Source organism: Pseudomonas sp. ANT_J28 (assembly GCF_008370005.1).
Classification (GTDB): Bacteria; Pseudomonadota; Gammaproteobacteria; order Pseudomonadales; family Pseudomonadaceae; genus Aquipseudomonas; species Aquipseudomonas frigoris.
In genome coordinates this window covers 1-57,671 of record NZ_VOBM01000010.1, presented here as the reverse complement: position 1 = coordinate 57,671, position 57,671 = coordinate 1, and the positions used below count along the sequence as shown (strand labels likewise).

47 protein-coding genes and 3 pseudogenes (1 of these 50 running past the window's edge) are annotated in these 57,671 nt (G+C 60.6%); 20 read left to right on the top strand and 30 right to left on the bottom strand.

Annotated features, from left to right (window positions below; translation table 11 throughout):
• The 3 genes in view from atuC to FQ187_RS09260 are tightly spaced (at most 12 nt apart) and all read right to left on the bottom strand, a layout consistent with a single transcriptional unit that may run on beyond the window.
• Positions 1 to 498 carry the 5' portion of a geranyl-CoA carboxylase subunit beta gene (atuC, locus tag FQ187_RS09270; protein WP_149629229.1) on the bottom strand. The gene continues 1,119 nt to the left of window position 1, outside the view, so 498 of the gene's 1,617 nt are visible here — the first part of the coding sequence; the start codon lies at positions 496 to 498; its stop codon lies off the left edge, out of view.
• Between the two features lie 3 nt (positions 499 to 501).
• Positions 502 to 1,371 (bottom strand): SDR family oxidoreductase, encoded by an 870-nt coding sequence (locus tag FQ187_RS09265; RefSeq protein WP_149629228.1) that lies wholly within the window; start codon positions 1,369 to 1,371, stop codon positions 502 to 504.
• A 12-nt stretch (positions 1,372 to 1,383) separates the two neighbouring features.
• Positions 1,384 to 3,174 carry an acyclic terpene utilization AtuA family protein gene (locus FQ187_RS09260; RefSeq protein WP_178122693.1) on the bottom strand — a complete coding sequence of 597 codons (1,791 nt, stop codon included), beginning with the start codon at positions 3,172 to 3,174 and terminating at the stop codon, positions 1,384 to 1,386.
• Positions 3,175 to 3,364: 190 nt separating this feature from the next.
• On the opposite strand from FQ187_RS09260, the gene FQ187_RS09255 reads away from it, so the two are divergent.
• The 3 genes from FQ187_RS09255 to FQ187_RS09245 all read left to right on the top strand — a co-directional run bounded on the left by FQ187_RS09255 (position 3,365) and on the right by FQ187_RS09245 (position 6,005).
• The gene (locus FQ187_RS09255; protein ID WP_149629226.1) at positions 3,365 to 3,991 is read left to right on the top strand and encodes a TetR/AcrR family transcriptional regulator; all 627 of its coding nucleotides are present in this window, start codon (positions 3,365 to 3,367) and stop codon (positions 3,989 to 3,991) included.
• Between the two features lie 93 nt (positions 3,992 to 4,084).
• A complete protein-coding gene (locus FQ187_RS09250; protein WP_149629225.1) occupies positions 4,085 to 4,891 on the top strand; it encodes an ABC transporter substrate-binding protein in 807 nt (268 codons plus the stop codon).
• Between the two features lie 100 nt (positions 4,892 to 4,991).
• Positions 4,992 to 6,005 (top strand): GNAT family N-acetyltransferase, encoded by a 1,014-nt coding sequence (locus tag FQ187_RS09245; RefSeq protein ID WP_149629224.1) that lies wholly within the window; start codon positions 4,992 to 4,994, stop codon positions 6,003 to 6,005.
• A gap of 155 nt (positions 6,006 to 6,160) precedes the next feature.
• Here FQ187_RS09245 and FQ187_RS09240 read toward each other — a convergent pair whose 3' ends face one another.
• Positions 6,161 to 6,709, bottom strand: coding sequence for an RNA polymerase factor sigma-70 (locus FQ187_RS09240; RefSeq protein WP_008145913.1), 549 nt, complete (start codon positions 6,707 to 6,709; stop codon positions 6,161 to 6,163).
• Positions 6,710 to 7,080: 371 nt separating this feature from the next.
• Between FQ187_RS09240 and FQ187_RS09235 the strand changes: the two genes are divergently transcribed.
• Together FQ187_RS09235 and FQ187_RS09230 are read left to right on the top strand one after the other, a co-directional pair.
• Positions 7,081 to 20,064 (top strand): non-ribosomal peptide synthetase, encoded by a 12,984-nt coding sequence (locus tag FQ187_RS09235; protein ID WP_149629223.1) that lies wholly within the window; start codon positions 7,081 to 7,083, stop codon positions 20,062 to 20,064.
• Between the two features lie 179 nt (positions 20,065 to 20,243).
• Positions 20,244 to 21,068: an alpha/beta fold hydrolase gene (locus FQ187_RS09230; RefSeq protein WP_149629222.1), complete on the top strand. Its 825-nt coding sequence runs from the start codon at positions 20,244 to 20,246 to the stop codon at positions 21,066 to 21,068.
• Between the two features lie 115 nt (positions 21,069 to 21,183).
• On the opposite strand, the gene dsbG is transcribed toward FQ187_RS09230, so the two are convergent.
• The 4 genes from dsbG to FQ187_RS09210 form a co-directional block, all read right to left on the bottom strand.
• Complete coding sequence (gene dsbG, locus FQ187_RS09225) at positions 21,184 to 21,954, bottom strand: thiol:disulfide interchange protein DsbG (protein WP_129437271.1); 771 nt, start codon at positions 21,952 to 21,954, stop codon at positions 21,184 to 21,186.
• The gene (locus FQ187_RS09220; RefSeq protein WP_149629221.1) at positions 21,930 to 22,796 is read right to left on the bottom strand and encodes a TlpA disulfide reductase family protein; all 867 of its coding nucleotides are present in this window, start codon (positions 22,794 to 22,796) and stop codon (positions 21,930 to 21,932) included. Before FQ187_RS09220 ends, dsbG begins: the two co-directional genes overlap by 25 nt.
• The gene (gene dsbD, locus FQ187_RS09215) at positions 22,796 to 24,538 is read right to left on the bottom strand and encodes a protein-disulfide reductase DsbD (protein WP_149629220.1); all 1,743 of its coding nucleotides are present in this window, start codon (positions 24,536 to 24,538) and stop codon (positions 22,796 to 22,798) included. Before dsbD ends, FQ187_RS09220 begins: the two co-directional genes overlap by 1 nt.
• Positions 24,539 to 24,647: 109 nt before the next feature.
• The gene (locus FQ187_RS09210; RefSeq protein WP_149629219.1) at positions 24,648 to 25,589 is read right to left on the bottom strand and encodes a tetratricopeptide repeat protein; all 942 of its coding nucleotides are present in this window, start codon (positions 25,587 to 25,589) and stop codon (positions 24,648 to 24,650) included.
• A gap of 210 nt (positions 25,590 to 25,799) precedes the next feature.
• Between FQ187_RS09210 and FQ187_RS09205 the strand changes: the two genes are divergently transcribed.
• From FQ187_RS09205 to FQ187_RS09185, 5 genes are all read left to right on the top strand, one after another.
• Positions 25,800 to 26,483 (top strand): response regulator, encoded by a 684-nt coding sequence (locus FQ187_RS09205; RefSeq protein ID WP_149629218.1) that lies wholly within the window; start codon positions 25,800 to 25,802, stop codon positions 26,481 to 26,483.
• A complete protein-coding gene (locus FQ187_RS09200) occupies positions 26,480 to 27,805 on the top strand; it encodes an ATP-binding protein (protein ID WP_149629217.1) in 1,326 nt (441 codons plus the stop codon). Before FQ187_RS09205 ends, FQ187_RS09200 begins: the two co-directional genes overlap by 4 nt.
• Positions 27,806 to 28,035: 230 nt before the next feature.
• Positions 28,036 to 28,521: a GNAT family N-acetyltransferase gene (locus FQ187_RS09195; protein WP_149629216.1), complete on the top strand. Its 486-nt coding sequence runs from the start codon at positions 28,036 to 28,038 to the stop codon at positions 28,519 to 28,521.
• Between the two features lie 77 nt (positions 28,522 to 28,598).
• On the top strand, positions 28,599 to 30,011 hold the full coding sequence (locus tag FQ187_RS09190) for an aspartate aminotransferase family protein (protein ID WP_149629215.1): 1,413 nt from the start codon (positions 28,599 to 28,601) through the stop codon (positions 30,009 to 30,011).
• 80 nt (positions 30,012 to 30,091) lie between these two features.
• Entirely contained in the window at positions 30,092 to 30,319 is a 228-nt protein-coding gene (locus FQ187_RS09185) for an MbtH family protein (protein ID WP_149629214.1), read from the top strand.
• 186 nt (positions 30,320 to 30,505) lie between these two features.
• Here FQ187_RS09185 and FQ187_RS09180 read toward each other — a convergent pair whose 3' ends face one another.
• The 8 genes from FQ187_RS09180 to FQ187_RS09145 form a co-directional block, all read right to left on the bottom strand.
• Positions 30,506 to 31,420, bottom strand: a complete 915-nt coding sequence (locus FQ187_RS09180; protein ID WP_149629213.1) for a metal ABC transporter solute-binding protein, Zn/Mn family — start codon at positions 31,418 to 31,420, stop codon at positions 30,506 to 30,508.
• Positions 31,421 to 32,320 (bottom strand): metal ABC transporter permease, encoded by a 900-nt coding sequence (locus FQ187_RS09175; protein ID WP_003226663.1) that lies wholly within the window; start codon positions 32,318 to 32,320, stop codon positions 31,421 to 31,423.
• Complete coding sequence (locus tag FQ187_RS09170) at positions 32,320 to 33,093, bottom strand: metal ABC transporter ATP-binding protein (protein ID WP_371925531.1); 774 nt, start codon at positions 33,091 to 33,093, stop codon at positions 32,320 to 32,322. Before FQ187_RS09170 ends, FQ187_RS09175 begins: the two co-directional genes overlap by 1 nt.
• Before the next feature lie 116 nt (positions 33,094 to 33,209).
• Positions 33,210 to 34,136, bottom strand: a complete 927-nt coding sequence (locus FQ187_RS09165; RefSeq protein WP_149629211.1) for a metal ABC transporter substrate-binding protein — start codon at positions 34,134 to 34,136, stop codon at positions 33,210 to 33,212.
• A gap of 35 nt (positions 34,137 to 34,171) precedes the next feature.
• On the bottom strand, positions 34,172 to 34,744 hold the full coding sequence (locus FQ187_RS09160) for a DUF6162 family protein (protein WP_149629210.1): 573 nt from the start codon (positions 34,742 to 34,744) through the stop codon (positions 34,172 to 34,174).
• Complete coding sequence (locus FQ187_RS09155; protein WP_149629209.1) at positions 34,741 to 35,070, bottom strand: hypothetical protein; 330 nt, start codon at positions 35,068 to 35,070, stop codon at positions 34,741 to 34,743. Before FQ187_RS09155 ends, FQ187_RS09160 begins: the two co-directional genes overlap by 4 nt.
• The gene (locus FQ187_RS09150; protein ID WP_149629208.1) at positions 35,067 to 35,609 is read right to left on the bottom strand and encodes a thiamine pyrophosphate-binding protein; all 543 of its coding nucleotides are present in this window, start codon (positions 35,607 to 35,609) and stop codon (positions 35,067 to 35,069) included. Before FQ187_RS09150 ends, FQ187_RS09155 begins: the two co-directional genes overlap by 4 nt.
• Positions 35,606 to 36,805: a PepSY domain-containing protein gene (locus FQ187_RS09145; protein ID WP_149629207.1), complete on the bottom strand. Its 1,200-nt coding sequence runs from the start codon at positions 36,803 to 36,805 to the stop codon at positions 35,606 to 35,608. The genes FQ187_RS09150 and FQ187_RS09145 overlap by 4 nt, the downstream gene beginning before the upstream one ends.
• A gap of 423 nt (positions 36,806 to 37,228) precedes the next feature.
• On the opposite strand from FQ187_RS09145, the gene leuC reads away from it, so the two are divergent.
• Together leuC and leuD are read left to right on the top strand one after the other, a co-directional pair.
• Positions 37,229 to 38,650 carry a 3-isopropylmalate dehydratase large subunit gene (leuC, locus tag FQ187_RS09140; protein ID WP_149629206.1) on the top strand — a complete coding sequence of 474 codons (1,422 nt, stop codon included), beginning with the start codon at positions 37,229 to 37,231 and terminating at the stop codon, positions 38,648 to 38,650.
• The gene (leuD, locus tag FQ187_RS09135) at positions 38,647 to 39,261 is read left to right on the top strand and encodes a 3-isopropylmalate dehydratase small subunit (RefSeq protein WP_149629205.1); all 615 of its coding nucleotides are present in this window, start codon (positions 38,647 to 38,649) and stop codon (positions 39,259 to 39,261) included. The genes leuC and leuD overlap by 4 nt, the downstream gene beginning before the upstream one ends.
• Positions 39,262 to 39,415: 154 nt before the next feature.
• Here the strand turns inward: leuD and FQ187_RS09125 are convergent, their stop codons facing one another.
• The 4 genes from FQ187_RS09125 to FQ187_RS09110 all read right to left on the bottom strand — a co-directional run bounded on the left by FQ187_RS09125 (position 39,416) and on the right by FQ187_RS09110 (position 43,369).
• Positions 39,416 to 40,366 carry a LysR substrate-binding domain-containing protein gene (locus tag FQ187_RS09125; RefSeq protein ID WP_149629204.1) on the bottom strand — a complete coding sequence of 317 codons (951 nt, stop codon included), beginning with the start codon at positions 40,364 to 40,366 and terminating at the stop codon, positions 39,416 to 39,418.
• 20 nt (positions 40,367 to 40,386) lie between these two features.
• A complete protein-coding gene (gene dctA / locus FQ187_RS09120) occupies positions 40,387 to 41,694 on the bottom strand; it encodes a C4-dicarboxylate transporter DctA (protein WP_149629203.1) in 1,308 nt (435 codons plus the stop codon).
• 97 nt (positions 41,695 to 41,791) lie between these two features.
• Positions 41,792 to 42,667 carry an alpha/beta fold hydrolase gene (locus FQ187_RS09115; RefSeq protein WP_149629202.1) on the bottom strand — a complete coding sequence of 292 codons (876 nt, stop codon included), beginning with the start codon at positions 42,665 to 42,667 and terminating at the stop codon, positions 41,792 to 41,794.
• Between the two features lie 243 nt (positions 42,668 to 42,910).
• A complete protein-coding gene (locus FQ187_RS09110) occupies positions 42,911 to 43,369 on the bottom strand; it encodes a VOC family protein (protein WP_149629201.1) in 459 nt (152 codons plus the stop codon).
• A 173-nt stretch (positions 43,370 to 43,542) separates the two neighbouring features.
• On the opposite strand from FQ187_RS09110, the pseudogene FQ187_RS09105 reads away from it, so the two are divergent.
• Positions 43,543 to 43,692, top strand: a pseudogene (locus tag FQ187_RS09105) (hypothetical protein); the annotation flags it as partial.
• 105 nt (positions 43,693 to 43,797) lie between these two features.
• On the opposite strand, the gene soxR reads toward FQ187_RS09105, so the two are convergent.
• The gene (soxR, locus tag FQ187_RS09100; RefSeq protein WP_149629200.1) at positions 43,798 to 44,265 is read right to left on the bottom strand and encodes a redox-sensitive transcriptional activator SoxR; all 468 of its coding nucleotides are present in this window, start codon (positions 44,263 to 44,265) and stop codon (positions 43,798 to 43,800) included.
• Positions 44,266 to 44,360: 95 nt separating this feature from the next.
• Here soxR and FQ187_RS09095 point away from each other — a divergent pair, with 95 nt between their 5' ends.
• Complete coding sequence (locus FQ187_RS09095) at positions 44,361 to 44,726, top strand: antibiotic biosynthesis monooxygenase (protein WP_149629199.1); 366 nt, start codon at positions 44,361 to 44,363, stop codon at positions 44,724 to 44,726.
• Here the strand turns inward: FQ187_RS09095 and FQ187_RS09090 are convergent.
• From FQ187_RS09090 to FQ187_RS09075, 4 genes and pseudogenes are all read right to left on the bottom strand, one after another.
• Positions 44,723 to 45,826 carry a sigma-54-dependent Fis family transcriptional regulator gene (locus FQ187_RS09090; protein ID WP_149629198.1) on the bottom strand — a complete coding sequence of 368 codons (1,104 nt, stop codon included), beginning with the start codon at positions 45,824 to 45,826 and terminating at the stop codon, positions 44,723 to 44,725. The two genes, FQ187_RS09095 and FQ187_RS09090, sit on opposite strands and share 4 nt — an antisense overlap.
• 10 nt (positions 45,827 to 45,836) lie before the next feature.
• Complete coding sequence (locus tag FQ187_RS09085; RefSeq protein WP_149629197.1) at positions 45,837 to 47,024, bottom strand: acyl-CoA dehydrogenase family protein; 1,188 nt, start codon at positions 47,022 to 47,024, stop codon at positions 45,837 to 45,839.
• A 136-nt stretch (positions 47,025 to 47,160) separates the two neighbouring features.
• A complete protein-coding gene (gene ssuD / locus FQ187_RS09080) occupies positions 47,161 to 48,306 on the bottom strand; it encodes an FMNH2-dependent alkanesulfonate monooxygenase (protein WP_149629196.1) in 1,146 nt (381 codons plus the stop codon).
• A gap of 10 nt (positions 48,307 to 48,316) precedes the next feature.
• Positions 48,317 to 48,484: pseudogene (locus FQ187_RS09075) on the bottom strand (FMN reductase); the annotation flags it as partial.
• A 320-nt stretch (positions 48,485 to 48,804) separates the two neighbouring features.
• Here FQ187_RS09075 and FQ187_RS09070 point away from each other — a divergent pair.
• From FQ187_RS09070 to FQ187_RS09055, 4 genes are all read left to right on the top strand, one after another.
• On the top strand, positions 48,805 to 49,074 hold the full coding sequence (locus tag FQ187_RS09070) for a hypothetical protein (RefSeq protein ID WP_149629195.1): 270 nt from the start codon (positions 48,805 to 48,807) through the stop codon (positions 49,072 to 49,074).
• Between the two features lie 100 nt (positions 49,075 to 49,174).
• Positions 49,175 to 49,789: a LysE family translocator gene (locus FQ187_RS09065; RefSeq protein ID WP_149629194.1), complete on the top strand. Its 615-nt coding sequence runs from the start codon at positions 49,175 to 49,177 to the stop codon at positions 49,787 to 49,789.
• A gap of 203 nt (positions 49,790 to 49,992) precedes the next feature.
• Positions 49,993 to 51,150 (top strand): cysteine desulfurase family protein, encoded by a 1,158-nt coding sequence (locus FQ187_RS09060; protein ID WP_149629193.1) that lies wholly within the window; start codon positions 49,993 to 49,995, stop codon positions 51,148 to 51,150.
• A gap of 65 nt (positions 51,151 to 51,215) precedes the next feature.
• Entirely contained in the window at positions 51,216 to 53,024 is a 1,809-nt protein-coding gene (locus tag FQ187_RS09055) for an aminopeptidase P family protein (protein ID WP_149629192.1), read from the top strand.
• Here the strand turns inward: FQ187_RS09055 and FQ187_RS09050 are convergent.
• A complete protein-coding gene (locus FQ187_RS09050) occupies positions 53,017 to 53,625 on the bottom strand; it encodes a LysR family transcriptional regulator (RefSeq protein ID WP_149629191.1) in 609 nt (202 codons plus the stop codon). The two genes, FQ187_RS09055 and FQ187_RS09050, sit on opposite strands and share 8 nt — an antisense overlap.
• A gap of 123 nt (positions 53,626 to 53,748) precedes the next feature.
• On the opposite strand from FQ187_RS09050, the pseudogene FQ187_RS09045 reads away from it, so the two are divergent.
• A pseudogene (locus tag FQ187_RS09045) lies at positions 53,749 to 54,084 on the top strand (zinc-binding dehydrogenase); the annotation flags it as partial.
• Here FQ187_RS09045 and FQ187_RS09040 read toward each other — a convergent pair.
• Both FQ187_RS09040 and FQ187_RS09035 read right to left on the bottom strand, forming a co-directional pair.
• A complete protein-coding gene (locus tag FQ187_RS09040) occupies positions 54,081 to 54,671 on the bottom strand; it encodes a 2-hydroxychromene-2-carboxylate isomerase (protein WP_149629190.1) in 591 nt (196 codons plus the stop codon). The pseudogene FQ187_RS09045 and the gene FQ187_RS09040 sit on opposite strands and share 4 nt — an antisense overlap.
• Before the next feature lie 35 nt (positions 54,672 to 54,706).
• Entirely contained in the window at positions 54,707 to 55,435 is a 729-nt protein-coding gene (locus FQ187_RS09035; protein ID WP_134419200.1) for an SDR family oxidoreductase, read from the bottom strand.
• Between the two features lie 92 nt (positions 55,436 to 55,527).
• On the opposite strand from FQ187_RS09035, the gene FQ187_RS09030 reads away from it, so the two are divergent.
• Positions 55,528 to 56,088, top strand: a complete 561-nt coding sequence (locus tag FQ187_RS09030; RefSeq protein ID WP_149629189.1) for a TetR/AcrR family transcriptional regulator — start codon at positions 55,528 to 55,530, stop codon at positions 56,086 to 56,088.
• A 15-nt stretch (positions 56,089 to 56,103) separates the two neighbouring features.
• On the opposite strand, the gene FQ187_RS09025 is transcribed toward FQ187_RS09030, so the two are convergent.
• Both FQ187_RS09025 and rhtA read right to left on the bottom strand, forming a co-directional pair.
• Entirely contained in the window at positions 56,104 to 56,385 is a 282-nt protein-coding gene (locus tag FQ187_RS09025) for a hypothetical protein (protein WP_046049236.1), read from the bottom strand.
• A gap of 168 nt (positions 56,386 to 56,553) precedes the next feature.
• Positions 56,554 to 57,441 carry a threonine/homoserine exporter RhtA gene (gene rhtA, locus FQ187_RS09020; RefSeq protein WP_149629188.1) on the bottom strand — a complete coding sequence of 296 codons (888 nt, stop codon included), beginning with the start codon at positions 57,439 to 57,441 and terminating at the stop codon, positions 56,554 to 56,556.
• Between the last annotated feature and the right edge of the window lie 230 nt (positions 57,442 to 57,671).

The window sequence follows — 57,671 nt, the reverse complement described above, 5'->3', positions numbered from 1 at the left end:
AAAGCTGCGGGCGCCTTCGACGAAAATCTCCGCCGCGTAATTGAGGTTGGCGCCACCGCTTTCGGCTAGGGTAATGACCGGCAGTTTGTTCTCCATGGCGATCTGTTGCAGGCGCAGGGATTTTTTCAAACCGCTGGGGGAAATGGTCCCGCCCTTGATCGCACTGTTGTTCGCCACCACCAGCACCCGCACGCCGGACACGTAGCCGATCCCGGCGATCAACCCGCCGCCTGCCGAGCTGCCGTCCTTGTCGTCGTGCAGCTTGTAGCCCGCCAGACTCGCCAGTTCGAGGAACGGGGCGCCGGGATCCAGCAGCAAATTAAGGCGTTCACGGGGCAGCAGTTGCCCGCGTTTGTCGAACCTGGGCTTGGCCTCGGCTGCCTTGTTCAGCAGGTTCTGCTCGAGCTGGCGGACGTGCTCGATGCCGACCAGCATCGCCGCGCGATTGCGGGCGAACTGTTCGCTGAACGGGTCCACTTGCGACTGAATCACCGGCATGGCTTATTCCTTGTCCTTGAGGACGTCCGGCAAGTAGGCTCGATGGAAACCGTTATACGACTCGCTGATCTGCGCCTTGTGTATCGGCCAGGCGCGCCCGCCCAGGCTGGCGGCGCCGTCGATGCGCAAGGTGCTGCCACTGACAAACGCCGCTGCCGGGCTGAGCAGGAAAACGATCGCCGCGCTGACTTCCGATTCGGTGCCGATGCGTTTGAGTGGAACGTGCTCGCGCAACGTCGGGATCACCGCTTTGAACGCGCCTTCGTAGGTGTCCATGCCACTGGATGCGATCCAGCCCGGCGCCACGGCGTTGACCCGCACCCCGGCATAACCCCATTCGAACGCGGCGGTCTTGGTGAGGTTGTCCATGCCTGAACGCGCCGCGCCCGAGTGGCCCATGCCGGGCATGCCGCCCCACATGTCGGCGAGCATGTTGACGATGGCGCCGCCGTGCGTGCTCATGGATTGGTTGAACACTTCCCGGGCCATCAGGAACCCGCCCATCAGGTTGATGCGCAACACCGTGTCGAAACCTTTTTGATTGATCGACGCCAGCGGCGACGGGTACTGCCCGCCGGCATTGTTGACCAGGCCGTGAATCGGTCCGTGCTTGCGGATCAACTCGCTGACCACATGCTTGACCGCTTCTTCCTCACGAATATCGCAGACCATCCAGTCAGCCTTGCCGCCATCTTCGGTAATCTCGGCCACGACGTTTTTCAGCTTGTCGGCCTTGCGCCCGAGCAGCAGCACATGGGCGCCGAGGGCCGCCAGTTCGTGAGCGGTGCAACGGCCGATGCCGCTACCACCACCGGTGACGATGATGTTTTGGCCTGCAAACAAATCGGCTTTGAAAATCGAATCGTATGCCATGGCGACAGTCCTCTAGTTGACTCGGTCAGCGATGCGCTGAGGCACCGGTATCTGGATTTCCAGCAGTTGCTGGGCGAAGGCTTTGCCTTGCGGGTCGATCCGCAGGCTGGCCACGCCACCGCCTCCCAGGGCGTTTTCCAGCAGAAAATTAAGGCTATGGGTGCCCGGCAGGTACCAACGTTCGACACGTCCGTGGATCGGATCGAGGACATGACTCATCCAGTCGACGATCACTTCCGGCGTCAAGGCTTCGGCAATCCACGGCAGGTACTCCGGCTCGCGGGCCATGACGCCGATGTTGCTGTGATTGCCCTTGTCACCGGAGCGCGCCACGGCGAGTTTGACCAGGGCCACGCTGGCATCGGCCCGGTCTGAGGGTTTCGGTGGGGCGCACGCCACGGGCAGGTCGGCGGTGTCGAGTACATCAACGGCGGGCAGGGCGCAGGGGTGGCGCTGGCCCTTGAGATCAATTTCCAGCGTGCAGGCGGTTTTGTCGATAAGGAACGAGAACAGCCGGATCAGCGGATACACCGTGGGCCGTCCACCGACAATCCCGGTCAGTCCCGGCGCCATGCCGGTGGCGGCCTGGGCGATCTCCCGGGAGAACACAATCAACGCCTGTTTACCCGGATGGCGCACCGCGAGTTTGATTACTACTTCGCGGCTGTCCTGACGCTGACCGTGGGGGCCGTAAGTGGCCTCGCTGCCGAGCAGTTCGATGTTCACTTCGCTGTAGGGTGGCCAACCGCGCTGGCTGAAAATCTCTGAGGTCTTGTTGATGATCGCTTCGCTGACCCGGCGCGCCTTGTCGACCGCATCGATCCCGGCGATCAGGCAACTGGCGGTACAGCGGAAACCGTCCGGGTACGTCGCGCTGACCTTGTACTGATCGGTTGGCGGCAAGCCTTTTGCGCCGTGCACCTGGACCGCATTTTTGCCTTGTTGCACGAGTTTGACGTCAGTGAAATCGCAGACCACGTCCGGTAGCAGATACGCCTGCGGGTTACCGATTTCATACAGCATCTGCTCGCCGACCGTCAGGGGGGTGACCAGCCCGCCGGAGCCTTCGGGTTTGCTGACGATGAGCTGGCTGTCGGCGCTGACTTCGACGATGGGGAAGCCGATGTGTTCGTAGTCGGGCACCTCGCGCCAATCGGTGAAGTTGCCGCCGGTGCACTGGGCGCCACATTCGATGATGTGGCCGGCCAATGCGGCTTGGGCGAGTTTGTCGTAGTCGTGCCACGACCAGCCGAACTCATGCACCAGCGCGGCACTGACCACGGCGCTGTCGACCACGCGCCCCGTGATGACAATGTCGGCGCCCAGACGCAAGGCTTCGACGATGCCGGGTGCGCCGAGGTAGGCGTTGGTCGAGACGCACATCGGCGGCAAGGGCGCGCCGCTGAACATTTCATGGATTGCGCTGCCGCTCAGCTGTTTGAGTTGCGGCTGCAAGTCATCGCCCAGAAGCACGGCGATTTTCAGCGTTACCCCGGCCTTGTCGCAGGCCGCTTGCAGGGCGGCGGCGCAGGCTTGCGGGTTGACCCCGCCGGCGTTGCTGATGACGCGGATTTTCTGTTCGGCCAGTTGACCCAACAGCGGGCTGAGGACTTCGATGAAGTCGCTGGCGTAGCCGGCCTGGGGATCTTTCATCCGCGCGCCGGCCATGATCGACATCGTAATCTCGGCCAGATAATCGAAGACCAGATAATCCAGACGCCCGCGTTCGACGAGTTGCGCGGCAGCGGTCGAGGTGTCACCCCAGAAGGCGCTGGCGCAACCGATGCGGATCGTTTTAGACACAGTCAACTCCATAGCGACCTCCGACAGAAGTGCATCGAGACTACCAAGCAAGCGCTTGGTTTGTAAACGGCTTAACTATCTTCTGCCCGAGCGCTTGCTTGGTCGCGCCGGCCAGCTTAAATTGCCCGCGCAACCCCGCTGTTTTAGCGGTGAGCGGCGTATTTGATTGATCGACTGTAGGAGAGAACGGGTGGACGAGCAAAAAGCCCTGAGGGTGATGCGCGAATTGGTCGACAACGGCCAATTGACCGACCCGGACAGCGCCCGCGGCAAACTGCTGCAAGTGGCGGCTCACCTGTTCCGCAACAAAGGTTATGAACGCACTACCGTGCGCGATCTGGCCGGCGCCGTGGGGATTCAGTCCGGCAGTATTTTTCATCACTTCAAAAGCAAGGACGAGATCCTGCGGGCGGTGATGGAGGAAACCATTCGCTACAACACCGCGTTGATGCGAGCAGCCCTGGCAGAAGCCGGCAGTGTGCGCGAGCGGGTACTGGCGCTGATTCGTTGTGAGTTGCAGTCGATCATGGGCGGCAGCGGCGAGGCCATGGCGGTGTTGGTGTATGAATGGCGCTCGCTGTCCGAAGACGGGCAAGCGCGAGTCCTGGCGCTGCGCGACATTTATGAAGAGCTCTGGCTACAGGTGCTGGGCGAGGCCAAGAACGCCGGTTTTATTCGCGGGGATGTGTTCATCACCCGCCGTTTCCTGACCGGTGCGTTGTCCTGGACCACCACCTGGTTTCGCGCCGGCGGCAGCATGAGCCTCGATCAATTGGCCGATGAGGCATTGATTCTCGTGCTGGAAGAAAAGCAGTAAGTTTGTTTTGAATCAGAAGGAAACTGGCTAAGTGGCCGAAACCGCCTAGCTTGAATGCATTGAAAGGTATTTTTTTGGGGAGTGGTTGTTTTGATGTCTTCGCCAATTCGGACGGCTTCGCGGCTTTTGCTGGCGACGCTTGCAGTGTTATGCGTGGTTCCATCCCAGGCCGCACAACTGGTGCGGGTCGGTGCCGCACATTTTCCTCCTTATACCGTGCGCCCGGAATCCGGTGCTGACACCGGTTTGCTGCCGCAGTTGGTCGAGGCGCTCAATGCCTTGCAGAACGACTATCAGTTTGAGTTGGTGCCCACTTCCATTCCCCGGCGTTTTGGTGACTTCAAGCAAGGCCGGGTGGACATGGCGATTTTCGAGAACCCGGACTGGGGCTGGAAGGACATCCCGCACACCACTGTCGACATGGGGCTGGAAGACGCCGAGATTTTTGTCGCACAACGCCAGCCCGATGGTCAGCCGGTTCGTCAGCAGAATTATTTTGCCGACCTCGCCGGCAAGCGTCTGGCGCTGTTCAGCGGCTATCACTACGAGTTCGCCAACTTCAATGCCGATCCAAAATTCCTCGCGCAAAACTATGAGGCAACGCTGACGTATTCCCATGACAGTAACCTGCTGATGGTGCTGCGCGGGCGTGCCGACGTTGCCCTGGTGACCCGCTCTTATCTGAGCGATTACTTGCTGCGCAACGAGAAAGTCGCCGATCAGTTGCTGGTGTCCCAGCGTATCGATCAGGTTTATCACCACTACGCCATCCTCAGTCCGGCCGCACCCATCAGTGGTGAGGCGTTCGGCAAGTTGCTGCAAGGGTTGCGGGACAATGGCCAGATGCTGAAGATTTTCGATCCCTACAAGATCGCCGTGGTGCCGGTCCCGGGTAGCTGAGATCGCGCCACAGGTCGCGTATTTGCCGACTTCTCTTAAATTTCCCGCGCTGGCTCACGTCACCTCGTTGAACTGTCGACGATTAACGTGAGCCCGACCCATGTCCACTCTGAATCACCTGACTGCCCTGGCCTTGCCGACAGGAAGCCGTCTTGTAGCTGATGAAACCGAAAGCCGCCTGTGTCTCAGCCTTGAAGGGCGGCCGCCGATTCAGTTGCGCCTGACTCGCGAGCCCGCGCTGCAAGTGCAAGTAGAAGAGCGCTTCGACCACACCGACAATCAGGCCGTCTGGGCGGCCTGTTATTGGCTGTTTGCCCGTGACCCGGCCTGCCAGCGTCTGACCTGGCATCTCGATGAAGCCCCCACCGAAGCATTGCTCAGCGGGTTGCTGATCCCTACCGAAATCGTCGGCCAGTATCGTTGCGAACGCACGCTGTTCTGGCAGTTGCCTCAGCCTTGGCTGGGCGCGTCACTGACACCGGGTTATCCGCAGCAAATGGTCATCAGTGGCGGCAAGCGTCATCCGCTGCGGCCGGTGAAACCGCGCGGTGAAGTCTATCGGCGTTTTGATGCGCGCCTCGGTGCCCGGATCTCCCTGCGCACGGTGGACATCGACCTGGACCTGGCGCGTTTCAATCGTTGGCAGAACAGCCCGCGCGTAGCGAGTTTCTGGCAGGAGGAGGGCAGCTTCGAGCAGCATCGCGAGTACCTGAGCAAGCTTGAAGCCGATCCCCATACCCTGACGCTGATCGGGTGTTTCGATGATCAGCCGTTCGCCTACTTTGAAGCGTATTGGGCCAAGGAAGATCGCATCGCGCCGTTCTATGACGCCGGTGATTACGACCGCGGTATTCACATGCTGGTGGGTGAAGAAAATCACCGAGGCCCGCATAAGGTGGCGAGCTGGTTATCGGCGTTGACGCACTACCTGTTTCTCGACGATCCACGCACTCAGCGAGTGGTTGCCGAGCCTCGCGCCGACAACGCGAAGATGATCGGGCATATGCAGAGCCAGGGTTTCCACTGCGAGAAAGCGTTCGACTTCCCACACAAGCGTGCGGCGCTGATGGTGCTGGGGCGTGAGCGGTTTTTTGATCGGTGTGTGTTGGTTTGAGATGTAAGTCTCAAGGTCTGCACCGACCTTGAGTCAGTCTTCGCGAGCAAGCCCGCTCCCACATTTGATCTCCAGTGTCCACAAAGAGTGAGTTCACAAAAGATCCAATGTGGGAGCGGGCTTGCTCGCGAAGGAGGCAACGCAAATTTCAGATCTTAGCGACGGGCAAAGGTATCCACACGACTGCCCGACACCTTGCGGCAGTGCACCAGCGCATCGCGAATCATGAAGTTGACCAGGGTCGGCGAGACGCCAAGCTCCTTGGCGATGTCCTTTTGCGGCACGCCGTGCAGGCGATACATCTCGAAGGCGTAGCGGGTGCGGCTGGGCAGCTCGGTCAGCGCGTCGGCGATGTGTTCCAGCGTCGAGAAGTTGATGTGCGAGGTTTCCGGCGAAGCGCCTTGAATCACCACGTTCAGGCCTTCCTCTTCAGGGCCCGAATACTTCTGCTCCAGCGCCTGTTTGCGGTAGTGATCGATCGCCAGGTTGCGCACGATCTGGAACAAGTAGCTGAGCTGAGCCTTGAACGAGGACGTGATCTGCGGCGCTGATTGCAGCCGGAAGAACGCATCCTGCACCACGTCTTCAGCCCGCGACCGGCAGCCGGTAATGCGGGCTGCAATCTTGACCAGAATCAGTCGATTGTCGACGAATGCCTGAAGTAGCGGTGAATCGCACCTGCTTGTGGACACTTGTTCCGTCATGGAAATCACCTTGCTGCAAATAGGTTGGCGGGACGGCAAGCGGGGGCTGGGCCGTCCAACACATCGAGCGACAAATTAGGCTGAATGATAATGATTGTCAAATGAGAAAGATAACTAATGCTCCTCAAAGGTGCAGAGTGAGAACCGCGACACGCTGACGCACCCGGGCCTGCTGGGTTTCAAGCCTGCGGACTAATTATTTCAAGACGTCAACCGTTCTCATTGGTGAATGGTTCCGGGTAGCGGCTGCGGCCAAAACAGCATTCCCAAGCCTTGCGCGGTCGGCGAAGACCGCGTCCTGAACGCCCTCGAAGGGGCGTGACGTCAGAAAACCGATTCCACTTGCAAGCCGAATTCAGGCAGGAAACCTCATGACCGACGCGTTCGAACTCCCCAGCACACTGGTCCAAGCCCTTCAGCGCCGAGCGGCCCTGACGCCGGATCGGGTGGCCTTGCGTTTTCTCGGCGAAACCCAGGATCAGGCTGTGGTGCTCAGTTATCGCGAGCTGGATCAGCGGGCGCGGACCATTGCTGGCGCGTTGCAGGCCGAGGCTGAGTTTGGCGATCGCGCGGTGCTGCTGTTTCCCAGCGGCCCGGATTACGTCGCGGCGTTCTTCGGCTGCCTGTACGCCGGTGTGATCGCGGTGCCGGCCTATCCGCCGGAGTCGGCGCGTCGTCATCATCAGGAGCGTTTGCTGTCGATCATCAGTGATGCCGAACCGCGTTTGCTGCTGACCAGCGCCGGTCTGCGCGATGCGTTGCAGCAAATAGAGGGCGCGCCGCCGTTGCTGTGTGTCGACACCCTCGACAGCGCCCTGGCCGAACGTTGGGTGGCGCCGATCCTTGCAGACGACCACGTCGCGTTCCTGCAATACACCTCCGGCTCCACCGCGTTGCCGAAAGGGGTGCAAGTCAGCCACGGCAACCTGGTGGCTAATGAACTGCTGATTCGCCACGGCTTCGGCATCGATCTGAATCCTGACGACGTGATCGTCAGCTGGTTGCCGCTGTACCACGACATGGGCCTGATTGGCGGTCTGTTGCAGCCGATTTTCAGCGGCGTGCCGTGTGTGTTGATGTCGCCGGCGTATTTCCTCGGCCGGCCGTTGCGCTGGCTGGAAGCAATCAGCGAGTACGGCGGGACCATCAGCGGCGGGCCGGATTTTGCCTATCGATTGTGCAGCGAGCGGGTCAGTGAATCGGCCCTGGAACGCCTCGATCTGAGCAGCTGGCGCGTGGCGTATTCCGGTTCCGAACCGATTCGCCTCGATACGCTGGAGCGCTTCGCCGAGAAGTTCGCGGCCTGCGGTTTCACCCAAGACAGTTTCATGGCCTCTTACGGGTTGGCCGAAGCGACGCTGTTCGTAGCCGGCAGCCCTCGCGGTCAGGGCATTGGCAACCTGCGTGTGGACGATCAAGCCCTGGCGCAAAACCGTGCGGAGCCAGGCGAGGGCAGCGCGATCATGAGTTGCGGTATCAGTCAGCCGGATCACGCGGTGCTGATTGTCGATCCGACTGCGCTCAACGAGTTGGCTGACAACACGGTCGGCGAAGTCTGGGCCGCCGGGCCAAGTATCGCCCACGGCTATTGGCGCAACCCCGAAGCCAGCGCCAAAACCTTCGTTCAGCACGCTGGCCGAACCTGGCTGCGCACCGGTGATCTGGGCTTTATGCGCAACGGTGAATTGTTCATCTCCGGGCGCCTGAAAGACCTGTTGATTATTCGCGGACACAACCTTTATCCACAGGACATCGAGCAAACCGTCGAACGCGAAGTGGAAGTGGTGCGCAAAGGTCGTGTCGCCGCTTTTGCCGTCAACATCGAGGGTCAGGAAGGCATTGGCATTGCGGCGGAAATCAGCCGCAGCGTGCAAAAAATCCTCCCGCCCGACGCCCTGATCAAAGCCATCCGCCAAGCCGTGGCCGAGGCGTATCAGGAAGCGCCAAGCGTGGTGGTGCTGCTCAATCCGGGCGCGTTGCCCAAGACCTCCAGCGGCAAACTGCAACGCTCGGCATGCCGCAATCGTCTGGCGGACGGCAGCCTCGACAGCTATGCACTGTTCCCGTCGGCAGACATCGAAAGTAAATCCGCGATTGAATCAGGTTCCGAACTGCAAACCTTGATCGGCCAGATCTGGTGCGAACAGCTGAGTGTCAAACAGGTCAGCGCCGACGATCACTTCTTCCTGCTGGGCGGCAACTCCATCGCCGCCACTCAGGTGGTCGCGCGTCTGCGCGAAGCACTCGGTCTGGAGCTGAACCTGCGCCTGCTGTTTGAAGCGCCGACCCTTGGCGCGTTTGCCACCGCGGTCGCTCAGCAACAGCAGGACGGCGGACTCGCCCAAGGCGCGATCACCCCGTTGTCGCGCACCGAAGCCATGCCGCAATCGCTGGCGCAAAACCGTCTGTGGATCACCTGGCAACTCGACCCGCAGAGCAGCGCCTACAACATTCCCGGCGCCTTGCGCCTGCGCGGCGAACTGGATGAAGACGCCTTGCGCGCCAGTTTCCAGCAGCTGATCGAGCGTCACGAATCCCTGCGTACACGGTTCTTCGAGCGTGATGGTGTGGCGCTGCAACAGGTCGATGCAGTGAGCGAATTCAACCTGCAACTGATCGATATCAGCGACCTGCCGGTTGCCGAGCGTGAAGTCCGTGCGCAACAAATCCGTGAGGACGAAGCCCGCACGCAATTCGATCTGGAGAAAGGCCCACTGCTGTGGGTGACCCTGGTGCGCCTCGATGATGAGGACCATCAACTGTTGGTGACGCTGCATCACATCATCGCCGACGGCTGGTCGCTGAACGTGCTGATCGACGAGTTCTCGCGCCTGTATGCCGCAGCGTCCCAAGGACAACAAGCGACGCTCGCAGCATTGCCCACGCAATACGCCGACTACGGCAGCTGGCAGCGTCAATGGCTGGCGCAAGGGGAGGGCGAGCGTCAGCTGGCTTACTGGAACGCGCAATTGGGCTGTGACCATCCGACCCTGAGCCTGGCCACTGACCATCCGCGTTCGGCGCAACACCTTCACAGCGCCGCGCGCCACACCGTACGGTTGGGCGCGACCCTGAGCGATGCCATTCGCCAGACCGCCCAGGCCCATGAATCCACCTCGTTCATGCTGTTGCTCGCCGCGTTCCAGAGCCTGCTGCACCGTTACAGCGGCCAACGCGACATCCGCATCGGCGTGCCGAACGCCAACCGTCCGCGCCTGGAAACCCAAGGGTTGATCGGCTTCTTCATCAACACCCAGGTGCTGCGCGCCGAACTGGATTCGCAGCTGCCATTCGTGGAGCTGCTGGCGCAAACCCGTCAAGCCGCATTGGGCGCACAAGCGCATCAGGATCTGCCGTTCGAACAACTGCTCGAAGCCTTCCCGCAAGCCCGCGAACAAGGTTTGTTCCAGGTCATGTTCAACCACCAGCAACGGGACTTGAGCGCACTGCGCCGCCTGCCTGGGCTGCTGGCCGAAGAGCTGCCGTGGCACAGCCGCGAAGCCAAGTTCGACCTGCAGCTGCACAGCGAGGAAGACCGAAATGGTCGCCTGAGCCTGTCCTTCGACTACGCCAGCGACCTGTTCGACGCGACGACTATCGAGCGTCTGGCCGAGCACTTCACCAACCTGCTGCGAGCCATTTGCGAACAACCGAAAATCGCCATCGGTGCTCTGCAACTGCTGAACCCGTCCGAGCTTGATCAGCAAGCATCGTGGAGCGCTGCACCGTGCACACCGGCCAGCCAATGGCTGCCGGAATTGCTCAACGAACAGGCTCGCCTGACCCCTGAGCGCACTGCGCTGATGTGGGACGGTGGCACCATTGAATTCGCTGAGCTGCACACCCAGGCCAACCGCCTGGCCCATTACCTGCGCGACAAAGGCGTCGGTCCGGATGTCTGCGTGGCCATTGCCGCCGAGCGTTCGCCGCAGTTGCTGATCGGCCTGCTGGCGATCATCAAGGCCGGTGGCGCCTACGTGCCGCTGGACCCGGATTACCCGGCCGAACGCCTGGCCTACATGCTCAGCGATAGCAGCGTCGAGTTGCTGCTGACCCAAACCCAATTACTCGAGCGCTTGCCGGCCACCGATGGCGTCAGCGTGATGGCCATGGACGCCTTGCATCTGGAGAGCTGGCCGAGTCATGCACCGGGTCTGCACTTGCACGGCGACAACCTGGCGTACGTGATTTACACCTCCGGTTCCACCGGCCAGCCGAAGGGCGTCGGCAACACCCACGCAGCCCTCGCCGAGCGCCTGCAATGGATGCAGAACACCTATCGCTTGAACGAAACTGACGTGCTGATGCAAAAGGCGCCGATCAGTTTCGACGTGTCGGTGTGGGAGTGCTTCTGGCCGCTGATCAGCGGTGCACGTTTGCTGATTGCCGGCCCCGGCGAACACCGCGATCCGCACCGCATCGCGCAACTGGTTCAGCAATTCGGCGTGACCACGCTGCACTTTGTGCCGCCGCTGCTTTCGTTGTTCATCGAGGAACCGCTTACCGCTGAATGCACCAGCCTGCGCCGCGTATTCTCCGGTGGCGAAGCCTTGCCCGCCGAATTGCGCAACCGCGTGCTGGAACAACTGCCAGCCGTGCAATTGCACAACCGCTACGGCCCGACCGAAACCGCGATCAACGTCACTCATTGGCACTGCACAACGGCCGATGGCGAACGCTCGCCGATTGGTCGTCCGCTGGGCAATGTGCTGTGCCGCGTGCTCGACGAGGCACTCAATCCCGTTCCGGCCGGTGTGCCGGGTGAACTGTGCATCAGCGGTATCGGTTTGGCCCGTGGCTATTTGGGGCGTCCGGGTCTGACTGCAGAACGTTTTGTCGTCGATCCATTGGGCGAGCAGGGCGCGCGTCTGTACCGCACCGGTGACCGTGCACGCTGGACCGCTGACGGTGTGATCGAATACCTCGGCCGTCTCGATCAGCAGGTCAAGCTGCGTGGCTTCCGCGTTGAACCGGAAGAAATCGAAGCACGATTGCTGGCTCAGGACGGTGTCGCTCAAACCGTGGTGTTGGTGCGAGAGACGGCGGCCGGTGGACAGTTGATCGGTTACTACACCGCAACCGATTCCACAGAAAATATTGATGCTCAAACCGCACGCCTGAAAGCTGCCCTGGCCGCCGAGTTGCCGGAATACATGGTCCCGGCGCAGCTCATGCGTCTGGACAAAATGCCCCTGAGCCCAAGCGGCAAACTCGATCGTCGAGCGTTACCGGAACCGCAATGGCAAGTGCGCGAACACGTTGAGCCGGTCACCGCACTCGAGCAGCAAATCGCCGGCATCTGGCGTGAAGTATTAGGCTTCGCGCAAATTGGCCTGCGCGACGACTTTTTCGCCCTCGGCGGCCACTCTCTGCTGGCCACGCAAATCATCTCCCGCACTCGTCAGGCCTGCGACGTCGAGTTGCCGCTGCGAGCACTGTTCGAAAACAGTGAGCTGGGCGCCTTTGTCGAACAGGTTCAACTGATCCAGGCCAGCGGCAAAACCAACCAGCAACCGCCGATCGAGAAAGTCGATCGCAGCCAACCGGTGCCGTTGTCCTATTCCCAGCAGCGCATGTGGTTCCTCTGGCAGATGGAACCGGACAGCCCGGCCTACAACGTTGGCGGCATCGCGCGGCTGCGCGGGGTGCTCGATGTCGGGCGCTTCGAAGCCGCCCTGCAAGCACTGATCATGCGTCATGAAACCCTGCGCACCACGTTCCCGAGTATCGATGGCGTGGCCCGTCAGCAGGTTCACCCGCAAACCGGGATGCGCATGGACTGGAAGGACTTCTCCGCGCTGGATGCCGATGGCCGCGAGTGGGCGGTGCAGCAACTGGCCGACGACGAAGCCCATACATCGTTCGATCTGGAAACCGGACCGCTGCTGCGCGCCTGTATGGTCAAGACCGCCGAGCAGGAACACTACCTGGTACTGACCCTGCACCACATCGTCACCGAAGGTTGGGCGATGGATATTTTCGCCCGGGAACTGAGCGCGCTCTACGAGGCCTTCGTCGATGACCGCGAATCGCCGCTGGAGCCGCTGCCGATGCAATACCTGGATTACAGCGTCTGGCAGCGCCAGTGGCTGGAGTCCGGCGAACGTCAGCGCCAACTCGACTACTGGACCGCGCAACTGGGCCTCGAACATCCGCTGCTGGAATTGCCCGCCGACCGTCCACGTCCGCCAGTGCAAAGTCATCAGGGCGAACTGTTCCGTTTCGACCTGAGCGATGATCTTGCCGCGCGCGTTCGTGCCTTCAATGCACAAAACGGTCTGACCCTGTTCATGACCATGACCGCCGCGCTGGCCGTGCTGCTTTACCGCTACAGCGGCCAGACCGACCTGCGCATCGGCGCGCCGGTGGCCAACCGGATTCGTCCGGAAAGCGAAGGGCTGATCGGGGCGTTCCTCAACACCCAAGTGTTGCGTTGCCAGCTCGACGGGCAGATGTCCGTCAGCGAATTGTTCGAGCAGGTTCGCCACACCGTGATCGAAGGCCAGTCCCATCAGGACTTGCCGTTCGATCATTTGGTGGAGGCGTTGCAGCCACCGCGCAGCGCCGCTTACAACCCGTTGTTCCAGGTGATGTGCAACGTGCAGCGCTGGGAATTCCAGCAGAGCCGCACACTCGCGGGCATGACCGTCGAATACCTGGCCAACGATGCGCGTGCGACCAAGTTCGACCTCAACCTGGAGGTCACCGACCTCGACCATCGCCTGGGTTGCTGCCTGACCTACAGCACCGATCTGTTCGATGAACCACGCATTGCGCGGATGGCCGGGCATTGGCGCAACCTGCTGGAAGCGCTGTTGGCCGATCCGCAACAGCACCTCAGTGAACTGCCGCTGCTGGAAGCCACCGAACAGCAACACCTGCTCGACAGCCTCGGCGTCGAGCCGGGCGAACATCGCCTCGACCAGTGCATTCATCACCTGTTCAGCGAGCAGGCCCTGGCCCGAAAAGCCGCGCCGGCACTGACCTTCGCCGGGCAAACCCTGAGCTACGCCGAACTCGACAGCCGCGCCAATCGCCTGGCCTGGATGCTCCGCGAGCGGGGCGTCGGGCCGCAGGTTCGGGTCGGTCTGGCACTTGAGCGTTCGCTGGAAATGGTCGTCGGCCTGCTGGCGATCCTCAAGGCGGGCGGCGCCTACGTGCCGCTGGACCCGGAATACCCGCTGGACCGTTTGCACTACATGATTGAAGACAGCGGCATCGGCCTGCTGCTCAGCGATGCGGCGATGTTTAAGGCGCTTGGTGAATTGCCATCGACCGTTGCGCGTTGGTGTCTGGAAGAAGACGCCGCCGAACTGGCCAACTACCCGGCCACCGAGCTGCCGTTTATCAGTCTGCCGCAGCATCAGGCGTACCTGATTTACACCTCGGGCTCCACCGGCAAACCGAAAGGCGTGGTGGTGTCCCACGGTGAAATCGCCATGCACTGCCGCGCGGTGATCGAGCGCTTCGGCATGCGTGCGGACGACTGCGAACTGCACTTCTATTCCATCAACTTCGACGCCGCGACCGAGCGGTTGCTGGTGCCGCTGTTGAGTGGTGCTCAAGTCGTTTTGCGCGCTCAAGGTCAGTGGGACGCGGAAGAAATCTGCGGGCTGATTCGCCGTCACAACATCAACATTCTCGGCTTCACCCCGAGCTACGGCAGCCAATTGGCGCAGTGGCTGGCGACTCAGGGCGAAATCCTGCCAGTGCGCATGTGCATCACCGGCGGTGAGGCGCTGACTGGCGAGCACTTGGCGCGGATTCGTGCGGCGTTCAAGCCGAGCCTGTTTTTCAACGCCTACGGCCCGACCGAAACCGTGGTCATGCCGCTGGCCAGTCTGGCGCCCGAGCAATTGGAAGAAGGCCTCGCCAGCGTGCCGATCGGCAGTGTGATTGGCGCGCGCGTGGCCTACATCCTCGACGCTGATCTGGCGCTGGTGCCGCAAGGCGCGACGGGCGAGTTGTACGTCGGCGGCGCCGGTCTGGCGCAGGGTTATCACCAGCGTCCGGGTATGACGGCCGAACGTTTTGTGGCTGATCCGTTCGCCGCCACTGGCGGTCGTCTGTACCGCACTGGCGATCTGGTGCGTCAGCGCGCCGACGGTCTGGTGGAGTACCTCGGACGTATTGACCATCAAGTGAAAATTCGTGGTTTCCGCATCGAACTGGGTGAGATCGAAACCCGTCTGCTGGAGCATGAATCGATCCGTGAAGCCGTGGTTCTGGCCCTCGATGCCCCGAGCGGCAAACAACTGGTCGGCTATCTGGTGACTGAGGTCGCTGAGCAGGACGAAGCGCAACAAGCTGCACTGCGTGAAAAGCTTAAGGCGCACCTCAAATCGCAATTGCCGGATTACATGGTGCCGACGCACCTGATCCTGCTCGCAAGCATGCCGCTGACCGCCAACGGCAAACTCGACCGCCGCGCATTGCCGGCACCGGACCCGGAGGTGAACCGTCAGCAGTATGTGGCACCGAACAACGAGCTTGAACTGACGCTGGCCGCCATCTGGTGCGAAGTGCTGAACGTTCTGCAGGTCGGCCTTAACGACAACTTCTTCGAACTGGGCGGCGACTCGATTCTGTCGATCCAGGTGGTCAGCCGCGCGCGGCAGCAGGGCATTCACTTCAGCCCGCGTGACCTGTTCCAGCACCAGACCGTGCAGACCCTGGCCGCCGTGGCGACTCGCACCGAGCAGGTCACGGCCGAGCAAGGTTTGCTGACCGGCGAATCACGTCTGACGCCGATCCAGCACTGGTTCTTCGACACCGACATCCCCCAGCGCCAACACTGGAACCAGGCATTGCTGCTGGAACCGACCGAGGCGCTAGAGCCCCACCGTCTGGAGCAAGCGCTGCTGGCAGTGATCGAACAGCACGACGCCTTGCGTTTGCGCTTCTCTGAAATTGCAGGGCAATGGCAAGCCGAGCATCAGGCGATTTCCGACGCGCCGGTGCTGTGGCAAGTGCGTGTTTCGTCCATGGACAAATGCGCGGCGCTGTTCGCTGATGCCCAGCGCAGCTTTGACCTTGAGGAAGGGCCGCTGATGCGTGCGCAGCTGGTCGATGGTCCCGAGGGGCAACAGCGGCTGTTCATCGCCATTCACCACTTGGTCGTGGATGGGGTTTCGTGGCGGGTGTTGCTGGACGATTTGCAAACGGTGTATCGCCAACTGGACGCGGGGCAGTCGGCAAAACTGCCGGCGAAAACCAGTGCCTTCAAGGACTGGGCGGCACGCTTGCAGGCGTATGCCGGCAGCGAATCCCTGCGCGAAGAACTGAGTTGGTGGCAGTCTCAACTGGCCGGTGAAAGCGCCGAATTGCCGTGTGATCGCCCCGAGGGTGGCCGGCAGAATCGTCATGCGCAAACCGTCAGCGTGCGCCTCGATATCGAGCGCACTCGCCAACTGCTGCAACAGGCACCGAGCGCGTATCGCACCCAGGTCAACGACTTGCTGCTGACCGCATTGGCCCGGGTGCTGTGCCGCTGGAGCGGTCACGAATCGGCGCTGATTCAACTCGAAGGTCACGGCCGCGAAACCCTGTTCGACGAGATCGACCTGACCCGCACCGTCGGCTGGTTCACCAGCGCTTACCCGCTGCGCTTGACGCCGAAAAACGGGCAGGGCGCCTCGATCAAGGCGATCAAGGAACAACTGCGCGCGGTCCCGCACAAAGGTCTGGGTTATGGCGTGCTGCGTTATCTCGCCGATGACTCGAGCCGGCAGACCATGGCGGCCTTGCCGGTGGCGCCGATCACCTTCAACTATCTCGGCCAGTTCGACCAGAGCTTCGGCGCGGACGCCTTGTTCCGTCCTCTCGATGAAGCGGTCGGCGCGGCCCATGATCCTCGCGCGCCGCTGCCCAATGAGCTGAGTGTCGACAGTCAGGTCTATGGTGGTGAGCTGGTGCTGCGTTGGACCTTCAGCGCCGAACGTCACGACCCGCAGACCATCACCGACCTGGCGGACGCCTACATCAGCGAATTGCAGAGCCTGATCGAGCATTGCTTGCACGACGACGCGGGCGGACTGACGCCCTCGGACTTCCCGCTGGCCAAGCTGACTCAACCGCAACTCGACGCGCTGCCAATCCCGACCGCCGTCATCGAAGACGTCTACCCGCTGACGCCGATGCAGGAAGGCATGCTGCTGCACACCTTGCTGGAACCGGGCACCGGCCTCTACTACATGCAGGATCGTTATCGCATTAACAGCGAGCTCGACCCGCAACGTTTCGCCCAGGCCTGGCAAGCGGTGATCGCCCGTCACGAAGCCCTGCGCGCGTCGTTCTGCTGGAACGTCGGCGAAGACATGTTGCAAGTTATCCACAAGCCGGGCAGCACGCCAATCGAGTATCTGGACTGGAGCGCAATCGCCGAAGTCGAGCAGGAGCCGAAGTTGCAGGCGCTGCTCAAAAGCGAGCGCGAGGCCGGGTTCGATCTGCTCAACCAGGCACCGTTCCACCTGCGCCTGATCCGGGTGGGCGCGGCGCGTTACTGGTTCATGATGAGCAACCACCACATCCTCATCGATGCCTGGTGCCGTTCGCTGCTGATGAACGATTTCTTCGAAATCTACACCGCCCTCGGCGAAGGCCGGGAAGCGCAGCTTGGGCTTGTGTCGCGTTATCGCGACTACATCGGCTGGTTGCAACGCCAGAGCCTGGCCGAAGCGCGGCAGTGGTGGAAAACCAATCTGCAAGGCTTCGAGCGGACCACGCCGATTCCGAGCGACCGGCCGTTCCTGCGCGAACATGCCGGCGCAAGCGGCGGCATGATCGTCGGCGACCGCTACACAAGGCTCGATGCCCGTGACGGTGCGCAACTGCGCGAACTGGCTCAGGCGCATCAATTGACCATCAACACCTTTGCCCAAGCGGCCTGGGCGCTGGTGCTGCGCCGTTTGAGCGGTGATCGCGACGTGCTGTTCGGCGTCACGGTGGCCGGGCGTCCGGTGGACATGCCGCAGATGCAGCGCACGGTCGGGCTGTTCATCAACAGCATCGCGCTGCGGGTGAAAATGCCCGAAGACGATCAGCGTTGTAGCGTTCGTCAATGGCTGAGCGGCTTGCTCGACAGCAACATGCAACTGCGCGAGTACGAATACCTGCCGCTGGTGAGCATCCAGGAAAACAGCGAGCTGCCCAAGGGCCAGCCGTTGTTCGACAGCCTGTTCGTGTTCGAAAACGCCCCGGTGGAAGTCTCGGTGCTGGACCGTGCGCAAAGCCTCAACGCGACCTCGGATTCGGGCCGCACCCACACCAACTTCCCGCTGACGGCGGTCTGCTATCCGGGCGATGACCTGGGCTTGCACCTGTCTTACGACCAGCGTTATTTCGATGAGTCGACCGTCGAGCGCATGCTCGGCGAGTTCAAGCGGTTGCTGCTGTCACTGGTCGAAGGTTTCCACGGCGACATGGCCGATCTGCCGTTGCTGGGTGCCGAGGAACAGGACTTCCTGATCCACGGCTGCAACCAGAGCGAACACGAGTACCCGCTGGAGCAGAGTTACGTCTCATTGTTTGAAGCGCAGGTTGCTCAGCATCCGCAGCGGGTTGCCGCCAGTTGCCTGGATCAGCAGCACAGTTACCTTGAGCTGAACCAGCGCAGTAACCGTCTCGGTCATGCCTTGATCGCCGCTGGCGTAAGGCTGGATCAACCGGTGGCGTTGCTGGCTGAACGCAACCTCGATCTGCTGGGCATGATCATCGGCAGCTTCAAGGCGGGCGCCGGTTATTTGCCGCTGGATCCGGGGCTGCCGAGTCAGCGTCTGAGCCGGATCATTGACCTGAGCCGCACGCCGTTGCTGGTTTGTTCTCAGGCCTGCCGCGAGCGAGCGTTGGCGCTGCTGGATGAGTTCGGTTGCGCCAACCGGCCCATGTTGTTGGTTTGGGAAGAGGTGCAGGCGAGCGATGTTTCGGTTGCCAACCCGGGCATCTACAGCGGCCCGGACAACCTCGCTTACGTGATCTACACCTCGGGCTCGACCGGCCTGCCGAAAGGCGTGATGGTCGAACAGCGCGGCATGCTCAACAACCAGTTGAGCAAGGTGCCGTACCTGAATTTGAGCGATGCCGATGTGATCGCTCAGACCGCCTCGCAAAGTTTCGACATTTCGGTCTGGCAGTTCCTCGCCGCACCGCTGTTCGGCGCTCGGGTGGACATCGTGCCGAACACCATCGCCCATGATCCGCAAGGGTTGCTGGCGTATGTGGCGGCCCAGGGCATCACCGTGCTGGAAAGCGTGCCGTCGCTGATTCAGGGCATGCTCGCCCAGGAACGCATGAGCCTCGACGGTCTGCGCTGGATGCTGCCAACCGGTGAGGCAATGCCGCCGGAGCTGGCGCATCAGTGGCTGCAGCGCTACCCGGAGATTGGGCTGGTGAATGCATACGGTCCGGCGGAATGCTCGGACGACGTGGCGTTCTTCTGCGTCGACATGGCGTCGACGCGCGGCAGCTTCCTGCCGATTGGTACGCCGACCGACAACAACCGTTTGTACCTGCTTGATGGCGCGCTGGAACTGGTGCCGCTGGGGGCGGTGGGCGAGTTGTGTGTCGCCGGCACCGGGGTAGGGCGCGGTTATGTGAGCGATCCGCTGCGCACCGCGCAGGTGTTTGTGCCGAATCCGTTTGGTGAACCGGGTGATCGTCTGTATCGCACCGGCGACCTGGCCCATCGGCGCAGTGACGGCGTGCTGGAATACGTCGGGCGGATCGACCATCAAGTGAAGATCCGCGGCTACCGTATCGAACTGGGTGAAATCGAGGCGCGTTTGCATGAGCAACCGCAAGTGCGCGAAGCGGCGGTGGGTGTTCAGGAAGGCGTCAACGGCAAACATCTGGTCGGCTATTTGGTAGCGGCTGATTCTTTGATCAATCCAACGGAGCGACTGGAACGCATCAAGCAACGCCTGCGGGCCGAACTGCCGGAATACATGGTGCCGTTGCACTGGATCTGGCTGGATCGCATGCCGCTCAACGCCAACGGCAAACTTGATCGCAAGGCTTTGCCGGCGCTGGAGATCGGCCAGTTGCAGAGCCAGGGCTACCAGGCGCCGCGCAATGAACTGGAGCAGACGCTGGCGGATATCTGGGCCGAGGTGCTGAAGGTCGAGAAGGTGGGTATTCGCGACAACTTCTTCGAGCTGGGCGGGCATTCATTGCTGGCAACGCAGATCGCTTCGCGGGTGCAGAAAGCTCTGCAACGGGATGTGCCGCTGCGGGCGATGTTTGAATGCAGCACGGTGGCGGAGTTGGCTGGGTACATCGACGGATTGGCGGCGAGCGACATCACTGAGGAGAAGGTGGATCGCCTTAACGATTTGATGGCGGAGTTGGAGGGGCTTTGATTCTCTAGCGATTGTGAATGCTCCTTCGCGAGCAAGCCCGCTCCCACATTTGATCTGTGTACGCAGGACTAATGTGGGAGCGGGCTTGCTCGCGAAAGGGCCGGTACAGACACTGCAAAGTTGACTGTGGATCGTCAGCGGCACAGTCTGCCTGTGCCATTTTGGAGAGGAGACAACCGATGCCCTTCGCAACAATAGACGGACAAGCGCTTCACTACATTGATCAAGGTACAGGCCCTGCCGTTTTGCTGGCCGGCAGCTACCTGTGGGACCAGGCCATGTGGGCGCCGCAGATTGCCGCTCTGTCGCAGCAGTATCGGGTGATCGCTCTGGACCTGTGGGGCCATGGTAAATCCGGGCCGCTACCCCAAGGCACACAGTCGCTGGATGACATTGCGCGCCAGGCCCTGACCCTGCTCGATCATCTGGACATCGACCGTGTCACGCTGGTCGGTCTCTCGGTCGGCGGCATGTGGGGCGTACGTCTGGCGCTGTCGGCGCCGCAGCGGATCAACGGTCTGGTGCTGATGGACACCTACGTCGGCGTCGAGCCGGAACCGACTCGCCAATACTATTTCTCGCTGTTCAAACAGATCGAAGACACCGGCGTGATCGCGCCGCAGCTACTCGACATCGTCGTGCCGATCTTCTTCCGTCCGGGCATCGATCCGCAGTCGGCGCTGTATCAGGACTTCCGCGCCAAACTGGCCGCACTACCGCCGGAGCGTCTGCGCGAGAGCATCGTGCCGATGGGGCGGATTACGTTTAGGCGGGATGATCTGTTGCCGCGTCTGGGCGAGTTGAATCCTGACACCACGCTGCTGATGTGTGGTGATCAGGACAAGCCGCGGCCGCCGTCGGAGACGAAGGAGATGGCCGAGTTGATTGGTTGCCCTTATCTGCTGGTGCCGGAGGCGGGGCATATCTCCAATCTGGAGAATCCGCAGTTTGTCACCGACGCACTGCTGAAGTTTCTAAGTGAGAGAGCCCGCAAAACCGCGTAATCGTTCTTCGCGAGCAAGCCCGCTCCCACATTTGACCTGTGTTCGCAGGACTAATGTGGGAGCGGGCTTGCTCGCGAAGACGCCAGTGAACCCACCAACGCCCTATCAGAAAGAACTACTTCGGTCCGAGAATTTGCACCAACTTGTCCGGCGAAGGCGCGCCTTGCTGTTGTTGCAGCTCGCCCTTGTCGTCCATGTAGAAAATCGCCGGGGTGGCCTGCAGCTCCAGGTCTTCCATCAACTGCATGTTGGCCGCCAGCTTCGCCTGAATCGCCGGGGGCACGTTTTTCAGGGCTTTTAGCGAGCTGTTCTTGCCTGACTTCTCATGGTCTTCCAGGGCTTTCTGCGGATCCTTGGCGGCCAGCAGCGCAGCCGATTTCCCCGGACTGTCTTCGCGAATGATGCCGACCATGATGTGCCGCAGCTGCACCTTGCCCGACTTGACCCATGGGCGCGCCTGCTCCCAGAACATGTTGCAGTAAGGGCAATTCGGATCGCTGAACAGGTACACGATCCGCGGCGCATCTTTCTTCCCGTCGCCGATCCAGTTGCTGGTTTCCAGCTTGCCCCAGACTTCCTTGGCCATCGGCGCGTAAACCAGCTTCTGCAGCGGCGCGCTGCTCAGGTCGTTGCCGTCGGCGTCGTACAGATTGCCGAGCAGCACATGTTTGCCATCCGGCGTCAGGTACAGCGCCATGCCACGGTTCTGGTACTGCGCGGCATAACCACGCAAGCCATCGGGTGCGTCGAATTGGCCGACGATTTTCGCGCCCTTGGCTTCGATTTTCTTGATCGCTTCGGGCAATTCTTCGGCGGCCTGCACTAACGGTAAATGGAGCAGGGCAGCGCCGAGGGTCAACGTCAGCAGGTGGCGGAGGCGGGGCATGGCAATTTCCTTGAAGAGGTGGCCGGTGCGGCAGGATTCGGGGTGTCGAAGTTTTCCAGGGCGCGGGCCAGGCTGGCTTCCGACAGCTCACCCAGATGGCTGCCCAGCAGGCGACCGTCGGGACTATAGAACAGCGTAGTCGGCAACGCCATGGAGCCGACGGCCTGGCCCAATCGGCCACTGCCGTCAAACAGCACGTTGGACAGGCTCAGGCCCTGGGTTTCCAGAAAAGTACTGACGCTTTGCATGCTTTCAGCCTGGTTGACGAACAGGAACGTCAGGTCCGGGCGGTGTTGCTGGGCGTTTTCCAGCACCGGCATTTCCCGACGGCATGGCGGACACCAGGTGGCCCAGAGATTGATCACCAACGGGCCGCCCTTGTAATCGGCCAGTTGCACGGTTTCGCCGGCGGCATTGCGCAGGGTGATTTCCGGCAGGCGTGTGCCTTGTTCGTAGATGGTCAGTGAGAAGGTCGCCAGTAGCCAGAACGCCAGGCCGCTGGCCACGCCAAAGCCCAGCGGACGGCGCAAGCCCGGGCGACGCCAGCCTCGATACAACGCGGCAAGCAGCAGCACGATCACACCCGGCCAGGCGAGGAAACCGCCGTCGCGCAGGTCGATGATCTGCCAGGGGTCATCGCGATAGTGCGCCCAGTAAACGGCCACGAAACCGACCCGGGCGGCCAGCATGCCTAGCAGGAACAGGCTGAACAGCACCGACTCCGGATTCTCGCCACCGCGCTTGGCCACCCGCCAGCCGACGAAGGTCGCCAGCGCCAAGGCGCTGATCAGCAGCAGGTGATTAAGCGCGATGGCAAAAGTGCCGAGGGTAAAGGTCAGCATTAACGGGCGTCTCGGGTAGTGGTCCAGCGTTGCAGGAAGGTGCCGGCATCGACCTCGCCGGTGATGCGCTGGCTGCGACGCTCGATGCCGTCGGCGCCGATCCACAACAGGCTCGGCGGCCCCGGCACTTTATAACGGCCGAGCAGTTCGCGGCTGGCGGCATTGTCGGCGGTGACGTCCAGGCGTAGCAAGCGCACATCGCTCAAGTCTTGCAGCACGTGAGCTTTGCCGAATACCTGTTTTTCCATGACCTTGCACGACACGCACCAGTCGGCGTAGTAGTCCAGCAGCACCCATTGGCCCTGAGCCTGTGCCGCGTCGAGCTCCCGTTGCAGAGATGCCGGGTCCTTGATCGTGGTGAATGCGTCGTGGCCGACCGGGTTTGCGGCGCTGCTCGAGTTTGAAGCGCTGTAGACCTGCAATGGCTTAAACAGGTCGTCGCCGCCGCCAGCGGCACCGATCATCAGCAGGCTGCCCCACACACCCAGCAAGAGTGAGCTGGCGCCGAACACATGGGCGACGCGACCGAAACCTTCCGATTGCTTCCAGGCGCTGTACGCGGCAATCAGCAGTAAGGCACCGCACAAACCAATCCACAGTGACTCATCCAGCACCGGACGCAGCATCAGCAACGCGGTAGCGAGGAACAGGAAGCCGAATACGCCCTTGAGCAGGTTCATCCAGGCACCGGGTTTGGGCAGGAAGCGATTGCCGACGGTCACCAACAACAGCAGCGGTACGCCGATGCCGATGCCCATGACGAACAGAATCAGCCCGCCATGCAGCGCATTGCCGCTTTGAGCGATGTAGAGCAAGGCGCCCGCCAGCGGTGCGGTCATGCACGGACCCACCAGCAGACCGGACAAGGCCCCCAACACACCGGCCCCGAACAGGCTGCCGCCGCGCTGATTGCGCGAGACATTTTCCAATCGATCACGCACGGCCACCGGCAGTTGCAACTCGAAGAAGCCGAACATCGGCAGCGCCAGCAGCACAAACACAGCCGCGAAACTGCCCAGCAACCAAGGGTTCTGCAACAACGCCTGCAGATTCGCCCCGAGCAGCGCGGCCAGCACGCCCATCGCCGCATACACCAGCGCCATGCTCACGACGTAGCTGGTCGCCAGCGCGAAGCCGCGTTTGGGCGTGGCGCCACTGCCGACGATCAAACCGGCGAGAATCGGCAGCATCGGCAGCGAGCAAGGGGTGAAGGCCAGCAACAGCCCCAGACCAAAGAACACCAGCAAGCTCCAGCCCAGCGCCCGTTGTTGCAGGTTGCTGGCCAAGGCTTGATCCGGCGCCTCGTTTGTCGCAGAAGTGACCGCATTGCCACCCAGATCCACGACCTGAGTTTGCGGTGGGTAGCACAGACCGGCATCGGCACAGCCCTGGAAACCTACCTTGATCCGGCCGGAGGCACCCGCCGGGATCTTCAGCTCCAGCCCTTGGCGATAAACCTGTTGCGCGCCGAAAAACTCGTCGCTGTGCGCTTCACCTTCCGGCAAGACAGGTTGCTGTTCCGGGGGTAAACCATCGAATTTCAGGCGTTTTTGATACAGGTAATAGCCGTCGGCGATCTGCCAGAACAGCTGGGTTTCCCCGGAAGCGAGACGCTCAGACGTAAAGCTGAAGGCTTTGCTGACGGGAAGAAAGTCGGGCTTGGTTTCAAACGCATTACTGCCAGCCTGGGCCTGACCCAGGCTGGCAAACAACGTTAATAGCAATAGAAGAACGTAACGCATCGACAACGCCTTGAGGTTTACACACTTCGCCCAAGATGATGGCCAGCGATTAACCGGGTGTTAACGCAAGACGTCGATGGCCGTCTTCGGTGATGGGCTCCCGGCGGGATCAGGCAATGTCGCTATAGGTCAGCCTGAATTCGGACATCGGGGGATGAGTCGTTTTCCATTGCTGCGCGAAGGCTTTGGCGGCAGTTACTTGATCAGTCGTCATCTCCTCGGCGATATCGACAAGGTATTGTCTGGCGCCATCGTGTCGAGACAATTCTCTGGTGGTTTCGACGACCAGCCAGATCAACCCATAGCCTTTGACCAGATCCCGCGTGAAGCCGTATTCGTTATCGACACCGCTGTCATCTTGATAGAAACCGCTGAGTGCGAAACCGTAATTCAGTACGCCGTTCACGTCATTGAGCTGTGCGCGTTTTTCCAGCCATTGGCGCCTGAGAGGAAGATCCTGATTGATCGGGTAACGGTTGGTGTACCAGTGGACCGCTTTCGAAAGACCGGCGTCGGCGGCTTTTTCCAGCAGCGCATCGATGGTGGATCGACGTTGCTCACTGTCGGCAATGAGCGTTTCGTCCTGGTCGTACTTGACCGCGAGAATGTACTGGCCCTCCAGGGAGCCGGCATCCGCAGCTTTTTTCAATGTTTCAATGTTCTGGTCCAGCTCGTACAACTCAAGCATGGCTTGAGCGGCATCGGCCTGGGCCAGTTCCTTTGCTTTCCTGAGCGAGGCTTCGTCGCCCAGTCGCATCAGGGCATAAACATGATTCTGGGCACCAGCGAGTCGATACCAGTCTTTTGCTTCGTCGGTGATGCTGCCCGCCTGACGCCTTGTCACCTCCCCCAATGCATATTGCGACGCACGGTCTCCCGCGACGGCGGCAACCGTCAGATAAGGCTTCGCCTGGATGAATTCGCCCAGGTTGTACAGGGCCAGGCCCTTGGTTATCGCTTCTTTTGGCTGATCGTTGACTTGGGTTGCCAGGGCGCTCAGGGTGTCAAATAGATTGAACAGAATCGTTAAAGCACTTGCATGGGAATACATGATGGATACCTGTATTGAGTCGAGTTGAATTTAAGTACTACCCGACACAGGCTATTGAGAAGGGGACGCACGGGTGCGGTAGATATGTATTGCGTTGAATTGATCCCTGCGACGTGAATACAAGCCCTGCTTCTCGTCAGCTGAAGCCCTTGCCATAATTGCGACTTAATCCTCACCTGTTTGACTAGGGTTTTTGCTCATGGAGTTCCCATGCACGTACTGGTTTGCGAAGACGATGAGCTGATTGCCAGCGGTATCGTTGCCGGCCTCACCGCTCAGGGCCTGACGGTAGAGCATGTCGCCACCGCATCGTCTGCCCGGGCGATGCTCAAGGTCGCCGTGTTCGATGTGATGGTGCTCGACCTCGGTCTACCCGATGAAGACGGTTTGAAGCTGCTGCAGCAGTTGCGACACAGCGGTCTGGAAATCCCGGTGTTGATCCTCACCGCCCGGGATTCAGTCACCGACCGTGTTGATGGCTTGCAGGCCGGCGCTGACGATTACTTGCTCAAGCCTTTTGACTTGCGCGAACTTGCCGCGCGTCTACACACGTTGCTACGACGAGTGGCCGGACGCAGCGTCAACCTGATCGAACACGGTCGCCTGACTTACGACCCGAGCAGCCGCGAAACCATGCTTGGCGGCCAGCCGGTGGACCTTTCCCGTCGTGAGCAGTCGCTGTTGCAGGCCTTGCTGCATAATCGGGGCCGGGTGTTGTCGACCGAGCAACTGAAAGACAGCGTTTATGGTTTTAACGATGAGCTTGAAAGCAACGCTCTCAATGTGCATATCCATCACCTGCGGCGCAAGCTCGGCAATGGCATTGTCGAGACGGTGCGCGGCCTGGGCTATCGCCTGGGGCCGGCCGATGGCGCAGAGGAATTGAAAAAGTGATGAGCCTGCGTTTGCGCCTGAGCCTGACACTCGGCGCCGCTTTTGCGCTGATCTGGGCCCTGGCGGCGGCCTGGATGCTCAGCGACCTGCGCAACCAAATGATGTTTTCCCTCGACCAGCGGCTGGTGGCCTCGGCACGGATGGTCGCCGGCCTGATGGAGCAATTGCCGGCGTTGCCGAGCAAGGGTGAGGGCACCCATTTCAGCGCGGAACAACTGAATATCCCCGGCGGCATGGCCTGTCAGGTCAGTTCGCTACGTGGCGAAATCCTCGCCCGCAGTCACACCGATCCGCAACAAGCCCTCGAAGCCGAGAAAATGGGCTTCCACGATCAGATGATCGACGGTGCGCCGTGGCGCAGTTTCACCCTGGCCCGCGGCGACGTACGCATCACCACCGCCGACCGGCAGATCGAGCGTGAGGCGCTGAACATGTCGATCCTGCTGGCGGCTTCGGTGCCAGTGGGCGTGGCCTTGCTCGGCTGCCTGTGCCTGCTCTGGCTGGGGATCGGCCAGGGGCTGGCGCCACTCAACCGCATGCGCGATGCCTTGATGCGCCGCAGCGCCGACTCCCTGGAACCGCTGCAAATCCAGCCGTTACCCAGTGAACTGCAACCGTTGCTGGACACCCAGAATCAGCTGTTCCAACGGATCGGCAAGACCATCGAACGCGAACGCCGTCTGACCGGTGACGCCGCCCATGAATTGCGCAGCCCACTAACAGCGATCAAGACCCACCTGCAAGTGGCGCGCATGACCGACGGCGCGGCCCGGGATCAATCCCTGGCCCGGGCCGAAGAGGGCGCCGATCGCCTGCACCGGACCCTTGAGCAATTGCTGTTGCTCGCGAGGGTCGAGGGCAGTCTGTCGTTCGATGATGGCGTGCAATGCAGCGCCGGGCAGGTGGCGAAACTGGCGATTCAGGACGCTGCCAGCGGTGATCGTCAGCGGATCAAATTTCAGATGCCGCCGAAAATCTCTCACGCCCCGGTGCAAATGCCCGCCGTGCTGTCGATTGCCGCACTGCGCAACCTGCTGGACAACGCGCTGCGTCATACCCCGGGCGACGGCGCGGTGGAACTGAGTCTGGTAACCACCGGCAACCGCGTGCAGTTTGTGGTTCGCGACCATGGCCCCGGCATTGCCGAAGACGATCTGCAACACCTGACCCAACGCTTCTGGCGCAATGGCCAGAGCACTGGCTGCGGCCTGGGTCTGGCGATTGTTCAGGCAATCGTCCAGCGCTGCGGCTGTACGTTGCATTTCGACAGTCGACCGGATGGGTTGCGGGTTGAGTTGACCATGCCGTTGCAACCCATCTAACAAGCATCGCAGAGCAAATGTGGGAGCGGGCTTGCTCGCGAAAGCGGTTTAACATTCGACGATGATGTTGGCTGGGAGTCCACCTTCGTCGGAACGCCGCCCGGAGCAAGCCCACTCCCACACTGGTTTTGTGTTGCACACCAAATGTAACGTCTCTCCATTAGCCATCCACTCGCCACAACGCTATCGTCCCCGGCAGCTTTTTCTCAATGGATTGAGGTAACAGCGCCATGGATGCCCCCCTACACATTTGCAAGGCAACCCCCGCCGACGCCGGCATCATCAGCCGGATCGTCGAGCGCTCCATTCGCGTGGGTTGCGCGCTCGACCATCGCAACGATCCGCTCACCGTCGCCACCTGGACCCACAACAAAACCATCGAACACGTGCAGCCCTGGTTGGCCGACGAGCGGTTGTACCTGAACATTGCCCTGTTGCAGGACAAACCGGTCGGCGTCGCGATGGCTGCGATCAGCGGCAAGGTCGCGTTTTGTTACGTACAACCGGAATGGTTTCGTCGCGGGGCCGGGCAAGCGCTGGTGCGCGACCTCGAAGGCTGGTTGACCGATCGGGGGTTGCGTCAAGCCCGACTCAATAGCATCCGCACCAGCGAAGCGTTTTACCGTCATCTGGGTTACCAGCCTTGCGCTGAAACCTTCACGGTGGCGGGGCTCCACGCCATCCCCATGCACAAAGCGCTGACACTCCCCTCATAGAAAGCTGATCGAGGGTCTAAATCCTCGGCGCCCTGATGCGTTTCCAGAACAGGAAAACCTTATTCAGGGGTCGAGAGATGTCAGTCGCTACCAGCCTTATGGAAGATCAGTCGGCCCGGATCACTCCGGCGCCGACCGAGACGCTTTATCAGTTCAATGAGTCGCCGTTGCTGGCCCGTCAAAACCAGCAGGAATCGAATGCCCGCAGCTATCCGCGACGCATTCCCCTGGCTCTCAAACGGGCCAAGGGCATTTATGTCGAAGACGTCGAAGGCCGCCGTTTCATCGACTGCCTGGCCGGTGCCGGGACGTTGGCTCTCGGGCACAACCATCCGGTGGTAATCGACGCGATCCAGCAAGTGCTGACGGATGAACTGCCTCTGCACACCCTCGACCTGACCACCCCGGTCAAAGATCAGTTCGTTCAGGACCTTTTCGGCCTGCTGCCGCCGGCGTTGGCCGCTGAAGCCAAGATCCAGTTCTGTGGTCCGACCGGCACCGACGCGGTGGAAGCCGCGCTGAAACTGGTGCGCACCGCCACCGGACGCAGCACCGTGCTGTCGTTTCAGGGTGGTTATCACGGCATGAGCCAGGGTGCGCTGAGCCTGATGGGCAGTCTGGGGCCGAAAAAACCCTTGGGCGCCTTGCTCAGCAACGGTGTGCAGTTCATGCCATATCCCTACGATTACCGCTGCCCGTTCGGGCTCGGCGGCGCGCAAGGTGTGCAGGTCAATCTGAATTACCTGGAAAACCTGCTCAATGATCCAGAGGCCGGTGTGCAATTGCCGGCCGCGGTGATCGTTGAAGCGGTGCAGGGCGAGGGTGGGGTGATCCCGGCCGATCTTGATTGGTTGCGCGGCCTGCGACGGATTACCGAAAAGGCCGGTGTCGCGCTGATCGTCGACGAGATTCAGAGCGGTTTTGCCCGCACCGGCAAGATGTTCGCCTTCGAACACGCCGGGATCATTCCCGACGTGGTGGTCATGTCCAAAGCCATCGGTGGCAGTTTGCCGTTGGCCGTGGTGGTCTATCGCGATTGGCTCGACACCTGGCTGCCGGGCGCCCATGCCGGGACCTTCCGCGGCAATCAGATGGCCATGGCCGCAGGTTCTGCGGTGATGCGTTACCTGACCGAACACAAGGTCTGCGAGCATGCCGCTGCCATGGGTGAACGCTTGAGCGAACACCTGCGCATCCTGCAGCGGGACTTCCCGCAACTGGGTGACATTCGGGGACGCGGCTTGATGCTGGGTGTTGAACTGGTCGATCCGACTGGCGAGCTGGATACGCGGGGTCATCCGCCGATCTTCGGTCGACTGGCGCCGCTGGTGCAGCGTGAATGCCTCAAGCGTGGCTTGATCCTCGAACTGGGCGGGCGTCATGGCGGCGTGGTGCGCTTCCTGCCGCCGCTGGTGATCACTGCCGCGGAAATCGATCGGGTAGCCGATATTTTCGGCAGGGCCATGGCTGCTGCCACCGCCAGCCTCTAAATTTTTCAGCCTCTGACACGTTCCTTCTACATAACGGTTGCGCACGCAGTGCAGCCCACCCTACAGCGAGGAGAAACACCATGACTTCAGTATTCGACCGCGAGGACATCCTCTTTCAGGTCGTGGTCAACCACGAAGAGCAGTACTCGATCTGGCCCGACTACAAAACCGTGCCTGCAGGCTGGCGCACCGTGGGCAAGAGCGGCCTGAAAAAGGAATGCCTGGCTTACATCGAAGAAACCTGGACTGACATGCGTCCGCTGAGCTTGCGCCAGAAGATGGAAGAACAAGCGGCTGTGGCTCACTGAGTCACCGCGCAAAAAGAAGCCCGCTGAACCGAGAAGGTCAGCGGGCTTTTTCATATCTGGAATGTGTGTTGCTTGTGAGGCCGCCTTCGCGAGCAAGCCCGCTCCCACATTGGATCTGTGTCGCGCCACAAATCCAATGTGGGAGCGGACTTGCTCGCGAAGAACGATAACGCGGTCCAACTGACGTTACGCCCCGCTCAACCCCTTGATCAGCAAATCCACATTCCCTTCCAGCTCGGCCACCGGATCCGCCGCATCCACACTCAACACCACCAACCGGCTACCCGCTTCGGCAATCACCGCTTTCACCGCATCGGACGGCTGTCGATGGTGCAACACCACCGCCACGTCATTGTCCTTGAGTGTCACACCCAACTGCTTGAGCGCTTCAGGTGTCCACTCGGCATCCGGCCGCGCATCGAGGCCGATCTGTTCCAGGTTGAGGCCGCCGATCAGATAGCCAAAGTGATCGCTCAGGCTCATCACGCTGAGGTTGTCGGCACTGGCCAGCCGCGCTTCGCTGTCGGCGCTGAACTTGAGCAAGCGCTGTTTGAGCGCAGCCAGGTTGGCCTCGATCTTCGGCTTGGCCTGGGGCGCCAGACGCACCAGGTCTGCCGCCATGACGTCCGCCATCCGCCCCATGTTGTTGCTGGAAAACCACGGCTGACTGTTCAACCCATCAACTTTGTTGCCGGGTTGCACGGCGATGCCGGGCAGCGCGCCGTCCACCGGGCGCGCGGCGTCGACCTCGACGATGCGGATGTTGCTACGCCGGGAGATCGGGTAAAGCGGATCATCCGCCCACAGCGAACGCAGACCAATCACTGCATCGGCGTCGGTCGCCAGTTTGGCCAGCGTCGGAGCGCCACGACCCGTGAAGTACGCGGTCTGCCGGCTACCGGGCAGATTCGCCGGCGCGGCACGTTCAAGGTTGACATCGGTGCCTTTGAGCAAGACTTCGCCCAGACCATAAGTGATCGGCAAGGACGCCAGCACGCGCAGCGGTTTGACGCTGTCAGCTGCAAAGGTTGTGTTGACCAGCCCGCAAAAGGGCAATGTGAAGGTCAATGCCAGGGTCAATTGACGCAAAGTAAAAGACATTTATCCGAGATTCCCTTTCAGGCTGGGGACAACGCCACGCGCAATGGCGGCGAGGGCGAAGGCGATACCGGCCACCAGAATGATCGCGGCGCCGGACGGGATAGGCAGGTCGAAGACAATCGGCGCAAGGATCCCGCACAGCGTGCTGACCGTAGCGATCAGCACCGAACACCAGAAGAAGCCCTTCAGCGACTGACTCAGCAATCGCGCAGCTGCCGCCGGAATCACCAGCAGGGCGCCGACCAGAATCGCGCCGATGACTTTTACCGCCGCTACGGTGATCAGGGTCACCAAAATCACAAACAGATAATCCAGGGTTTTCACTGCTACACCCCGCACCGCCGCCAGTTGCGGATTGAAACTGGCCAGCATGATGCGGTTGTACAGCGGCAAGGCCAGGGCCATGACCAGCGAACCGACGATGGCCAACACCAGCAGGTCATTGCCGTTGACGGTCAGTACCGAACCGAACAGTACGTTTTCGAGGATGTGCACGTTGATCTTGCCTGCCAGAATCAGCAGCAGACTGGCGCCCAATGCCAACGACACCGAGAGGAACACACCGATCAACGTATCCGGCGCCAGACCCGTGCGATTGCGCAGGTAGTTGAGCAAAATGCCGAACAACAAGCAGTAGCCGAACAGACTGCCGTAAGGCCCGGTGTACGGTTCGCCCAGCAGAATGCCGATGGCCACGCCGGTCAGCGCCGCGTGGCCTACCGCTTCGGAGAAAAACGCGAAACGCTTGACCACCACCAACGTCCCCAAACCGCCCAGCACCGGGCCGATCAGCAAGCCGGCGAGCAACGCGTTGACCACAAATCCATAGGCCAGCGCCTCAGGCAGATAACCGGAAGAGGCCCAACCCTGGACCATCAAACGAAAGGCTTCGTAACTCATCAGGCAGCGCTCCGTGGATGGGTCGAGAACAGGGTCAGCAGGCGTTCCGGGGTCAGCGCTTGTTTCGGCGTGGCATCGAACAGCACCCGGCGATTAAGCCCGGTGACACGATCCGCCAACCGTCCGACTGCTTCCAGATCATGCTCGATCCACAGCACGGTGATGCCGCTTTGGCGCCAGTCGCCGAGCAGTCGTTCGAACACTTGAATACCGGCCTCGTCGAGCGCCGACATCGGTTCGTCGAGCACCAGCAACTGCGGCGCCGGAATCAGTCCCTGAGCCAGCAACACACGCTGACGCTCACCGCCGGACAACGCCCCCATGCGCCGCTTGCGTTTGTCCTGCATGCCGACCCGTTCCAGGGCTTCGCCAATCGCGCCGGCGTAGTGCTTGCTCAACCCGAGAAACGCCGGGCGCCGCTGGCACATCGCGGCCATGAAATCGTCGACGGTCATCGGCAAACCTCGATCGAATTCCAGGGCTTGGGGTACGTAGCCGATGGTCCCCGGTGTGCCGGGCCATTGCAGGCTCAGACGACCCTGATGCGGCATCTGTCCGAGCAAGGTCTTGATCAGCGAACTCTTGCCGCCACCGTTGGGGCCGACCAGCGCATGCACGCTGCCGGGCCGGACCTGAAAAGTGACGTTGTCGAGGATCGTCGTGCGCCCGAGGGTCAAACTGACCTCCGCAAAATCCAGCGTCGGCCCCGAAACCTGTGGGAGCGGCGGTGCGACGATTCGACTTGCTCGCGAAGAGGGAGTGTCAGTCGACATCAATGTTGACTGACCCACCGCTTTCGCGAGCAAGTCGAATCGTCGCACCGCCGCTCCCACAGGGGATTCGGGGGCGGTCGGGGTGGGGTTTTGGGCACAGATGGTTTCTTTAGCCGTCATTGGCCGGACTCCTGAATCGCCCGGACCACCGTGTTGAGATTGCCTGTCATTTCCTTTTCGTACTTGTCGGCGGTGTACTCGCCATAGGAAATGTGCGACAGCGGGTACAGCTTCACCCCGGATTCACGCTGGATGGTCTCGACGTAGGTGGACGGGAAATCCATCTCCGAGAAGATCACTTTCACGTCCAGTTCCCGCAGTTGATCGATGGTTTTTTTCAACTGGCTCGGGCTCGGTTCGATGCCGTGGGCCGGTTCGACCACAGCGGTCACTTCCAGGCCAAACTCGCGCAGCAAATAGTCGTAAGCCGCGTGAACCGTGGCCACCCGCAGTTCGGCGTTCGGTGCCTGGGTCAGTTTCGCCAGGGCGTCGGCGCGCATCTGCCGCAGGCGTCTGCCGTAGGCGCGGGCGTTTTGGGTGTAGGTCTTGGCGTTGGCCGGGTCGAGCTTGCCCAGTTCCCGGGCGATGTTGTTGACCTGGGCAATCGAGGCACTGATCGACAGGAAGGTGTGCGGGTTTACGACCTTGCCGGCGCCGCGAGCGGCGACGCCGGTGGCGGCCAGCAACGGTACGTTTTCGTTGGCTTCGATCACGGGAATGTTCGGTGTTTCGCTGGCAGCGATCATACGGTCGGCAAAGTCGTCATGGCCGACGCCGTTGAGCACGACCACGTCCAGCCCGCTGATGCGCTTGATGTCCTCGGCGCGGGGCTCGTAGGCATGCGGGTTGAAACCGGCCGGAATCAGCGGCACCACCTCGGCCTTGTCACCGACGATGTTCGCCACGTAGCTGTAATAAGGGTGCAGGGTGATGCCGATGCGCAGACGCTTGGCCGCGTCGGCACTGGCCAGCGGGGTCAGCAGACAAGCCAGTAAGCCGACCAGCATCAGGCGCAAGAAAGAACGTTGAGATGAAATAGGCATGGTTAAGCGGTCTTCTCTCGGGTGAAGGCGAGGGTTCAGTGCCGGAGCTGGCGGGTCACGCCGGCATCGAATTGCGCGACGATCTGCTGCCAGCCGGCGCTTTCCAGCGCAGCGTCGGTGAGGTCGGTCGGGGCAGCGAGGGCTTTGCCGCGGTTGAGCCAGACGTCCGGAGCATCGTCGTCAGCGGTCAAGCGCATCAGAAACGACCCCGCCACGGTGGGCGTCTGGCTCTGGCCGAAGTAAGCCTTGGCGTCGAGCAATTGCCAGGCATGACCGCCGCGGATGACGGAACTGGCGTCCTGAGCGAACGGCGCAAAACCTTCATCGGCGAGGGCTGAGGGGGCGGGTAGCGCTTGTTGCTCCTGACGCAACAGATGAATTTCGTCGAGCGTCACCCGCAGGTCGGCGTAGATGCCTTGCTCGGACGCGCTCAAGTCGCGACGGGCATCCAGTTGATGGCTGCCAACGCTGCTGACTTCCTGAGACTCACCGCGCCAGGCGACCACCGAGCCGGCCACCGCCAGAATCATCAGGCACAACAGCAACACATAAAGGGTTTCATGGCCGGCACCGGCCGGGCGGACGATTTGCGTAGTCGGTGTACTCATGGGGCTTCGATGTCCGCTTGGTCAATCTCGACGACGTGGCCGGGACCTGCGTCGAACAGCACGTAGAACTCGGCGCCGGGCTTCTTGAAGGTCAGGGTCGAATCGGCGCCGAGCTTGCCCGGCACCAGGATGGTTTCGTCGTAGCCGATCACGTCCAGGGTCACCCCCGGCGCGCCGCTGCCGTCGGAGAAACCGCCGGTGCATTTGATCTGCTCGGCGTCGATGGCTTTGCATTCGCACATCGGGTTGTGGGCCAGGGCGCTGGCACTGAAACCGGCGCACAGCACCAGCAGCGCGGCGCTCAAAGGACGTAAAGCGTTGATCATGGTTTGCCTCCTTGTTGGTTCAGCCAGGCGAGGGTGGCCGGGGATGCCTGGCTCAGGGGGACGGAGGCCTGATGCATGGCGCCGTCCCAGCCTTCCATGGTGATCCACAGCTCGGCGTCGGCTTTGGTCTTCTCGGGGATCGGCAACATCGCGCCCATGCGGTACGGCGTACCAAAGAAAATCACCCCGGCAGCGCGCAGGCTGCGCGGTTTGCCGATGCGCAGGTAAGTCGCCTTGACCTGATCGCGGCAGCTGTCGCACAGCGCCGCGTTGAAGTTCTTCATGTAACCGGCCGGGCCATCGAGCCTCGGTGCTTCGTTGCGCAATTCGGCCAGGCGCAGGCTCCAGGGGCCGACCTGAACCTCTCCGATCTCCCGCTCACCCAGGCCGGTGTCACCGCGAAACAGCGCAGCGTCGGCAAAGTATTTGGGCATGAAGCCCAGCGGCACCAGCAACAGCAGAACGTTGATGTGGAAGCGCCATTTGTGCCAGAAACGACTCAGTTTCGAGCCCGGTTTATCAGCGGTAAACAGATTCATTGGCTGACCTCCGTGGTTTCACGGCTGTTGGCCGCAGCGGTCTGACTGCGCGGGCGTTTATGGCTGCGCTTGAGGGCATTGGCCGTGGCCAGGGCGGTGCGTTTGGTCCAGATCAACAGGCCGCTGAGGACCATCATGCTCAGGATCAGGCCGAAGAAGAACCAGATCAGCTTGATCCAGATGCCGCCGAAATCGCCGGTGTGCAGCGGACGCATGGATTCGGTCACCAGCTCCAGGCCGGAACGGTCCGACAACAGGCGGGTGGCGGCGATGTCGCCGGTATACGGGTTGATGTCGGCGGTCTGGAACATCAGCGGATACCAACTGCGTCCGCCTACCGACAGATAGCTATAGACATTGGCAGGCAGGCTGACGAAGCTGTCGTCCAGTCCGGGAATACGTTCCTTGGCTTCGCGGATCGCCGTCTCCAGGCTAATCATCGGCGCCGGCGAACCGTCGGCAGTCAGCGGGACACTTTCACGCGGAACCACAGCAGCGACTGGCGCGGTGGAAATCGAAATCTGGTTATCGAACATGAACGCCTGAATCAGAAACCAGGTGCTGGTGATGGAAATCACCGCGATGAACCAGATCGACCAGATGCCGCTGAGGCGATGAAAGTCGCCCCAGAAAATCCGTGCGCCATGACGAATGCGCAACGCCGGTCGCAAGAATCCTTTCCAGAAGCGCTTGTAGACCACTAGCCCGGTGACCAACGACGCCAGCAATGGCAGGCTGAGAAACGACACCAGGTACCAGCCCCAGCTGTAACCGTTGGTGAACGGCACCAGCCACCAGCCATGCAGCGCGCGGGTAAATGCCTTGAAATTGAATGGCGGGGCAGTGCCCTGAATGACGCCGCTGTAGGGATTGACGTAAACCGTCACCGAGCGACCGTCGGGGTAGCTGACGTCCACGTCGAGGGCGAAGTGCGATTCATCGGGCCGGCTGATGCCTTCGACCAGTGTGTTCGGTTCCGCTTTTTTGATCGCGGCGATGATCTGGTCGTAACTGAGCAGCGGCGCATCGTCCGAGGGTTGGCTGGCGCGCATTTGCGGGTTGGCCAGCCAGACGATTTCCTGGCTGACCACCGCCAGGGTGCCGGTCACACAGACGATCAGTACGAAAAACCAGATCGGCAATGCCAGCCAGCTATGGACCAGAAACCAGAGTTTTGAACGGGATTTCTTCGACATGATTAAAGGTCTTGTTTCGATGAGCGGGCCTCTGCTGCGGGCTTCCCAGCGATGAGGTCCATGAAAGGTCGAGCCGTGGCTTTAGCCTGCGCGGGCCGACTGCATCTAAATAAGACGGATGAGCATCCAAAATCCCGAAGGGGGATGTGAAAGAAAATGTTTCGTATTGTTGGAGGGCTGGCTTTTGTGGGAGCGAGCTTGCTCGCGAAAGCGGTGTGTCAATCAACATACTTTTTGACTGACACACCGCTATCGCGAGCAGGCTCACTCCTACAGGGGTGTGTATTCACCGTTGATTACGGTGTTTCCTGATCCAACACGAACCATGTTCCAAGGGATCACTTTCAGGCCATTGATGGGCGCGGGCGACTGCCTAAGATGGGGCCCAGACGCTGTAACCCGCGAGCCTGAGCGAGTACTTCCATGACTCCAGCAAGAACCCTCTACGACAAACACATCGATTCCCACACGGTGTGTCGCCTTGATGACCAGGGCCATGTCCTGTTGTACATCGATCGTCAAGTCATCAACGAATACACCAGCCCCCAGGCCTTCAGCGGTCTGCGCGAGGCCAAACGCGGGGTCTGGCGTGCCGGAACCGCGTTGGCGGTGGTCGATCACGTCAACCCCACGGCACCCAGGCGTGTGGCGGCCATGCCCGATCCCGGTGGTGCGCGGCAAGTGTCGTACCTGGCGGAAAACTGCCGGGATTTCGGCATCGAATTGCTCGACATCCTCGACAAGCGCCAGGGCATCGAACATGTGATTGCCCCGGAACAGGGCTTCATCCTGCCAGGCATGGTGATTGCCGCTGGCGACAGCCACACGACCACCTACGGTGCCCTCGGCGCCTTCGGTTTCGGCATCGGCACCTCCGAGATCGAACACCTGCTGGCGTCCCAGACGCTGGTCTACAAACGCCTGAAAAGCATGCGGGTAACGGTGGATGGCGAACTGGCGCCTGGGTTGACCTCCAAGGACGTGATCATGGCGCTGATCGGCCAGATCGGCGCGTCGGGGGCCACCGGGTACGCCATCGAGTTTCGCGGCTCGACCATCGATGCCCTGAGCGTCGAAGCACGCATGACCATCTGCAACATGGCGGTGGAGGCTGGGGCACGAGGTGCATTCATGGCGCCGGACGAAAAAGTCTTCGCCTACCTCAAGGACAAACCCCGCGCGCCCAAAGGCGAGTTGTGGGAGCGTGCCGTGGAAACGTGGCGCGCCTTGCACAGCGACGCCGATGCGCAGTTCGACCGTGAAGTTTATCTGGACGCCAGCGCGTTGGAGCCGATGGTCACCTGGGGCACCAGCCCGGATCAGGCATCGCCGATCGGCGCTCGCGTGCCTGATCCGCAAGACGTCAGCGACCTGATCCTGCGTCAGGACATGCGCCGCGCCCTGAACTACATGGGCCTTGAAGCCGGCATGCCGCTGAGTGAAATCGTCATCAGCCATGCGTTCATCGGTTCCTGCACCAACGCTCGCATCGAAGACCTGCGCGATGCCGCCAGCGTGGTACGCGGCAAACACGTGGCCAAGCATGTGCGGGCGATGATCGTTCCCGGCTCCACCGAAGTCCGTGAGCAGGCCGAGGCCGAGGGGCTGGCGGCGATCTTCATCGACGCCGGGTTCGAATGGCGGCAGTCCGGCTGCTCCATGTGCCTGGCCATGAACGACGATGTACTGGCGCCGGGCGACCGTTGCGCCTCTAGCACCAACCGTAATTTCGAAGGCCGGCAGGGCGCCGGTGCCCGCACCCACCTGATGAGCCCGGCCATGGTCGCCGCCGCCGCGATCACCGGCCGCTTGACCGACATCCGTCACTTTGGAGACCGCCCATGAGCCTGCAACCCTTCACCCAGGTCAGCGGCAAGGCCGCCCCGATGCTCGCGGCCAACATCGACACCGACGTGATCATGCCCAAGCAATTCCTCAAGGGCATCGACCGCGCCGGACTGGACCGTGGTTTGTTTTTTGATCTGCGGTTTCTGCCCGACGGTTCACTCAACCCCGGGTTCGTGCTGAACCAACCGGCGTGGCAGGGAGCGAGTTTCATGGTGGTCGGGCCGAATTTCGGCTGCGGGTCGAGCCGCGAGCATGCGGTCTGGGGCTTGAAGCAGATGGGCATCCGGGCGCTGATTGGCAGCAGCTTTGCCGGAATTTTTTATGACAACTGCCAGCGCAATGGAGTGCTGCTGATTACCCTCGATGAGCCAGTGTTACAGCGGCTCGGACACATCGTCAGCCAGCCGGACAGTGCCGGGATCAGTGTCGATCTGGAGGCGCAGCAGATCAGGTTGCAGGACGGTCAGGTCATCCCGTTCGAGATCGATACCTTGCGCAAGACTTCACTGTTACTCGGCCTCGATGCGATCGGCAGCACCTTGCAGCGTAGCGAGCAGATCAAAGCCTTCGAACGCCAACACCTGGCCGCCAACCCCTGGCTAAGCTGAAACACAGATCCAACGGTGGGAGCGGGCTTGCTCGCGAAGGCGTCGTATCAGTCAGAGCCGATGTCGGCTGACACGACGCCTTCGCGAGCAAGCCCGCTCCCACAGTTGATTTTATACAGGCACAAATCCCGGTGAGGACTCGTATTGCGCCAGGCTAAACCGACAACCCCTTGAAATGTTCCTGCAAAAACTCCACACACGCCCGTAACTTCCCCGAGTACGCCAACCGCGTCGGGTACACCGCCCAGACGTTGGCGCTTTGTGTGTAGTCGGGCAGTAATTGCACCAATCGCCCCTGTTCCAGCAATGGCTTCACATCCCACAGCGAACGCAGCAACACCCCGCGCCCATCCAGTGCCCACTGCAAGACAATCTCCCCGCTGTTGGACGACAACGGCCCGCTGACGCGCACGCTTTCCTGAACCCCGTCGCGCTCCAGGTTCCAGATGCCGAACGCGTTGTCGCGCTCCTTGATCACCAGGCAATGATGCTGCTCCAGCTCTTCCAGCGTCTGGGGTGTGCCGTGTCGTTGCAGGTAGGTCGGCGCCGCGCAGAGCACGCGCCGATTGCTCACCAGGCGCCGGCCGATGTGCTGACCGGGAATGTCGTCGCCGACGCGGATCTCCAGATCAAAGCCTTCGCTGACGATGTCCACCACCCGATCGAACAGGTCCAGGCGAATCTCCAGGTCCGGATAACGCTCGGCCAGCAACGACAGGGCCGGGGCCACATGGTTACGCCCGAAACCGAAACTGCTGCACAAATGCAGACGCCCGCGAGGGCTGTCGTGGGCATCGGAGAGTTCGTCGTGCAGTTGCTGGAAGTCATCGAGAATCCGCAGGGCCCAGCGCTGTACACGCTCACCGTCTTCGGTCAGGGCGATGCGGCGGCTGGTGCGGTGCAGCAGACGGGTGCCGAGGGTGGTTTCGAGAATCTGGATTCGTTTGCTGACGTAGGCGGGTGACAGGCCCAATTCATCCGCCGCGGCGGCAAAACAGCTCTTGCGAATGACGGTGAGTAATACACGCAGGTCTTCGGGAAGGGGCACGGTGTCTTTCTTGGTGGTCATCACAGAACGGGCACTGGCGGCATGAGCCGCCAGCATAGCATCGCCGCGAGGGCTGATTATTCGGCGGACAACTTGGCCTCAGCCGCTGCTGCCCGCGCATGGCGACCGCGCTTGAGGGCAATCGGCGCCATCTTGCTGCGATCCAGTTCGCCTTCCCATGCCGCCACGACCAGTGCTGCGACGGCGTTGCCGATGATGTTGGTCAGGGATCGGCATTCGGCCATGAAACGGTCGACGCCGAGGATCAATACCATCGCCGCCACCGGCACGGTCGGCACTACCGCCAGGCTCGCCGCCAGCGCGACGAAGCCCGCGCCGACCACCGCGCCCGCACCTTTGGAGGTGAGCATCGCCACTGCCAACAGCGTCAGTTGCTGCTCAAGGCTCAAGTCGATGTTGGTCGCCTGGGCGAGAAACAGCACCGCCAGGGTCATGTAGATGTTGGTGCCGTCCAGGTTAAACGTGTAGCCGGTCGGAACGACAATCCCCACCACGCCTTTGGACGCGCCAAGGCTTTCGAGTTTTTGAATCAGCTGCGGCAGTGCCGATTCCGAAGAGCTGGTGCCGAGCACGATCAACAGTTCGGCCTTGATGTACGCCAGCAGTTTGAAAATGCTGAAGCCGGCATAACGGGCGATGCTGCCGAGTACACAGGCAATGAAAATGAACGCGGTCAGGTAAAAGGTGCCGAGCAGTTTCAGCAGCGGCAGCAACGAACCGAGGCCGTACTTGCCGATGGTGAACGCAATCGCACCAAACGCACCGATCGGTGCCGCGCGACTGATGATGCCGACAATGCGGAAGAACACTTCGCTGGCCTGATTGATCACGCCCACCAGTGGCCGGCCCTTTTCACCGACCATCACCAGGGCAATGCCGAACAGTACCGAGACGAACAGCACAGGCAGGATTTCGCCCTTGGAGAACGCATCAAAAAAAGTCGTCGGAATCACGTGCAGCAAGAAACCGGTGACGCCTTCGCCGTGTTCGGCCTGGCCGACAAAACCGGCAATCGCCGAGGAGTCGAGCGTCTTCACGTCGATGTTGAAGCCCGCGCCCGGATGCAGCAGATGCGCCGCCAGCATGCCAATCACCAGGGCAATGCTCGAGACGACTTCGAAATACAGCAATGCCTTGCCGCCCACCCGACCGACCTGCTTCACGTCGTGCATGCTGGTGATGCCGGAGACCACCGTGCAGAAGATGATCGGGCCGATGATCATCTTGATCAGCTTGATGAAGCCGTCGCCCAACGGCTTTAGGTCAATGCCGATTTGCGGCCAGTAATGACCGATCACAATGCCCAGAGCGATGGCGATGAGCACCTGCACATAGAGGGTTCCCAGCAGTTTTCTGATTGTCATTTTTATTATCTCGAGACGGTTTTTGGGCATGACGATCCCGCGCAGGCCAGTGGCGACCCGCGGTGGGAGGTGGATTCAGGTCAGTAAGGCGCGGGTGTCAGCGCAGGAAACCCAGGACTTCGGCGAGTAACAGGTCGGGGGCTTCTTCGGCAAGGTAATGGCCGGCGGGCAGCGCTTTGCCGCGGACGTCGGTGGCCACGTGTTGCCATTCCTTGAGCGGCTCGAAGCAGCGTCCGACCGTGCCTTCGGCGCCCCACAGAACCAGCAGCGGCAGGTGCAGGTGACGGCCGGCGGCGATGTCGGCGCGGTCATGTTCCAGATCGATGCCGGCGCTGGCGCGGTAGTCCTCGCAGATGCCGCGCGCGGTGCCCGGCAGTTTCAGGCAGCGCAGGTATTCGCCAAAGGCTTCAGGGGTGAACGGTTTGAGTCCGGCGCTGCGACTGCCCATTACGCTGCGCAGGTACGATTCGGGGTCGGCTTCGATCAGGGTTTCCGGCAGCGGCGCCGGGCGGATCAGGAAGAACCAGTGCCAGTAGGCGCGGGCAAAGGCTTCGTTGGTTTGCGCATACATCGACAGGGTGGGCGCGATGTCGAGCAGTACCAGGCGTTGCACGGCATCGGGATGATCCAGCGCCAGACGATGGGCCACGCGGGCGCCACGGTCGTGGGCCAGCACCGAGAATTGAGCGAAGCCCAGGGACTTCATCAGCTCGACACCGTCCTTGGCCATTTCGCGTTTCGAATAATGGGTGTGGTGATCGTTGGCCGGCGGCTTACCGCTGTCACCGTAACCTCGAAGGTCGGCGGCGATCACGGTGAAGTGTTCGGCCAGTTGTTCGGCAACCTTGTGCCAGATGACGTGGGTTTGCGGGTGACCGTGCAGCAACAGCAGGCCCGGCCCGTTGCCGCCGATGCGGTAGGCAATGTCCACGCCGTTGACGTGGCGCTGGTCTTTCAGGAATCCGGCAAACATGGGGGTGACTCCTTGTTGTAGTTGCCTGCATCCTGAAATTGTTGAGCGGTTACGGCAAGGCGCAAAGCGTGGTGCGCTTGTTCATGAAGTGTGTTCAAGGGGATGTGCGGTGTTTGTGAGGGGCCCATCGCGAGCAAGCCCGCTCCCACATTTGATCTCTGTCGTTTACATAATGTGTGTTCGCTGAAAATCTAATGTGGGAGCGGGCATGCTCGCGAAGGGCCAGACCATTCGATGCAAAACTCAACCCTGTTTGAACATCTCCTTCGCCCGCTGCTCGATCTGCGCCTGAGTCAGATCTTCCTTGCGCGTGGCCAGAAACCACAGATGCCCATAGGGATCCTTCAGGGTCCCCGAGCGGTCGCCATAAAACTGATCCTTGACCTCGGACACCACCGTACCGCCAGCCGCAATCGCCTGTTTATAAGACTTGTCCACATCGTTCACATACAAGTGCAGGCCCACGGACGGCGACTTGTCCGGATTGCTCAGCGGGCCCTGATCGCACGGTGTGCCAAGCATGATCGGGCAGTCGCCGATGCGCAGTTCGGCATGCCCGATGCCGCCATCGGGCATGGACAGGCGCATGACTTCGGTGGCACCAAAGGCTTTCTTGTAGAACTCGATGGCTTCGGCTGCTTTTTGAATGCCCAGATAAGGCGTGATGCTGTGATAACCCTCTGGAATGGGTTTGACGCTCATGGTTGTTCTCCCTGTTTTTGTTGTCAGTCGAGAAAGATCTTGTGCCGTTTTCCGGCCGGATAACTATAGGTCAGCCTCTTTTCTGCAACCGAGTGTCCGACGAGCAGCAGCACTAATGTTCAGCCATCAACAGCGAAGCAGCAGATTGCTCGGGTCGCTCATGAAAAAAACCTCTGAGCGGCCCAGTACTCCCCGAAAACATTGGCTCGGATCAGCGCCCCCCGGTGCCGCACGCGGAAATCCTCGAATTCGTCAAACCGACCCTGGCCAAGGAAGGCGTGGACCTGGACATCAAGGTTTTCACCGACTTCATCCATACCAACCTGATTTAAGGCTGCAGGGTTCCCCTGCAACATAGAATCTCCCACATTTGATCTGTGGCGTTCCTAAATCCAGTGTGGGAGAGCCTGCTCGCGAGGGCCGCACCGCTATTTCGGATCAGTACCCGATTCCAGCAACTGCGCCCCGGGCCCTCGCTCCCCCAGCACATCGCCAAAGTTGCGTAACGGACATGCCTCCATCGACAGACACCCACAGCCAATGCAGCCATTGAGCCGGTCCCGCAGCAAGGTCAGCTGATTGATCCGCTCATCCAGATCCCGACTCCACTGCGCCGACAACACCTTCCAGTCCGCTGCCGTCGGCGCCCGATTGTCCGGCAGCGATTTCAATGCCTCACCAATCTCCGCCAACGGAATGCCCAATCGCTGAGCCACTTTGATCAACGCCACCCGCCGCAACACTTCCCGTGGATAACGCCGCTGGTTGCCCTGGTTGCGATTACTTTTGATCAAACCCTTGGACTCGTAAAAGTGCAGCGCCGTGACCGCGACGCCACTGCGCGCAGCCACTTGGCCGACGGTGAGTTCCTTGTGCAGATTGTCCGAGGTGATCATTTAAAAAATGCCCCTTGACCTAAAGTTAACTCGAGGTTTTACCCTGCAAGCCTTCGGATCACAAGATCCGGCTTACAGGTGAGTGGGAACTATTCATGCAAGCACTAGAGAAAAATCGCAGCTTCACCCAATTGATTGAATTCGAGATTGAACCCCCTCAACAGCCCGCGCTGGTGTTGGCACTGTCGAAACAGACCGAACGTCTGGCTCAGGACTTCACAGGTTTTTTGAGTGCCAGCATCCAGGCCAGCGACGATGGCCGGCGAGTGCTCAACTACCTGCAATGGCAAACACGCGAGGCGGGAGAGGCCGCGTTTAAAAGCTTTGAAAGCGGCGAGCAGGATTTCTGGCAACTGATCCGCGCCCATCAGGCGAAAACCGTGACCTTCGGCTCGTTCCTGGTGCTGCACAGCCTGGAACGCAGCCACGACAACGCGCTGCACTGCAATCTGGTGGGTTAGATCGACAACTGCATGACACGCTCGCCCTGAAGGTTTTCCGTGGGCCGGCGCTTGTTCACCGCCAGTTCGCCGATCTTGATCAGTCGCGTGCGGGTGACGTTGCGGCTCAGCCCCAGTAAGGCTGAAGTGTGCACCTGGTTGTAATGGCTGAAGCGATAGGCGGCTCGCAGCAACGCGTCTTCGACTTTCTCGTGAAGGGCCCCGGCCTGTTCTTCGAAGAGCTTTTGAAAGGCCCGATCGAGCAGGGCTTCGGGTGAATCGTCGACGGAGCTGTGGTAATCGTCCTGACGCTCGATGCGCATGTTCGACAGGCGCAAGTCGTCGCGTTGGATCACGCCGTTACGGCAGATCAGCAGGGTGTGGTGAATGACGTTTTCCAGTTCGCGGATGTTGCCCGGCCAGCTGTAGCTGCGCAGTTTCAGTTCGGCGTCTTTGCTGATGGTGATGGTGCCGTAGCCGAGGCGCTGGCTGTAGGCTTCGACGAAGTGTCGGGTCAGCGGCAGGATGTCGCCGGGGCGGTCGCGCAGCGGGCTCAATTCCAGGCTGACCACGTCGAGGCGGTAGTACAAATCCTCGCGGAAATGCCCGGCGTTGATGGCTTTCTCCAGTTGCACGTTGGTCGCCGCCAGCACGCGCACATTGATGGGAATGCTCTTGCGCGAACCCAGTCGCACCACTTCGCGCTCCTGCAACACCCGCAACAACTTGACCTGAATCGACATCGGCAAGTCGCCGATTTCGTCGAGGAACAACGTGCCGCCATCGGCCTCCTCGAACCAACCGGCCTTGGCGCTCAACGCACCGGTGAAGGCACCTTTTTCATGGCCGAACAGCTCGGCCTCCACCAGGGATTCGGAGAATGCGCCGCAGTTCACTGCCACGAAAGGCCGGTTACGCCGGGCGCTGAGGTTGTGAATATGCCGCGCCACCAGCTCCTTGCCGGTGCCGGTTTCGCCGATGATCAGCACGCTGGCTTCACTCGGTGCGACTTGTTGAATGTGGGCGAGCAAGGCCTGGGATTTCGGGTCTTCGAACACCTGCGCCGTGGCGCGGATCGAGGTGGCCAGAGCGGGAGAGGGCGGTAAGGTCAGAAGCTGCATTAGGCAATCTCTATGAATAGAAAGTCGGGATCGGTAGGGACTGATTCAGTGCCCAGTCACCCAGTTCATGGAGTTTGTAATCCACCGGGTCGTGCAGGGTTTGCGTGCGCAGGTTGCGCCAATGGCGGTCCAGTTGCAGTGAGGCATGAGTTGAACGGGTGCCGGTCACTTCGAACAACCGGCTACAGAGTTCCAGACCGTTGCGAGTGGCAGCGACCTTGGCCGTGGCGATGGCGTTAGCGAGATGTCCACGTTCCTCGGCGCTGAGGTTCGGGCCTTTGGCCCAGGCGTTGTCGAGCAACCCGGTAGCGCGCTCCACCAGCAGTCGAACACTTTCGAGGGCGACCCAGAATTCGCCATAGTGGCCGAGTACATAAGGATCCTGACGCACATCCTGAGCACTGGATTTGTGCCACGGACGGGTCTCGGTAAGGGTGTATTGCCGCGCTTCTTCGAAGGCACCTTCGGCGATGCCGAGGAACACATGGGTGAAGGTCAGCTGGGCAATCAACGGCCGCAGGCAGGCGAATGGCGTACTCAACGGACCCGGATCGAGCAGCAATTCCGACTCTTCGACCCGTACCCGTTCGAATGTCGCGCTGCCGCTGTCGGTCTGGCGCTGGCCCATGTTGTTCCAGTCGTTATGCAAGGTGATGCCGCTGCGACCGCTGGGAATCGCGGCGATCAACAGCTTGCCGCCAGCGCTTTCGTCGACGGCCGAGGCAATCAGCATTTGCGAATCGCTGGCGCCGCAGCAGAAGCTTTTCTTGCCGGAAAATTCACGCCAGTCACCGAGGTTCTTCACCACGGTGCGGGTGTCCAGCGGGTTCAGGGCGTTGCCCCAGAACCAGTTCTTGCGTGCGGTCTGTTCGAACCATGGCTGCCACTGCTCGGGCCGGGCGAACAGACGCACGGTGGCGAGCATCAGGTGATGGAAGCCGAAGACATGGGCAATCGAACTGTCGACCTTGGCGAACTCGCGCACGATGGTCAGGGTTTCACTCCAGCTGGCGCCGAGGCCGCCGTACTGGACGGGAATGCTTAACGCGAGCAGACCGCTGTGGCGCAAGGCGTCACGTTCGGCTTTGGGCGTACCGCCACGTTCATCGCGCTCGACAGCGGTCAGGGCAAACTCGGCGGCCAATTGGCGAGCGGTGTGTAAGGGGGATAGCAGGGCGCTTTGCGGCTTGGCAGTCACGCGGGGTTCCTCATATGAGTCGACGCAAATCCCCTGTGGGAGCGTGCTTGCTCGCGAAGAGGCCATAACATTCAACATCAATGTCGACGGTACTGACGCCTTCGCGAGCAAGCCCGCTCCCACATGGATTACCTGGTCAGGCCGTGGCTTTGGCCGGCAGCACATCATTGGCGATCATTTCGCCAAACGGCCCGGTGAGATTGGTAACCCCACGCCCGGCCAGGCTTGCGTACGGCTCAGGCAACAGCGGGAACACCAACTCGGCAAAACGGTAAGCCTCTTCGAGGTGCGGATAGCCGGAGAAGATAAAACTCTCGATCCCCAGGTCCGCGTACTCCTTGATTCGCGCCGCCACTTGCTGCGGATCGCCCACCAACGCCGTCCCGGCACCGCCACGCACCAGGCCGACACCGGCCCAGAGGTTGGGGGAGATTTCCAGGTTGTCGCGCCGCCCGTCATGCAACGCCGCCATGCGCCGCTGACCTTCGGAATCGAAACGCGAGAACGACTTCTGCGCGGCGGCGATGGTCTCGTCGCTGATGTGCTCGATGAGTTTATCCGCGGCTTTCCAGGCCTCTTCAGCGGTCTCGCGGACGATCACGTGCAAGCGAATCCCGAACTTCACCGTGCGACCGTTTCGGGCGGCACGTTCACGCACATCGGCCAGTTTTTCCGCCACGGCGGAGGGTGGTTCGCCCCAGGTCAGGTAGACATCAACCTGCTCGGCGGCCAGTTCATGCGCTGCCTCGGAAGAACCGCCGAAGTACAGCGGCGGATAGGGTTTTTGCACCGGCGGATACAGCGCCTTGGCGTTCTGCACTTGCAGGTGTTTGCCTTCGAAATCCACCGATTCGCCTTGCAGCACCCGGCGCCAGATTTGCAGGAATTCGTCGGTCACTTCGTAGCGTTCGCTGTGGTCGAGGAAGATGCCGTCGCCACGGTTTTCATCCGGGTCACCCCCCGTGACCACGTTAATCAGCAAGCGGCCATTGGACAGTCGATCCAGTGTCGCGGCCATACGCGCCGAGACCGTCGGCGAGATGATCCCCGGTCGAATCGCCACCAGGTAACGCAGGCGTTCGGTCAGCGGCACCAGCGCCGAAGCAATCACCCACGAATCCTCGCAGGAGCGCCCGGTCGGAATCAGTACACCGTGGTAGCCGAGGCTGTCGGCCGCCTGGGCCACTTGTTTCAGGTAGTTGAGTGTCACCGGGCGAGCGCCCTGAGAGGTGCCCAGGTAATGGCCGTCGCCGTGAGTCGGCAGAAACCAGAAAACATCCATGAAGAAATCCTTAAGCGATTTTCAGCAGATTTTTGGGGTGCACGCCAAACAACGGCGCGGCGCGTTCTGCGGCATGACGAATGCGGGCCTTCAAGGGCTCACTGGTTATTTGATAATTCGAGAAATCGGCTTCGGTGGCGTAGACGCCAATCGGCAGGGTCAGGGCCTGGAAGAAACTTGCTTTCGATCGGCAATTGCTCGGCCAGTTGGCCGGTAGACGCTGTTCGAATGGCAGAGCTGTTTGTTGAATGACTGTTGCCAGGCAAACAGTTGCTTGGGCAACAGTGCGTGAAGCGATGCAGTTGTTATAAAGGTTCTGCGTTATTCCGCAAAAGACCGTAAATTAATACTTATAGATCGTTTGGAGATATAAGGCGCCCTGCCTGAGGGGCATTGGTCAAAGTCGATAGCCACTATCGAGAGCGGTGATTTCTGCTGATCGGATGCCCGGCGTAGCCTGTGTTCATTGCCTCGAACCCAGTTGCCAGGACGCTCACCATGAAACCTCTAATCGCTACTTTCTTGCTGCTTGCGGTGTCCGTGCTCGCCGGATGTGCCAGCCATGTTTCCCCGGAATTACGGCCGTACACTGCGGAAGAAACCAGGGAGCTGGCGCTTGAGGCGTTGAATCGTCGCGGTCTTTCTTTCGACGAGTACCACGCGAAGAAAGCCGAATTGCTCGGCCAGCCGCAAAAGTCGTTCAGTTTCAACAAAAAAGGCGAGATGAATGCCGAACGTGCTGTACAGCTTCACGGTCGTCCTAGCTGAGAGAAAACTGTACCGCTTGAAGTTTCACGCAACTGTCCGTGGGTTTCCCTCAAGGCGTGCGATAGGGTCAACACCTGACTGACCCTATGGACTGCCACCCATGACGCTCTCGCTTGATTTGCTGCTGGGCTTCGCCCTGTTTGCGCTTGTCACCTCGATTACGCCCGGCCCCAACAACACGATGTTGCTGGCATCGGGTGTGAACTTCGGCTTTAACCGCACCATCCCCCACATGCTTGGCATCACCTGCGGCTTCTTCGTGCTCGTGGTGGCGGTAGGTTTCGGCTTGGGCGCAGTGTTTCAAACTTATCCTTTGCTCTACAGCGTGCTGCGTTACGTCGGCGCGGCGTATTTGTTGTATCTGGCGTGGAAAATCGCCCATTCGGGACCGGTTTCCGAGAGTGAAAAGGGCGAGAGTAAGCCGATCAGCTATTTGGGCGCCGCAGCGTTTCAGTGGGTCAATCCCAAGGCCTGGATCATGGCCATTGGTGCCATCAGCACCTACACGCCGATGCAGGGTTACTTCACCAATGTGATCGTGATTGCGGCCGTGTTCGCCTTGATCAACCTGCCGAGCGTCAGTGTCTGGGCAGGCTGCGGCACGTTGTTGCGCAACGTGCTGAAGGATCGCCGCTGGTTGCGGTTGTTCAACTGGGGCATGGCCTTGCTGCTGGTGGCTTCGCTGTATCCGTTGTTGCTCGAAAGCTTTCGCTGACGCATTGCTTCAACCGGTTGCCCGATGCCTGTTAAGCTCGACTTCAGGAGCGTTCCTACGCACTTTTAAATGAAGTTGTTCTTCTTTAACGGCCTCCGATCAGGTATTGCTAACGCTCTGGACATCGGCGCAGCTCACGAGGCTGCGCTTTGACGTTTCAGTGACGAGCCTCCTGATCCCGGAACATGCTCTGCGAGTCTTCTATGAATAAACGTCCTCTGTATTTCGACTACGCCGCCACCACGCCGGTGGATGAGCGAGTCATCAAGGTCATGGTCGAGTGTCTGGGTTTTACCGGCAACTTCGGCAATCCGGCGTCCAGCTCCCATGCGTTCGGTCAACAGGCCCGGCAAACGGTCGAGCAGGCGCGGCGGCAGGTCGCCGAACTGGTCTGTGCTCAGGCGGACCAGATTGTCTGGACCTCCGGTGCCACCGAATCGAACAACCTTGCACTCAAGGGCGTGGCCCAGGCTCGCGGCGTTTCTGGCGGCCACATCATCACCAGCCAGATCGAACACAAAGCGATTCTCGACACGGCAAAGCAGTTGCAGGACGCCGGTGTTGCGGTGACTTATCTGGTGCCTGACGCCGAGGGTCTGATTACCCCGCAAGCGGTCAGCGAAGCGATGCGCGAAGACACCTTTCTGGTGTCGTTGATGCTGGTCAATAACGAGCTGGGCACCGTCAACGATATTCCGGCCATCGGCGAAGTCGTGCGTGCTCGCAATGCGTTGTTCCATGTCGACGCGGCTCAAGGTGCAGGCAAAGTGGAGATCGATCTGGCCCGGTTGCCAGTGGATCTGATGTCATTTTCCGCCCACAAGATTTACGGCCCAAAAGGCATCGGCGCGCTGTACGTCGGGCCGCGCGCGCAACAGCGTTTGCAGGCGCAGATCCACGGCGGTGGTCACGAGGGCGGTTTGCGTTCCGGCACCCTGGCGACTCACCAAATCGCTGCCATGGGTGAGGCCTTCGCGTTGGCCGCCGCCTCTTTCGATGAAGAGAAAGCCGCGATCGTGCGTCTGCGTGAACGCTTGCTTGAGCAATTGCTGAGCATTCCCGGGGTTCGCCTCAATGGCAGTCCGACCCAACGCATCCCTCATACCTTGAGCCTGACCTTCAGCGAAGGCGAGTTCAATTCAGCGGCGTTGAGCACCTCGATTGCGTTTTCCGCGACCTCGGCCTGCAACTCCGCCAGCAATGCGCCCTCCCATGTGCTGCTGGCCCTGGGGCATGACGCCCGCTCGGCGAGTCGCACCATTCGCTTGAGTCTCGGCCGATTCACCACCGAGCAGGACATCGACCAAGCGGTACATCTGATTAAAGCGGCCTGCGCCAGTGCTCCGGCATTTTGGCAATAAGGTCTGAAAGTGCCGGCGTTGATCGGCACTCAACAATAATGATGAAGTGATTAGCAGGAGACATGATGAGTACGCAGCCTTCGATCAATGGATCGGTGCCCCAACGCCTGGCGCAAACCCGCGAACTGATGAGCCGGGAGGGCATTCACGCTCTGCTGGTGCCGTCGGCCGACCCGCACCTTTCGGAATACCTGCCGGGTTACTGGCAAGGGCGGCAATGGTTGTCGGGCTTCCATGGCTCGGTTGGCACGCTGATCGTTACGCCGGACTTTGCCGGCGTCTGGGCCGACAGCCGTTACTGGGAACAAGCGACCAAGGAACTCAAGGGCAGCGGGATCGAACTGGTCAAGCTGCAGCCGGGGCAGCCCGGCCCGCTGGACTGGCTGGCCGAGCAAACCCCTGAAGGCGGCGTCGTCGCGGTAGATGGCGCGGTAATGGCCGTGGCTTCGGCGCGTACGTTGGGTGGCAAGCTCGAAGAACGCGGCGCTAGTCTGCGCACTGACATCGATGTGTTGAACGAAGTCTGGAGCGACCGTCCGACGCTGCCGAATGCACCGATCTATCAACACCTGCCGCCTCAGGCGACGGTCAGCCGCGGCGAGAAACTGGCCAAGCTGCGTGAGGTTTTGAAAGATCGCAGTGCCGACTGGCACTTCATCGCCACCCTCGATGACATCGCCTGGCTGTTCAACCTGCGCGGCGGCGACGTGTCGTTCAACCCGGTGTTTGTTTCCTTTGCCTTGATCAGCCAGCAGCAAGCAACTTTGTTCGTTGCGTTGAGCAAGGTCGATGCCGAGCTACGCGCGACCCTCGAAAAGGACGGCGTGACCCTGCGCGATTACAGCGAAGTGGCCGCCGCCTTGCGCGCCGTACCGAGCGGGGCGAGTCTGCAAGTCGATCCGGCGCGCGTCACCGCCGGCTTGCTGGATAACCTGGATAGCGGCGTGAAGCTGGTCGAAGGCCTGAACCCGACGACGTTGGCCAAGTCGCAGAAAAGCCTGGCCGATGCCGAGCACATTCGTCAGGCCATGGAACAGGACGGCGCGGCGCTGTGTGAATTCTTCACCTGGCTGGACACTGCGTTGGGTCGTGAGCGCATCACCGAGCTGACCATCGACGAACACCTGACGGCCGCGCGTACCCGACGCCCGGGTTATGTATCGCTGAGCTTCAACACCATTGCCGCGTTCAACGCCAATGGCGCGATGCCGCACTACCACGCCACCGAAGAAGAACACGCGGTGATCGAAGGCGACGGTCTGTTGTTGATCGACTCGGGCGGCCAGTACTTGGGCGGCACCACTGATATCACGCGGATGGTGCCGGTCGGTACGCCGACCGATGAGCAGAAGCGCGATTGCACGCGGGTGCTCAAAGGCGTAATAGCGCTGTCCCGTGCGCAATTCCCTCGTGGCATTCTCTCGCCGTTGCTCGATTCGATTGCCCGCGCGCCGATCTGGGCTGAAAGCGTTGATTACGGTCACGGCACCGGTCATGGCGTCGGCTACTTCCTCAACGTGCACGAAGGCCCGCAGGTCATCGCCTATCAGGCCGCCGCGGCACCGCAAACCGCGATGCAGCCGGGCATGATCACCTCCATCGAACCGGGCACTTACCGTCCGGGCCGCTGGGGTGTGCGGATCGAGAACCTGGTGTTGAACCGTGAGGCGGGCAAAAGCGAGTTCGGTGAGTTCCTGAAGTTCGAAACCCTGACCTTGTGCCCGATCGACACTCGCTGCCTGGAGCCATCGCTGCTGACCGATGAAGAAAAACAGTGGTTCAACGCCTACCACGCCGAGGTGCGCCAGCGCTTGAGCCCGTTGCTCGACGGTGCAGCCCTTGAGTGGTTGAACACCCGGACTGCGGCTATTTGATCGGTTGGAGTTCAGGCGCTTCTTCGAGCGCTTGGCTCATGTAGTCGACAAAGGCTTTGACCCTGGCGGATTGGCGACGATTCGCCGGGGACACGGCATGAACCGGCAGTGACTGGGCGCTGTATTCCAGCAGAATCGCTGTCACGCGCCCCGCCTTCAAGTCCTCGCTGAACAGCCAAAACGGCGACAGCGCAATTCCCAATCCCCCCAGTACCATCTCGCGGATTGCCTCGGAGTTGTTGCTTTGTGCATTGCCCTTGATTCGCACTTCGTGACGTTGGGCATCTCTCTCGTAAACCCATAGGTTCTGAGTGTTCAGCAGGTTTCCAGCAACAGCTTCGCGGCCGGAGTGAAAACTGTGTTCTGCAGCGTCTACGGCCGCCAGAATTAGTCGACATTCGCTGTAGTACCGCTGACCTTCGTCGGTCAGGGACAGATGTCGGGTGCTGCGGGAAATCAACTTTCCACCCAGCTCTGTTTCCAGTGCTCGCAGCACTTTGCTGATGGTCGGCTGACTGGTCTGCAATTCCCGGGCGACGGCAGAAAAGCTGCCACGTTCGACAACACGGACGAAGATCGCCATTGCATTGAGTTTGTCCACGGGGTTTCTCATTGATGCCAAATGAGCATGGTCACTATAGCTATATAGTGTCTTTTATCGGCATGAGTGAGGGGGAGGAAGATTAATCCCACAGCCACCTCTGACGGGAAATTGCGAAATAACGACACCGTGGGTGGAGAGACGTTGGACGCTTCATTCAAGGCTGCTCGGGTCTACGAGGGACATGTTGTGAGTTGTCTTGGATGGGGACAGCACAGTCTTGCGCCGCTCTCGTTTCGTGGGGCGACTTATTCTGGAGTGTTCACATTGTTGCCGTTGCTGACTGGCAAGGGGCGCGAGCATCACGGGGAAATACTTCGGGAGGCTGCGCAGTTGATCGAGGCGGGTCAGTTAAAACCGCTGCTCGACCCTCGGCAGTTCACGCTGCAAACCGCCGAAGCCGCCCATGAGCTGCTCGTTTCGGGAACTGCGCAGGGGCGGCTGGTCGTCGAGATTTAACTCAGGGCTTCAAGGACGAAGTCCAGGCGATCCTGGCCGAAGAACAGCTGATTATCGACAAACATGCTCGGGGCACCGAATACGCCCCGTTGCACCGCTTTCTCTGTGTTGTCCTTGAGAGTGGCTTTGACTTCCTCATCGGCGGTCAGGGCCAGCACCGCATTCGGATCGAAACCGTTCTGTGTCAGTACTGACGCGACAGTCGCCAGGTCATCGAGGCTGTGGCCTTCAACCCAGAGGGCGTGAAACAGGCAATCGATGAACGCCTGAAAGCGCTCGGGATGGCGCAACTGTATGCCGGTGACAGCGCGCATCAGCATCAGGGTGTTGATAGGGAATTGGGGATTGAACTTCAGTGGCACGCCATAGCGCTTGGCGTAGCGGTCCAGGTCTTGAAACATGTAGTGGCCCTTGGCGGGGATGGTTGCGGGGGAGGCGTTACCAGTGGCTTTGAAGATACCTCCCAGCAGGATGGGTGTGTAGATCAACTGGCTGTCGGTCTGCTCGCAGATCTTCGGCAGTTGGGTATAGGCCAGGTAGGTGGCGGGGCTGCCGAGGTCGAAATAGAACTCCACGGTTTTGCTCATGGTCGATGCGCTCTGCTTATTATTTTTAGGGGGGGTTACCAGCGTTCGCTCCAGGGGCGCAGGTCCAGCTCGAAGGTCCATGCGTCACGGGGCTGGCTGTGCAGGTACCAATAGTTCTCGGCAATGTGCTCTGGATTGAGAATGCCGTCCTGGTCCTTGGTCGCGTACTTTTCTGGGAAACTCTCTCGGATAAAATCGGTATCAATGGCACCGTCGACTACAACATGGGCGACGTGAATGTTCATCGGCCCCAATTCACGCGCCATGCTTTGCGCCAGGGCGCGAATCCCGTGCTTGGCGCCGGCGAACGCTGCAAATCCTGAGGCCCCACGCAGGCCGGCGGTAGCGCCGGTGAACAAGATCGTACCCCGTTGACGCTTGGCCATGCGCTTGGCCACTTCACGAGCGTTGAGAAAACCCGAGAAGCAGGCCATTTCCCATATCTTGAAATATTTGCGCGCGGTTTCTTCGAGAATACTGCAAGGCACATTGGCGCCGATGTTGAAAACGAACGCTTCGATCGGGCCAATCTGGCTTTCGATCTGCTCAACTAAAGCAATCACGTCCTCTTCCTTGCGCGCATCGCAGGCAAATCCGTGGGCGTCACCGCCATCGGCCTTGATGGCGTCCACCAACGGCTGGAGTTTGTCCGCGCTGCGGCGGGTTACACACGCCACAAATCCTTCCTGCGCAAAGCGTTTTGCAATTGCGCCGCCGGTGGCATCCCCTGCACCTACAACCAGTACGACCTTCTTGTTATTCATGGGTAGATCCCTTTGCTAAACGATCGTTAACTAAACGAACGATATGCTACGATTCGGCAAGCGTCAAGGCGATCAATCCTGAGGGCAAGGCAATGCGTTACTCGGCCAATCACAAACTGGAAACCAAAGAGAAACTACTTGAAAGCAGTGCGGTGTCGGCCAAGAAGTCTGGTTTTTCAACGGTAGGTGTCGACGGTTTGATGAAGGCGATCGGTTTGAGTGGCGGGGCGTTCTACAGTCACTTTTCGTCGAAGGATGAGCTGTTCGCTTCAATCGTCGAGCGTGAGCTGTCTCAAAGCCTGGAGCGTTTAGGGGCGGACCAGAGTCCTGAGAAGCTCCAGCGCTGCCTGAAACACTATCTGAGCATGGCCCATGTCGAGCACCCGGAATCCGGTTGTGCTTTGCCGGCATTGGGGGCTGAGATTGCACGTTCAGACGTGATGATTCGTCAGCAGGCGGAGAACTGGATTTGTCGGCTTCAGAAGAGTTGGGCGCAGGTTCTGGAAAGCGACAGCCTGGCCTGGGCGATTCTGTCGCAATGTATCGGTGCATTGGTCATTGCGCGAATGCTGGCCACGCCGGACATTCAGCGCGCGGTACTGAAGTCCAGTTACGATGAGATTGGCCGCCAGATCGCAGGTTCACGAACCTGACAAGACGGCATCAATCTATTTGCAGATGACTATCATGCTGCGGCTGGTATAGCCGGCAGGGTTGAGGCCGAACGGGTAATCGCCTGGTTCTTCCACAGCGTCCCCTGATTTGGCGATGACCTTGTAACCTTTGGGAGCGCACGAGTTGGCTGCGCTGGTGTAGCACTTGTCCCAGGATGACGACAGCCCGGAACAGTTGATATGCAGCCCTTTCTTGCCGTGTTTAATCTGGGTTTTCGATGTCGCCGCGCAGCCCGCAACCGCAAGTACGGCGATCAGTATCAAAATTCGTTTCATTACTGTCCTTATAGCGTCCCCGGATCTTTGCGCCCGGGTTTGGCTGCATTCGCTTTCGCTTGAAGCGTTCTGATATCCCTATCTGAAAAATCCATGTCTGACACTGGGTTGTGGGCCTAAACATGGCCTAATTGCGCGGCAAATACCAGACCCTCGTCAAATCCTGTCTCAATCTGCAGCGACGGCAGGCTTGGCTGCGCTCCCCATGGTCATGGTCGCGCCTATGGAAGCCAGAATGATGCACATGATGGCCATCCATTGTGGCAGTGAGAGGTGCTCATGGAGAAACAACAGGCCTGACAGTGCGCCGATCGCAGGTTCAATGCTCATCAACGTGCCGAATGTCCGGGTCGGGATTCGGGTGAGGGCGACCATCTCCAGCGTGTAGGGCACGGCGGTGGACAGGATGGCGACAGCGATGGCCACGGGGATCAGTGAGGGAGTGAGCAGCGCGGCGCCAGCATGGACGATGCCGATAGGAGCTACAAAAAGTGCCGCAATCATCACCCCCAGCGCCGCGGTCTGCACGCCATTGTCGACACCGGCCTTTTGGCCGAACAGAATGTACAGCGCCCAGCAGACACCTGCTCCCAATGCATAACCGGCGCCTACCAGATCGATTCCCGCGGTCGTTTCTCCCATAGGTATTAACAGCAGCAAGCCGACGGCTGCCAGGGCGATCCACAAAAAATCGATCGCGCGACGTGAGGCGTAGATGGCTACCGCCAGTGGGCCGGTGAATTCCAGCGCAACCGCGATACCGAGGGGGACGGTTTGCAAGGACATATAGAAGAGGAAGTTCATGCCGCCCAACGCCATTCCGTAGACGATGACGGTGCGCAGGGATTTTGCGGTGAGCTTCGCTCGCCAGGGGCGCAGTATCAACATCATGATCACGCTGGCGAAGATTAGCCGCAGGGTGGTGGTCCCTTGCGCACCGATAATGGGGAACATGCTTTTAGCAAGGGAGGCTCCTGACTGGATCGATGCCATGGCTATCAATAGCAGGCCAACCGAAAACAGGGTCGAGGCAAGGCTGCGAGGTTGGTCATTCATGGCGTGGCATCGTCCGAAGTAGGAAGCGAGAGTGTTATTGGGCAATATACTGCGCATTCATGGCGGGCGCGTCTATATATAAGCAGCGATTTTGAGCATCCTTATAGAAAAGCGTAATTAAGGGTTGACGGCAGATTCTGGAAGTCTATAATTCGCCCCACTTCCGGCGCAGTCGAAACGGAAAACTCCTTGGTAAACAATGAGTTATGCAGTTTTCGACAGCGAGTTGC

Coding starts and splice junctions, on each gene's coding strand:
- FQ187_RS09265 (WP_149629228.1), bottom strand. CDS start 1,371: ATGGCATACGATTCGATTTTCAAAGCCGATTTGTTTGCAGGCCAAAAC.
- FQ187_RS09250 (WP_149629225.1), top strand. CDS start 4,085: ATGTCTTCGCCAATTCGGACGGCTTCGCGGCTTTTGCTGGCGACGCTT.
- FQ187_RS09245 (WP_149629224.1), top strand. CDS start 4,992: ATGTCCACTCTGAATCACCTGACTGCCCTGGCCTTGCCGACAGGAAGC.
- FQ187_RS09240 (WP_008145913.1), bottom strand. CDS start 6,709: ATGACGGAACAAGTGTCCACAAGCAGGTGCGATTCACCGCTACTTCAG.
- FQ187_RS09235 (WP_149629223.1), top strand. CDS start 7,081: ATGACCGACGCGTTCGAACTCCCCAGCACACTGGTCCAAGCCCTTCAG.
- FQ187_RS09230 (WP_149629222.1), top strand. CDS start 20,244: ATGCCCTTCGCAACAATAGACGGACAAGCGCTTCACTACATTGATCAA.
- dsbG (WP_129437271.1), bottom strand. CDS start 21,954: ATGCCCCGCCTCCGCCACCTGCTGACGTTGACCCTCGGCGCTGCCCTG.
- FQ187_RS09220 (WP_149629221.1), bottom strand. CDS start 22,796: ATGCTGACCTTTACCCTCGGCACTTTTGCCATCGCGCTTAATCACCTG.
- dsbD (WP_149629220.1), bottom strand. CDS start 24,538: ATGCGTTACGTTCTTCTATTGCTATTAACGTTGTTTGCCAGCCTGGGT.
- FQ187_RS09210 (WP_149629219.1), bottom strand. CDS start 25,589: ATGTATTCCCATGCAAGTGCTTTAACGATTCTGTTCAATCTATTTGAC.
- FQ187_RS09205 (WP_149629218.1), top strand. CDS start 25,800: ATGCACGTACTGGTTTGCGAAGACGATGAGCTGATTGCCAGCGGTATC.
- FQ187_RS09195 (WP_149629216.1), top strand. CDS start 28,036: ATGGATGCCCCCCTACACATTTGCAAGGCAACCCCCGCCGACGCCGGC.
- FQ187_RS09190 (WP_149629215.1), top strand. CDS start 28,599: ATGTCAGTCGCTACCAGCCTTATGGAAGATCAGTCGGCCCGGATCACT.
- FQ187_RS09185 (WP_149629214.1), top strand. CDS start 30,092: ATGACTTCAGTATTCGACCGCGAGGACATCCTCTTTCAGGTCGTGGTC.
- FQ187_RS09180 (WP_149629213.1), bottom strand. CDS start 31,420: ATGTCTTTTACTTTGCGTCAATTGACCCTGGCATTGACCTTCACATTG.
- FQ187_RS09175 (WP_003226663.1), bottom strand. CDS start 32,320: ATGAGTTACGAAGCCTTTCGTTTGATGGTCCAGGGTTGGGCCTCTTCC.
- FQ187_RS09170 (WP_371925531.1), bottom strand. CDS start 33,093: ATGTCGACTGACACTCCCTCTTCGCGAGCAAGTCGAATCGTCGCACCG.
- FQ187_RS09165 (WP_149629211.1), bottom strand. CDS start 34,136: ATGCCTATTTCATCTCAACGTTCTTTCTTGCGCCTGATGCTGGTCGGC.
- FQ187_RS09160 (WP_149629210.1), bottom strand. CDS start 34,744: ATGAGTACACCGACTACGCAAATCGTCCGCCCGGCCGGTGCCGGCCAT.
- FQ187_RS09155 (WP_149629209.1), bottom strand. CDS start 35,070: ATGATCAACGCTTTACGTCCTTTGAGCGCCGCGCTGCTGGTGCTGTGC.
- FQ187_RS09150 (WP_149629208.1), bottom strand. CDS start 35,609: ATGAATCTGTTTACCGCTGATAAACCGGGCTCGAAACTGAGTCGTTTC.
- FQ187_RS09145 (WP_149629207.1), bottom strand. CDS start 36,805: ATGTCGAAGAAATCCCGTTCAAAACTCTGGTTTCTGGTCCATAGCTGG.
- leuC (WP_149629206.1), top strand. CDS start 37,229: ATGACTCCAGCAAGAACCCTCTACGACAAACACATCGATTCCCACACG.
- leuD (WP_149629205.1), top strand. CDS start 38,647: ATGAGCCTGCAACCCTTCACCCAGGTCAGCGGCAAGGCCGCCCCGATG.
- FQ187_RS09125 (WP_149629204.1), bottom strand. CDS start 40,366: ATGCTGGCGGCTCATGCCGCCAGTGCCCGTTCTGTGATGACCACCAAG.
- dctA (WP_149629203.1), bottom strand. CDS start 41,694: ATGACAATCAGAAAACTGCTGGGAACCCTCTATGTGCAGGTGCTCATC.
- FQ187_RS09115 (WP_149629202.1), bottom strand. CDS start 42,667: ATGTTTGCCGGATTCCTGAAAGACCAGCGCCACGTCAACGGCGTGGAC.
- FQ187_RS09110 (WP_149629201.1), bottom strand. CDS start 43,369: ATGAGCGTCAAACCCATTCCAGAGGGTTATCACAGCATCACGCCTTAT.
- soxR (WP_149629200.1), bottom strand. CDS start 44,265: ATGATCACCTCGGACAATCTGCACAAGGAACTCACCGTCGGCCAAGTG.
- FQ187_RS09095 (WP_149629199.1), top strand. CDS start 44,361: ATGCAAGCACTAGAGAAAAATCGCAGCTTCACCCAATTGATTGAATTC.
- FQ187_RS09090 (WP_149629198.1), bottom strand. CDS start 45,826: ATGCAGCTTCTGACCTTACCGCCCTCTCCCGCTCTGGCCACCTCGATC.
- ssuD (WP_149629196.1), bottom strand. CDS start 48,306: ATGGATGTTTTCTGGTTTCTGCCGACTCACGGCGACGGCCATTACCTG.
- FQ187_RS09070 (WP_149629195.1), top strand. CDS start 48,805: ATGAAACCTCTAATCGCTACTTTCTTGCTGCTTGCGGTGTCCGTGCTC.
- FQ187_RS09065 (WP_149629194.1), top strand. CDS start 49,175: ATGACGCTCTCGCTTGATTTGCTGCTGGGCTTCGCCCTGTTTGCGCTT.
- FQ187_RS09060 (WP_149629193.1), top strand. CDS start 49,993: ATGAATAAACGTCCTCTGTATTTCGACTACGCCGCCACCACGCCGGTG.
- FQ187_RS09055 (WP_149629192.1), top strand. CDS start 51,216: ATGAGTACGCAGCCTTCGATCAATGGATCGGTGCCCCAACGCCTGGCG.
- FQ187_RS09040 (WP_149629190.1), bottom strand. CDS start 54,671: ATGAGCAAAACCGTGGAGTTCTATTTCGACCTCGGCAGCCCCGCCACC.
- FQ187_RS09035 (WP_134419200.1), bottom strand. CDS start 55,435: ATGAATAACAAGAAGGTCGTACTGGTTGTAGGTGCAGGGGATGCCACC.
- FQ187_RS09030 (WP_149629189.1), top strand. CDS start 55,528: ATGCGTTACTCGGCCAATCACAAACTGGAAACCAAAGAGAAACTACTT.
- FQ187_RS09025 (WP_046049236.1), bottom strand. CDS start 56,385: ATGAAACGAATTTTGATACTGATCGCCGTACTTGCGGTTGCGGGCTGC.
- rhtA (WP_149629188.1), bottom strand. CDS start 57,441: ATGAATGACCAACCTCGCAGCCTTGCCTCGACCCTGTTTTCGGTTGGC.